The organism is Methyloversatilis sp. (assembly GCF_030698125.1).
In the GTDB taxonomy this organism is placed as follows: domain Bacteria; phylum Pseudomonadota; class Gammaproteobacteria; order Burkholderiales; family Rhodocyclaceae; genus Methyloversatilis.
Map to the genome: position 1 here is coordinate 1 of NZ_JAUYNV010000025.1, position 57,459 is coordinate 57,459.

The 57,459-nt window shown below is 64.9% G+C and carries 46 protein-coding genes and 3 tRNA genes (1 of these 49 only partly in view); 26 read left to right on the forward strand and 23 right to left on the reverse strand.

The genetic code is table 11. The annotated features are described in order from the left end of the window. Window positions 1-379: 379 nt before the first annotated feature. The 5 genes from Q8Q80_RS09765 to prfB all read right to left on the reverse strand — a co-directional run bounded on the left by Q8Q80_RS09765 (window position 380) and on the right by prfB (window position 7,892). A complete protein-coding gene (locus Q8Q80_RS09765) occupies window positions 380-3,169 on the reverse strand; it encodes an AAA family ATPase (protein WP_305632736.1) in 2,790 nt (929 codons plus the stop codon). Window positions 3,170-3,411: 242 nt separating this feature from the next. Further along, window positions 3,412-4,107, reverse strand: a complete 696-nt coding sequence (locus tag Q8Q80_RS09770) for a hypothetical protein (RefSeq protein ID WP_305632737.1) — start codon at window positions 4,105-4,107, stop codon at window positions 3,412-3,414. Window positions 4,108-4,227: 120 nt separating this feature from the next. Further along, window positions 4,228-5,526: a hypothetical protein gene (locus Q8Q80_RS09775; RefSeq protein WP_305632738.1), complete on the reverse strand. Its 1,299-nt coding sequence runs from the start codon at window positions 5,524-5,526 to the stop codon at window positions 4,228-4,230. Then, complete coding sequence (locus tag Q8Q80_RS09780; protein WP_305632739.1) at window positions 5,523-6,791, reverse strand: hypothetical protein; 1,269 nt, start codon at window positions 6,789-6,791, stop codon at window positions 5,523-5,525. The genes Q8Q80_RS09775 and Q8Q80_RS09780 overlap by 4 nt, the downstream gene beginning before the upstream one ends. After that, a protein-coding gene (gene prfB / locus Q8Q80_RS09785; RefSeq protein ID WP_305632740.1) for a peptide chain release factor 2 occupies window positions 6,788-7,892 on the reverse strand; the annotation gives its coding sequence in 2 pieces (ribosomal slippage) (window positions 6,788-7,810 and window positions 7,812-7,892; 1,104 coding nt in all). Before prfB ends, Q8Q80_RS09780 begins: the two co-directional genes overlap by 4 nt. A gap of 369 nt (window positions 7,893-8,261) precedes the next feature. On the opposite strand from prfB, the gene Q8Q80_RS09790 reads away from it, so the two are divergent. Then, complete coding sequence (locus Q8Q80_RS09790) at window positions 8,262-9,386, forward strand: beta-propeller fold lactonase family protein (RefSeq protein ID WP_371132748.1); 1,125 nt, start codon at window positions 8,262-8,264, stop codon at window positions 9,384-9,386. A 31-nt stretch (window positions 9,387-9,417) separates the two neighbouring features. On the opposite strand, the gene Q8Q80_RS09795 is transcribed toward Q8Q80_RS09790, so the two are convergent. Then, a complete protein-coding gene (locus tag Q8Q80_RS09795; protein ID WP_305632742.1) occupies window positions 9,418-10,662 on the reverse strand; it encodes a methyl-accepting chemotaxis protein in 1,245 nt (414 codons plus the stop codon). On the opposite strand from Q8Q80_RS09795, the gene Q8Q80_RS09800 reads away from it, so the two are divergent. Continuing rightward, window positions 10,663-10,938 (forward strand): hypothetical protein, encoded by a 276-nt coding sequence (locus Q8Q80_RS09800; RefSeq protein WP_305632743.1) that lies wholly within the window; start codon window positions 10,663-10,665, stop codon window positions 10,936-10,938. Window positions 10,939-11,111: 173 nt separating this feature from the next. Here the strand turns inward: Q8Q80_RS09800 and Q8Q80_RS09805 are convergent, their stop codons facing one another. From Q8Q80_RS09805 to Q8Q80_RS09835, 7 genes are all read right to left on the reverse strand, one after another. Next, the gene (locus Q8Q80_RS09805; RefSeq protein WP_305632744.1) at window positions 11,112-11,990 is read right to left on the reverse strand and encodes a hypothetical protein; all 879 of its coding nucleotides are present in this window, start codon (window positions 11,988-11,990) and stop codon (window positions 11,112-11,114) included. Continuing rightward, a complete protein-coding gene (locus tag Q8Q80_RS09810; RefSeq protein WP_305632745.1) occupies window positions 11,987-14,263 on the reverse strand; it encodes a hydantoinase B/oxoprolinase family protein in 2,277 nt (758 codons plus the stop codon). The genes Q8Q80_RS09805 and Q8Q80_RS09810 overlap by 4 nt, the downstream gene beginning before the upstream one ends. Window positions 14,264-14,309: 46 nt before the next feature. After that, entirely contained in the window at window positions 14,310-16,445 is a 2,136-nt protein-coding gene (locus Q8Q80_RS09815; protein ID WP_305632746.1) for a hydantoinase/oxoprolinase family protein, read from the reverse strand. 72 nt (window positions 16,446-16,517) lie between these two features. Further along, complete coding sequence (locus Q8Q80_RS09820; protein WP_305632747.1) at window positions 16,518-16,916, reverse strand: acetone carboxylase subunit gamma; 399 nt, start codon at window positions 16,914-16,916, stop codon at window positions 16,518-16,520. Window positions 16,917-16,921: 5 nt separating this feature from the next. Then, window positions 16,922-18,859 carry a hydantoinase/oxoprolinase family protein gene (locus tag Q8Q80_RS09825; protein WP_305632748.1) on the reverse strand — a complete coding sequence of 646 codons (1,938 nt, stop codon included), beginning with the start codon at window positions 18,857-18,859 and terminating at the stop codon, window positions 16,922-16,924. Between the two features lie 447 nt (window positions 18,860-19,306). Continuing rightward, on the reverse strand, window positions 19,307-19,849 hold the full coding sequence (locus tag Q8Q80_RS09830) for a hydrolase (RefSeq protein ID WP_305632749.1): 543 nt from the start codon (window positions 19,847-19,849) through the stop codon (window positions 19,307-19,309). Between the two features lie 71 nt (window positions 19,850-19,920). Continuing rightward, window positions 19,921-21,555 (reverse strand): 4-hydroxyphenylacetate 3-hydroxylase family protein, encoded by a 1,635-nt coding sequence (locus Q8Q80_RS09835; RefSeq protein ID WP_305632750.1) that lies wholly within the window; start codon window positions 21,553-21,555, stop codon window positions 19,921-19,923. A gap of 45 nt (window positions 21,556-21,600) precedes the next feature. Here Q8Q80_RS09835 and Q8Q80_RS09840 point away from each other — a divergent pair, with 45 nt between their 5' ends. Next, a complete protein-coding gene (locus tag Q8Q80_RS09840; protein ID WP_305632751.1) occupies window positions 21,601-22,299 on the forward strand; it encodes a TetR/AcrR family transcriptional regulator in 699 nt (232 codons plus the stop codon). Window positions 22,300-22,305: 6 nt separating this feature from the next. On the opposite strand, the gene Q8Q80_RS09845 is transcribed toward Q8Q80_RS09840, so the two are convergent. Then, the gene (locus Q8Q80_RS09845) at window positions 22,306-23,592 is read right to left on the reverse strand and encodes a GTP-binding protein (protein WP_305632752.1); all 1,287 of its coding nucleotides are present in this window, start codon (window positions 23,590-23,592) and stop codon (window positions 22,306-22,308) included. A gap of 346 nt (window positions 23,593-23,938) precedes the next feature. Between Q8Q80_RS09845 and Q8Q80_RS09850 the strand changes: the two genes are divergently transcribed. The 8 genes from Q8Q80_RS09850 to Q8Q80_RS09885 all read left to right on the forward strand — a co-directional run bounded on the left by Q8Q80_RS09850 (window position 23,939) and on the right by Q8Q80_RS09885 (window position 33,446). Next, window positions 23,939-26,032: a sigma-54-dependent Fis family transcriptional regulator gene (locus Q8Q80_RS09850; protein WP_305632753.1), complete on the forward strand. Its 2,094-nt coding sequence runs from the start codon at window positions 23,939-23,941 to the stop codon at window positions 26,030-26,032. Window positions 26,033-26,286: 254 nt separating this feature from the next. Beyond that, a complete protein-coding gene (epsA, locus tag Q8Q80_RS09855; RefSeq protein ID WP_305632754.1) occupies window positions 26,287-27,084 on the forward strand; it encodes an XrtB/PEP-CTERM-associated transcriptional regulator EpsA in 798 nt (265 codons plus the stop codon). Continuing rightward, window positions 27,081-27,905 carry an ankyrin repeat domain-containing protein gene (locus Q8Q80_RS09860; protein WP_305632755.1) on the forward strand — a complete coding sequence of 275 codons (825 nt, stop codon included), beginning with the start codon at window positions 27,081-27,083 and terminating at the stop codon, window positions 27,903-27,905. The genes epsA and Q8Q80_RS09860 overlap by 4 nt, the downstream gene beginning before the upstream one ends. 224 nt (window positions 27,906-28,129) lie before the next feature. Further along, the gene (locus tag Q8Q80_RS09865) at window positions 28,130-30,103 is read left to right on the forward strand and encodes a sigma-54-dependent Fis family transcriptional regulator (RefSeq protein ID WP_305632756.1); all 1,974 of its coding nucleotides are present in this window, start codon (window positions 28,130-28,132) and stop codon (window positions 30,101-30,103) included. Continuing rightward, window positions 30,093-30,713 carry a flavoprotein gene (locus Q8Q80_RS09870; protein ID WP_305632757.1) on the forward strand — a complete coding sequence of 207 codons (621 nt, stop codon included), beginning with the start codon at window positions 30,093-30,095 and terminating at the stop codon, window positions 30,711-30,713. The genes Q8Q80_RS09865 and Q8Q80_RS09870 overlap by 11 nt, the downstream gene beginning before the upstream one ends. Beyond that, complete coding sequence (locus Q8Q80_RS09875; RefSeq protein ID WP_305632758.1) at window positions 30,665-32,170, forward strand: DUF6513 domain-containing protein; 1,506 nt, start codon at window positions 30,665-30,667, stop codon at window positions 32,168-32,170. The genes Q8Q80_RS09870 and Q8Q80_RS09875 overlap by 49 nt, the downstream gene beginning before the upstream one ends. Next, window positions 32,167-32,730, forward strand: a complete 564-nt coding sequence (locus Q8Q80_RS09880; RefSeq protein ID WP_305632759.1) for a DUF447 domain-containing protein — start codon at window positions 32,167-32,169, stop codon at window positions 32,728-32,730. Before Q8Q80_RS09875 ends, Q8Q80_RS09880 begins: the two co-directional genes overlap by 4 nt. Before the next feature lie 5 nt (window positions 32,731-32,735). Continuing rightward, the gene (locus tag Q8Q80_RS09885; RefSeq protein ID WP_305633044.1) at window positions 32,736-33,446 is read left to right on the forward strand and encodes a (5-formylfuran-3-yl)methyl phosphate synthase; all 711 of its coding nucleotides are present in this window, start codon (window positions 32,736-32,738) and stop codon (window positions 33,444-33,446) included. Between the two features lie 483 nt (window positions 33,447-33,929). Here Q8Q80_RS09885 and Q8Q80_RS09890 read toward each other — a convergent pair whose 3' ends face one another. Genes Q8Q80_RS09890 through Q8Q80_RS09900 form a run of 3 tightly spaced genes read right to left on the reverse strand, consistent with a single transcriptional unit; the run spans window position 33,930 to window position 36,577 of the window. Further along, on the reverse strand, window positions 33,930-35,321 hold the full coding sequence (locus Q8Q80_RS09890; protein ID WP_305632760.1) for a sigma-54 dependent transcriptional regulator: 1,392 nt from the start codon (window positions 35,319-35,321) through the stop codon (window positions 33,930-33,932). Continuing rightward, window positions 35,288-35,725, reverse strand: a complete 438-nt coding sequence (locus Q8Q80_RS09895; protein WP_257078442.1) for a universal stress protein — start codon at window positions 35,723-35,725, stop codon at window positions 35,288-35,290. The genes Q8Q80_RS09890 and Q8Q80_RS09895 overlap by 34 nt, the downstream gene beginning before the upstream one ends. Before the next feature lie 57 nt (window positions 35,726-35,782). Continuing rightward, a complete protein-coding gene (locus Q8Q80_RS09900) occupies window positions 35,783-36,577 on the reverse strand; it encodes an outer membrane protein assembly factor BamD (RefSeq protein ID WP_305632761.1) in 795 nt (264 codons plus the stop codon). Here Q8Q80_RS09900 and rluD point away from each other — a divergent pair. From rluD to Q8Q80_RS09915, 3 genes are read left to right on the forward strand one after another with little or no spacing between them, the layout of a single operon-like run. Further along, complete coding sequence (rluD, locus tag Q8Q80_RS09905; RefSeq protein ID WP_305632762.1) at window positions 36,576-37,541, forward strand: 23S rRNA pseudouridine(1911/1915/1917) synthase RluD; 966 nt, start codon at window positions 36,576-36,578, stop codon at window positions 37,539-37,541. The two genes, Q8Q80_RS09900 and rluD, sit on opposite strands and share 2 nt — an antisense overlap. After that, window positions 37,538-38,293, forward strand: coding sequence for a peptidoglycan editing factor PgeF (gene pgeF, locus Q8Q80_RS09910; protein ID WP_305632763.1), 756 nt, complete (start codon window positions 37,538-37,540; stop codon window positions 38,291-38,293). The genes rluD and pgeF overlap by 4 nt, the downstream gene beginning before the upstream one ends. Window positions 38,294-38,325: 32 nt before the next feature. After that, window positions 38,326-39,216, forward strand: coding sequence for a ZIP family metal transporter (locus Q8Q80_RS09915; protein WP_305632764.1), 891 nt, complete (start codon window positions 38,326-38,328; stop codon window positions 39,214-39,216). Between the two features lie 397 nt (window positions 39,217-39,613). Here the strand turns inward: Q8Q80_RS09915 and Q8Q80_RS09920 are convergent, their stop codons facing one another. Beyond that, window positions 39,614-39,739 carry a hypothetical protein gene (locus Q8Q80_RS09920; RefSeq protein WP_305632765.1) on the reverse strand — a complete coding sequence of 42 codons (126 nt, stop codon included), beginning with the start codon at window positions 39,737-39,739 and terminating at the stop codon, window positions 39,614-39,616. Between Q8Q80_RS09920 and phaC the strand changes: the two genes are divergently transcribed. The 10 genes from phaC to Q8Q80_RS09970 all read left to right on the forward strand — a co-directional run bounded on the left by phaC (window position 39,729) and on the right by Q8Q80_RS09970 (window position 47,660). After that, window positions 39,729-41,432 carry a class I poly(R)-hydroxyalkanoic acid synthase gene (gene phaC, locus Q8Q80_RS09925; RefSeq protein ID WP_305632766.1) on the forward strand — a complete coding sequence of 568 codons (1,704 nt, stop codon included), beginning with the start codon at window positions 39,729-39,731 and terminating at the stop codon, window positions 41,430-41,432. The two genes, Q8Q80_RS09920 and phaC, sit on opposite strands and share 11 nt — an antisense overlap. Window positions 41,433-41,499: 67 nt before the next feature. Continuing rightward, on the forward strand, window positions 41,500-42,240 hold the full coding sequence (phbB, locus tag Q8Q80_RS09930; RefSeq protein ID WP_305632767.1) for an acetoacetyl-CoA reductase: 741 nt from the start codon (window positions 41,500-41,502) through the stop codon (window positions 42,238-42,240). An 85-nt stretch (window positions 42,241-42,325) separates the two neighbouring features. Beyond that, window positions 42,326-43,066, forward strand: a complete 741-nt coding sequence (locus Q8Q80_RS09935; protein ID WP_069037385.1) for a beta-ketoacyl-ACP reductase — start codon at window positions 42,326-42,328, stop codon at window positions 43,064-43,066. A gap of 152 nt (window positions 43,067-43,218) precedes the next feature. Then, window positions 43,219-43,821: a polyhydroxyalkanoate synthesis repressor PhaR gene (phaR, locus tag Q8Q80_RS09940; protein ID WP_257078449.1), complete on the forward strand. Its 603-nt coding sequence runs from the start codon at window positions 43,219-43,221 to the stop codon at window positions 43,819-43,821. A gap of 75 nt (window positions 43,822-43,896) precedes the next feature. Next, window positions 43,897-44,436, forward strand: coding sequence for a GNAT family N-acetyltransferase (locus tag Q8Q80_RS09945; protein WP_305632768.1), 540 nt, complete (start codon window positions 43,897-43,899; stop codon window positions 44,434-44,436). A gap of 18 nt (window positions 44,437-44,454) precedes the next feature. Then, entirely contained in the window at window positions 44,455-45,786 is a 1,332-nt protein-coding gene (gene rimO, locus Q8Q80_RS09950; RefSeq protein WP_305632769.1) for a 30S ribosomal protein S12 methylthiotransferase RimO, read from the forward strand. 2 nt (window positions 45,787-45,788) lie between these two features. Beyond that, on the forward strand, window positions 45,789-47,219 hold the full coding sequence (locus Q8Q80_RS09955) for an FAD-binding oxidoreductase (RefSeq protein ID WP_305632770.1): 1,431 nt from the start codon (window positions 45,789-45,791) through the stop codon (window positions 47,217-47,219). 122 nt (window positions 47,220-47,341) lie between these two features. Beyond that, window positions 47,342-47,417, forward strand: a tRNA-Ala gene (locus Q8Q80_RS09960). Window positions 47,418-47,452: 35 nt separating this feature from the next. Next, a tRNA-Glu gene (locus Q8Q80_RS09965) sits at window positions 47,453-47,528 on the forward strand. A gap of 55 nt (window positions 47,529-47,583) precedes the next feature. Next, window positions 47,584-47,660, forward strand: a tRNA-Asp gene (locus tag Q8Q80_RS09970). Between the two features lie 99 nt (window positions 47,661-47,759). Here Q8Q80_RS09970 and Q8Q80_RS09975 read toward each other — a convergent pair. Beyond that, window positions 47,760-49,037 carry a GGDEF domain-containing protein gene (locus Q8Q80_RS09975; RefSeq protein ID WP_305632771.1) on the reverse strand — a complete coding sequence of 426 codons (1,278 nt, stop codon included), beginning with the start codon at window positions 49,035-49,037 and terminating at the stop codon, window positions 47,760-47,762. Here Q8Q80_RS09975 and Q8Q80_RS09980 point away from each other — a divergent pair. Beyond that, on the forward strand, window positions 48,990-52,595 hold the full coding sequence (locus Q8Q80_RS09980; RefSeq protein WP_305632772.1) for a DUF748 domain-containing protein: 3,606 nt from the start codon (window positions 48,990-48,992) through the stop codon (window positions 52,593-52,595). The two genes, Q8Q80_RS09975 and Q8Q80_RS09980, sit on opposite strands and share 48 nt — an antisense overlap. A gap of 24 nt (window positions 52,596-52,619) precedes the next feature. On the opposite strand, the gene Q8Q80_RS09985 is transcribed toward Q8Q80_RS09980, so the two are convergent. The 4 genes from Q8Q80_RS09985 to Q8Q80_RS10000 form a co-directional block, all read right to left on the reverse strand. Next, window positions 52,620-53,957, reverse strand: a complete 1,338-nt coding sequence (locus Q8Q80_RS09985) for a PAS domain-containing protein (protein ID WP_305632773.1) — start codon at window positions 53,955-53,957, stop codon at window positions 52,620-52,622. A 213-nt stretch (window positions 53,958-54,170) separates the two neighbouring features. Further along, window positions 54,171-55,166 (reverse strand): cytochrome d ubiquinol oxidase subunit II, encoded by a 996-nt coding sequence (locus Q8Q80_RS09990; RefSeq protein ID WP_305632774.1) that lies wholly within the window; start codon window positions 55,164-55,166, stop codon window positions 54,171-54,173. Continuing rightward, window positions 55,163-56,548, reverse strand: coding sequence for a cytochrome ubiquinol oxidase subunit I (locus tag Q8Q80_RS09995; RefSeq protein ID WP_305632775.1), 1,386 nt, complete (start codon window positions 56,546-56,548; stop codon window positions 55,163-55,165). Before Q8Q80_RS09995 ends, Q8Q80_RS09990 begins: the two co-directional genes overlap by 4 nt. A 4-nt stretch (window positions 56,549-56,552) precedes the next feature. Beyond that, complete coding sequence (locus Q8Q80_RS10000; RefSeq protein WP_257078457.1) at window positions 56,553-57,098, reverse strand: GbsR/MarR family transcriptional regulator; 546 nt, start codon at window positions 57,096-57,098, stop codon at window positions 56,553-56,555. A 210-nt stretch (window positions 57,099-57,308) separates the two neighbouring features. On the opposite strand from Q8Q80_RS10000, the gene ndk reads away from it, so the two are divergent. Continuing rightward, a protein-coding gene (gene ndk / locus Q8Q80_RS10005) for a nucleoside-diphosphate kinase (RefSeq protein WP_069037375.1) crosses the window boundary here: on the forward strand, window positions 57,309-57,459 show its start. The gene runs 275 nt beyond the window's last position; 151 of the gene's 426 nt are visible here — the first part of the coding sequence; the start codon lies at window positions 57,309-57,311; its stop codon lies off the right edge, out of view.

Below are 57,459 nucleotides of genomic sequence, written 5' to 3' on the forward strand. Positions count from 1 at the left end.
GCAGGCTCCTACGAAAACCGCGAAGACTTCACAACTGGCGGCGTTTTTCGTAGGAGCGGACCCCGTCCGCGATGCGCACGTTGATCGCTTGACGTCGCGTGCGTTGAGACCGGATCGCCTGCAGGGCAGGCTCCTACGAAAACCGCGAAGACTTCACAACTGGCGGCGTTTTTCGTAGGAGCGGACCCCGTCCGCGATGCGCACGTTGATCGCTTGACGTCGCGTGCGTTGAGACCGGATCGCCTGCAGGGCAGGCTCCTACGAAGGGCAAGACTGTCGCTGTTTTTCGTAGGGGCCTGCCTCTGCAGGCGATGCGTGGGTGGATCAACGACCATCTCGATCCTGACTGCGGTGACGCAGCGGCTGCTGTCGCTATGCTTCATTTCGCGCGCTTCAGGATGCCGATTGGAGGTGCCCAGCTTTCGGTGGGTGACTTCTTGCTGGTGACCAGTGTCAGCTGCGAGGGCGCGAACACGTTGGCGTTGTGCGTCACCGGGGTGGTGATCAGGTATTGCGCGCGGGTGGCGCCGAGGAAGCGGCCGACGCGGTCGATGTTGGCGACGTCCAGATGGGCGAACGGTTCGTCGATGAACACGAAGCCACCGGGTCGCGTGTCATCCATCAGCAGTGCAATCAGCAGGATCAGCGACTTCATCACCTGCTGGCCGCCGGACGCTTCGCCGTCGTTCAGGCCGACCGCGCCCTTGCGGTCGAAGTCGAAGCTCACGTCCAGCCCGGCCTGGGCGAGCGCCAGATCGTCGTTGTCCAGCGGCGGTGCGCCGCAGTCCACACCCACGTTGGCCAGTTCGCCCAGTGCGCGCAGGTTCTTGCCGTACTGGCGCACGGTGGCGCGCAGCTTGGCGATGTAGGCGGCGCGGGCGTCGTCGGTGTGACGGCGGGCGGTGGCGCAGTAGCCCTGGCGGCTGGCGTAGTCCTGTTCGCGCCGCGCAAGATCATCCTTCAGCCGGTCGCGCAGCGTCAGCGCCGACGGGTCGGTGACCCAGTCGCCGGTCGCCAGCAGGTCACGCAGCCGACCCAGTTCGCGCCGCGCGGCGCGGGCGTCGCCGTAGCGTTCGGTCAGCTGGGCCAGTTCGCGCGGGTCGAGCCAGTGCGCCGGCATGCCGCGGCGGCGGGCGCGCAGCGCCACCAGTCGCTGCGCCTGTTCGGTGCGGCGCGGCGTCAGTTGCTGCGTCAGGTCGCGCAGGCGCGTACCCACCGCATTCAGCTCGCGCCGACGACGGTCGATTTCGGTGTCGATGCCGGTCAGGTTTTCGCGCAGGCGCTCGACCTCGCGCAGCGCGGCATCGCGCGCGGTGAGGGTCTGGTCGTTGCTCGAACGCGCCCCGGGCAGCGCCGTCCGGGCCTGCGCAAATTCGTTGCTGCGCAGGGCCAGCAGGCTGGCCGATTGCAGGCCGAGCAGGCGGGCGCGCAGCGCGCTCACCTGTTCGCGTGCCCGGTCCAGCTCCGGGCTGAGCGCGCGGCGCGCGGCATCGAGTCCGGCGATGTCGCGGCCCAGCTGCTCGATGCGCGCCTGCCGGGCCAGTTCGCCGAAGTGGAATTCGGCCGGGCGGCCGAGGTGACGTGCACCGCGGCGCTCGCGGTGATAGCCATCGCGGGTGATCCATTCGGTATCGCGCGGCAGGTGACGCGCGGCGTCGGCGCTGTCCACGCGCTGCATGCGGCCCAGCAGGTCGGCGAGCCAGCGCGGCACCGCGGCGGCGAAGCGCACCACTTCGGCCAGCGAGCCGGCACGCGGTGCGGCCGCGGTTTCGCGATCGGCGACGATGAAGTGGCGAAAGCGCGCCTGTTCGCCCAGCGCCCAGGCCGCGTGACGGTCGTCTTCGCGCTCCAGCAGCACGAGGTGGCGGTATGGGCGGAGCACGGCTTCCAGCGCGGCCTGCCAGGCGACGTCGGTCACCTCGACCACGTCGGACAGCACGCAGTGCGCGATGCCGGCTTCATCCAGCTTCGCCCGGAAGGCGCTCACCTCGGCGTCGCCCGGCGCGCCGCGGCGTTCCTGGGCAGCGCGCAGCTGTTCGGCCTTGTCTTCGAAATGCGCCACCAGCACGCGCTCGTCGCCCGCCAATTTCGCGGCGAGCGCTTCGGCTGCGGCGTGTTCGCCTTCGAGCGTCAGGGCATCGGCGCCGTGTTCGCTGGCCACCCGCTCGCGCAGCTTGCGTTCCTCGTCGAGCAGCCGCTCGACATCGCGCAGCGCATCGTGCGCCGCCAACTGGCGCGCTTCCGCCTGCTGCTCGTCGGCGCGCACCTCGGCCAGTGCAGCAACCGCCGTTTCACGTTCGCTCGTCACCGCGGCGAGTCGCGCCGTCAGCGTGGCCTGTTCGCGGCCCAGCCAGCGCAGATCGTCGCGCAGGCGGGCGAGGTCGCCGCGCTCGTTCGACATGTCGCGCGTCAGTTCGGCAACTTCGAGCCGCGGCACGATTTCGGTTTCCAGCGCCAGCACCTCGTCGGCATGCTGCTTCCATTGCCGGTAGTTGTCGGCTTCGAGGCGCTTGGCTTCGGCCTGTGCGCGCAGCCGTTCGAGGTCGAGGCCGATGCCTTCGAGTTCGCGTTCGGCGCCTTTCTGTTCCTCGCGCGCGGCCTGGTAGTTGTCCAGCACCTCCTTGTCGCCGAACACGTCGAACACCAGGTCGAGCAGGGCGCGCGGCGAGTATTCGCACAGCTTGTCGGTGTCGCCCTGTTCCAGCGACAGCACCTTGGCGATCGCCGGGGTCAGCCCGCCCCAGGCGAGGCGGTTCTGGTAGTCGCGCAGGCCGGTCCATTCGCCGCCGGATTCCAGCGTTTCGATCGCGACATTGCCGTCGAGGATGGCGTAGTCGCGCGTCCAGTCGCCGCTGGCGCGCTTGATGCGGCAGGCCAGCGTCACTTCGTCGTGCACGCACGGAAAGAACGGCCGCTTGCCGGTGCCGCTGGCTACATTGGCGACGACCGCGCGTATCCATGCGTAGTCGTGCTCGCCGCGCCGCACGTAGCGCCGGAAGTCGCGCTTGCCGGAACAGCGCAGCGCGAACAGCGTGCGCAGCGCATCGAGCAGCGTGGTCTTGCCCGAGCCATTCGGCCCGACGATGGTGATGATCTGTGCATCGAGCGGCAGCGTGAAGCGCCGCCAGAAATCCCAATGCACCAGTTCGAGTTGCTTGATGTGGAACATGGGTGCTCGTCAGCGTGCGTGAGAAGGGAGTGGGCGGTGGCAGAGAGGGTGGCGGTGATGAGCCGCCTGCCGATGATCGACGGGCGTATCGCGGGCAGGGCCCGCTCCTACGAAACGCAAACAACATCGCGGTTTTCGTAGGAGCCTGCCCTGCAGGCGATCGGGACTGTATGCGTCGGCAGGCGGCTGATCACAGGCCCTGTCCTGAACAGGGCCCATTCCTGCAGTACGAAACATGCGCATCACGCTTCGGCCTCGTCGTCGTCCGCTGCGGCCGCCAGTTCGAAGGCATTCGCTTCGGGCATGGCGTGGCCGGCGCCGGTCAGCACGTCGGCCAGCGTGCCGTGGATGACGCGGTCGGCCAGGATGCGGTAGTCGAGCAGCACGTCGAGCAACGGGCCTTCGAACACCAGGCCGTTGCGCCGCTCGATGAATCCGAGACGTGACAGCTTGCCGAGTGTGAATCTGAGCTTCGTGATGCCACCGAGCCGGGCACCGAAGTCGGCCACCAGCGAAGCTTCGGTGAGCGCGCCCGATACCGCGTCGCCATGCTCGACCGGCTGTTCGGCGCCGAACATGTCGTCCTGCCCTTCGTCGTTCAGTGCGCGCCGGCTGACCTGGCGTTCGCGCTTGGGCAGCACGATGAGCGACCAGATCACCATCAGCCAGGCCAGTTCGTCACGCATCAGCCCGACATTGCTGGCGGCGTATTCGCGTGTCTGGCCGAACACCGGCTCGCGCATGTCGTCGGCGATGCCGACCGCGATGTGTGCGGCATAGGGGTTGTCGAACAGCTGCAGGCCGACTGCGGCGAGCCGCTGGTCGAGCGCGTATCGGAAGCCGTCATCGACCAGGGCGCGGCGCGCCAGCCGGTCGGTGCGCGGCATCGAGCGGTGCGCCAGCAGGCGCGCGGTAAGGGTGCGAAGTTCTGTTTCCATATCCATCAGGTCAGAGGACCCGCCGCAGATCGACGCGGCAGGGCCTGGTCAGGGCGGATGACATCGTCGGAACAGCAGCATTTCTCCGCTGTTGTCGCGTCCATGCAGGGCGCAGACGCTTCACGACGCGCCCCTCGGCAGCACTTCGCCGACCGTGATCGCGGCGATGTCGTCGTCAGCCAGCGATTGCAGGTGTTCGGTGAATCGCACGTCAACGGACAGACGCAGGAAGTCGGCAACCGGGCCGTCGCCGGCTTCGACCGCCGGGTCGCCGCCGGCCCCGGCATCTCGCAGCAGGGCGAGCAGCGACATGCGGTAGGACGCCTGCGCGAAACCGCTGCCCGGAATCACATCGGCCAGCGCGACCGGGCCGGGCAGGGCGCCAAGGCGATGCGCGAAACGTTCGAGCAGGTGCAGGTCTTCCGCCGGCGGCGCGGCAGCGACCGGTGCGTCGTCGGGCGCCGGCAGCGCGCTTGCGATGTCGCTGACCGGCTCGGCGGACAGGGTGGGTTCGGCGCGATCCAGCAGTTCGTGGTCGCCCGCCAGCAGCGTGAGATCGGGGCAGGGTGCGAGTGCGTCGGCCGCCAGCCCGGCGAGCGCCGCGCTGTCGAGCCGGCGCAGCCAGCCGGCGACGTCCGACGACGAAATGCCCGAGCCGCCCAGCGTCACGCGCTGCGACTCGATCTTGTTCAGGGCGCGCTGGAAGGAGGCGTCGACCCGGGCCAGACGTGACTGCGCCAGGCCGATGCGCTGTGCCAGACGGGCACGCTCGAACGGCAGGTCGTCATCGGCGAGCAGGTCGCGCAGCAGCGCAGTGCCCCGTTCCAGCCAGCGGCCGTTGGCATCCAGACGGCGGCGCGCCGCGATGATGCGGAATTCCGACCCGGAGGCGATCGCGTCCTCGAAGTGCAGCGTGAGATCGTTCAGCTTGCCCAGCAGGTGCTGCAGCGCGTCGCCGGTGTCGCCATCGACCGCCTGCAGGCCGGCGATCTGTGCGGTCAAAAAGCCCAGCTCCACATCTTCGTCGCCGGACAGTTCGAGCAGCATGGCCAGTGCTGCGCACGCGTTGCGACCGATATCGGACAGCTGGTACTGGCTGTCCACGACGCGCAGCAGGGCGTGGTCGCGCAGGCGGCGCAGCACGGTTTCGAGCTTGACCGGGTCGATGAAGGCGAAACGTGCGCGCAGCGCCTCGGGCGACCAGCGCGGTGCGTCGGCAGTGCGGCCGATTTCGCCCAGCACCAGCACGCGCAGCAGCACCTCGGCTTCCGAGCCGTGGAACAGCGTGGTGAAGGCGGACAGCAGGGGCCGGGCGCGCACCAGCCGGTCAAGTTCCGGCAGGTCACCCGGACCGACGCCGGGCGAGAGAAAATCGGCAAAGCCCACCGCAGGGTCCAGCAGGAAATCGCCCGCGCTCACCGGTACAGCTCCAGTTTCGCGAGGCGTGCCTCGATGTCGTCGATCACGGCCTGGTAGGCGGGGGCATCGACGCCACCGAAACGCCGGAGAAACTCGTCCTCCGGCATGAATTCGGGCAGGCCGTCGAGCGGCGGCAATACGTCGTCGACCGGCAGTCCGGCCGCAAAGCGCTGTGCGATGTTGCCGCGGCCCGCGGCAATCTGTTCGCCCAGCCGGGTGCCGGCGCGGTCGGCCAGCAGGTCGGTGAAGGAAAAGCCGCTGCCGACCTGCGCATCGCGCACTTCCTTCGACAGGCCGATGGCATCGGCCCAGCCGGCGCCCGCGTGCAGGGCGAGCAGGGCCGACCCGACATAGTGCTGCGACAGATCCTCCCGCCCGCGCAGGGTCAGGCTCAGCCGCGGCACAGGCAGCCAATCGGCGGCCTGCGGCACCAGATCGCGCGGATGGCGGCCATTGACGAACAGCGCCAGAGCGAGCACGGCGGACCGTTGTTCCGCCAGGGCGTCGCCATCGCCGGAACGCTGTTCGGCCAGCGCAAACAGCGCCTGCATCGCACGCAGCAGTTCGCTGTCGCCATCCTTGCGCATGTCCACCACGACCTTCACCAGCGCCTCGTGATAGAAGCCGAGCCGTTCCGCTTCGCCGGCCGGCAGCATCGACTGCACGCCTTCCTTCCACAGTTCGGTCGACCAGACGTAGTTCAATGCGATGCCCGCCGGGCTGATCTGCACCCGGTCGAGCAGGTCGATGAAACGCTGCGGATCGAGGCCGACGCCGGCCATCTCGAGCGCCTTCGGCACGGCCCGGCGCACCAGCGGCTGCGCGATGAAGTCAGGCACGGGGAGCTGGCCGATGCGCAGGGTGTCGAGCGTTGGCTGGCCGGTGTCGGACACCGCCACGCGCGCCTGCACATTGACCCAGCGCGATATCGCCGGCAGTTCGACGCTGGCGGCGATGTTCATTCCGCCGGCGTCCGGCTGCAGATCAAGCCGGGTCGCCGGCAGCCGGCGGCCCGCTTCATGCGCCAGCAGCTTCAGGTCGGCCGTGTCGAGCCGGATTTCGCTGCGCTGGCCGGTGCGCAGGCGGCGCGGGTCGTTCAGGGCGAGCTGCTGCAGCAGCTGTTCGGCGGCGGCCGGCGATACCGCCGGCGGCTCGGGCAGTGCCGGATTGGCATCAACCATCAGCGACACCGCGCCGATGACGGCGGCCAGTGCAAGCAGCAGCGTCAGCGGCACCAGCCACAGCAGGAACTTCAGCAACTTCACACGCCCTGCTTCAGGCTGGCCTGGATGAAGCCGTCGAGGTCGCCATCGAGCACGCCCTGCGTGTTGCCCACTTCGTAATTGGTACGCAGATCCTTGATGCGGCTCTGGTCGAGCACATAGGAGCGGATCTGGTGACCCCAGCCGATGTCGGTCTTGGAATCTTCCAGCGCCTGCTGTTCGCTCTGCCGCTTGCGCAGCTCGGCTTCATACAGGCGCGACTTCAGCATGGCCATCGCCTCGGCGCGGTTGCGGTGCTGGCTGCGATCGCTCTGGCACTGCACGACGATGCCGGACGGCGCGTGCGTGATGCGGATCGCCGAGTCGGTCTTGTTGATGTGCTGGCCGCCGGCGCCCGACGCGCGGAAGGTATCGACCCGCAGATCGGCCGGGTTGATGTCGATCTCGATCGAGTCGTCGGCTTCCGGATAGACGAATACGCTGGAAAAACTGGTGTGCCGCCGCGCGCCGGAATCGAAGGGACTTTTGCGCACCAGCCGGTGGATGCCGGTTTCGGTGCGCAGCGTGCCGTAGGCATATTCGGCGGTCACCTTGATGGTCGCGCTCTTGATGCCGGCCACGTCGCCCTCCGACTCTTCCATCACTTCGACGTCGAAGCCCTTGCGTTCGCAGTACTTCACGTACATGCGCAACAGCATCGATGCCCAGTCCTGCGCTTCGGTGCCGCCGGCGCCGGCCTGGATTTCGACGAAGCACGGATTCGGGTCCTGCGGATTGTTGAACATGCGGCGGAATTCGAGGCCTGCCACATCGGCTTCGACCTTCGCCTTGTCGGCTTCGATCGCCACCACGGTGTCTTCGTCGGCTTCTTCGCGGGCCAGCTCGAACAGTTCGCTGGCGTCGGCGAGCCGCGCGTCAATCGATTCGATGGCGCGCACGACCGCTTCCAGCGTGTGCTTTTCCTTGCCCAGTTCCTGCGCGCGCGCGGTGTCGCTCCAGATGCCCGGATCTTCCAGCGCGCGTTCTACCTCTTCGAGCCGCGATGCCTTGGCATCGAAGTCAAAGGTACCTCCGCAGTTCGCCGGCCCGCGACTGCAGGTCGGTCAGATGATTGGCGATGGCGTTGAGACGTTCTGCTTCCATGATGTGCGGGCCCGGAATACGGAAAACCGGTGATTGTACCGGCTGCAGCGGCCGGACACCTTGCCCGGTCCCATTGCAGGTGAGCGCCAGGCGGTGTTACCCCGACCGGGTCGAGGGCCGACCGGGATGATTTCCCTTGTACCGCGAGGCAGCGGTGCGACACCTTGACGGGAGGTTTTCCCGTTCGGCGGGGTCGCATACGCGTCGCCCGCTGCCCCCGATTGGCGGATTTCCTGAACCGAAGGCCGCTCGACGGTCTCTATACTGCAGCGCTTCGATCACGTCGTCCCGGTGCCAGGCACGCGCGTTGGGTTCGATGTGGCCGACAGCAGTCCAATAAGAATGAATCAAGGAGGTAACCCCATGAAAATGATGTCCCGCCCGATGTTCGCCGCGCGCAGCCTGTGGTCTGCCGCACTGTTTTCGTTGTTTGCCGGTGCCGGTCTGGCGCAGGCGAAGGGCACGGCCTACGTGAGCAATCAGGAAGGCGGCATTTCGATCATCGATCTGGCGAAGATGCAGGTGACCGGTGAATACGCAGTCGGTGGCAAGGTGCCGCGCGGCCTGGGCGTCACCGACGACGGCAAGACGCTGGTGGTTGCAGTGCGTGAAACCGGTGACATCGCGCTGATCGACACGGCCAGCGGCAAGATCATCAAGCGCGTCAGGATCGGCAAGAACCCGGAATTCGTGCGCGTGCGCGGCGACATGGCTTTCGTGTCGTTCGAGCCGACCGCGAACCTCGGCCCGCCGCCCAAGCCGGGTGCGGAAAAGAAGGAAGAGAAGAAGGAGGGTGGCAAGAACGGTGGCAAGGACGGCGCACACGGCCATGACGACGACGATGACGACGACAAGGAGCCGGCACAGGTCGCCGTGGTCGACCTGAAGGCCGGCAAGGTGGTGCGCAACATCGTCGGCGGACCGGAAACGGAAGGCATCGAGTTTTCGCCCGACGGCAAGAGCCTCGTGGTCACCAACGAAGCCGACAATACGCTGACGCTGCACGACATCAAGTCGGGCAAGCTGGTGAAGAAGGTCGATGTCGAAAAGTACGGTGCCCGCCCGCGCGGCATCAAGCTGTCGCCGGATGGCAAGACCTACATCGCCACGCTGGAATTCGGCAACAACTTCCTGGTGCTGGACGACAAGCTCACGCCGATCAAGACCGTCGCGACCGGCCAGACGCCGTACGGCGTGGCCTTCGACCGCAAGGGCGAGCGGCTGTATGTGGCCACCGCTCGGGCCCAGGCGCTCGAAGTGTTCGACGCGAAAACCTTCGCCAAGATCAAGGACGTGCCGCTCGCCGCCGAACGCTGCTGGCACTTCACCTTCACGCCGGACGAAAAGCAGATCCTGGTGGCGTGCGGCCGCTCGAATCAGCTTGTGGTGGTCGACGCTGAAAAACTCGAAGTCACCGCCCGGATCGAGGACAAGAAGCTGCCCTGGGGTGTGGTGACCTGGCCGCGTGCGATGGGCAGCCTCGACCAGCCCTGAGCGGCACTTGCACGGTCCGGCCGGCGGCCCGCTACAGGCGGAAGCGTCCGGTCAGATCGTTCAGTTCGTTTGCCAGCCCCTGAAGGTGCGTGACCGAGGCGGCGAGGTTGCTGCCGGCCGAACGGTTCTGCTCCGACATGGTTGCAATGCTGTCCACGTGCTCGGCGATGTCGCCGGTGGCGCGGCTTTGCTGTTCGAGCGCCACGTTGATCGACCGCACCTCGTCGGCGGCCTGCGATACCGCCCGGTGGGCGACGGTGATGACGCCGGCGGCAGAATTGCTCGACGATTCGGCGACACCGACGGCTTCGCGGCCGTTGGTCAGCGCCGTCGCCAGGCTCGCCGCCCGCTCGGCCAGGCTGCGGGTGATGGTGTCGATCTCGCCGGCCGAGGCGCTCGACTTCTCGGCCAGCTTGCGCACCTCGTCAGCCACCACGGCGAAGCCGCGGCCCTGTTCGCCGGCGCGCGCCGCCTCGATGGCGGCGTTGAGCGCCAGCAGATTGGTCTGGTCGGCGATTTCGCGCACTTCGCGCGTCATGCGGGTGATCTGCTGCGCGTTGTCGACGAAGGCGGCGGCCGCACCGGACACCTCGTTCATTACGTTCGCCGTGCGGCCGATCGACTCTCGCAGCTCGGTCAGGTGCGATTGCGCACGCGCGGACTGGTCCAGCGATTCGTCGGCCTGGCGCGCCGCGTTGCCGGCATTGGCGGCCACGGCGCGGATGCCGGCGGTCACCTCTTCGACCGAGGAGGCGGTGGAACTCGCCGCGCTCGATTGCGCGGCCGAGGCGTCGGCCACCCGGCGCGATTCGCCGCTGACCGTCTGCGACGCATCGACCAGCGAGTGGGCCGACTGCTTGAGTTGCGACACGAGGGCGCCCAGGTCTTTGCGGATGCGTTCGGCACTGAGCGCGATGGCACCGAGTTCGTCCTGTGTGGTGCAGGCCACCTGGCCGCCGAAGTCGCCGCCGGCGAGCCGTTCGAGATCGGCCGACAGGCGTCGTGCAGGGCCGATGATCGTGCGCTGCAGGGCCCACAGGAAAAGTACGAAGGCAAGTAGAACCACGATGGCGAAGGCTCCGCCGATCACCATCAGCTTGTTCAGCGTCTCTTCGCGCACGGCCAGCGCCTGCGCCCGCGTGATGTCGCCCGACAGGGCATCGATGGCCGACCATTCCACGGCGAGGCCGATGACCGCGGCCACCAGCAGCGCGGCGGTGCCGCCGCCGCAGATGACCAGGAGCTTGTTGCGGATGCTGCGCGATATGAAGTTCATGTGCATTCCCTGACGAAAAATTCGAAAGACCTCGACACGGAGTCAACGGACGCGGCGGGCGAATCTTCTGCGTGCGGGCAGCTTTATTTTGTTCATCCGGATTGGTGGGGCGCAGATGGGCGCAGATGGGCGGTGACGGGCGGCTGCGGACGCTCGCATCAGCTTGCGGTGGTCGGCGCTGAAAAGCTCGACGTCACCGCCCGGATCGAGGCCAGGAAACGGCCGTGGCGCGCGCTGACCTGGCCGCGTGCGACGGGCAGCCTGGATCAGCCCTGAAAGTCGACGTATCCGGAAAGTGAAAAGCCCTGCCTGCGCCGGTCAGTATCCGGCGCAGGCGGGCGTGCATTCGCGGTCGCCTGTGGTAAGGCACCGCGACCACGCAGGCCGGTAAGGCCTGCGGGCTTGATGCGCGGTGTGCGGGGACATCCCGGCCGGGTGCCCCCGGTTGTTCAGCCGCCGATCGACGCGCGCAGCGCGGCCAGCGATTCGAGGACGGATTCGGGTTTCTGACTCGCCGGAATGTCGGCGAAACAGAACTGACCGGCTTCAAGTACCGGCAGGGCAGCGCCGCTCCACAGCGCCTGACTGACATCGACGCCTGCAGACGACGGTGCCGGCACGCGCAGGCTCGGCGAAATCACCGCATCGAAATCGGCCAGCGCAGGCGAGGGCAGCAGGGCATCGCCCTGCGGGCGCAGCGCGATGGACCAGCGATAGTGTTTCGCGACATTGATCAGCGGACGATAGCGCTCGACGTCCGTCTCGCCCATGCGGGCGTCGTCCGGGTGTTCCTCCAGCAGGATGCCGCCCACCGGGTGAGCGGACACCGAACGGATCAGGTCTGCCATGTACATCGCGGCATCCTCGATGCCGTCCGGGTCGAGCTCGATGTCGGTGCGGCCCGCCAGTTCGTTGGCGTGAAACAGCCAGTGCTTGGGCGAGGGCATCGCCAGCACCAGCGGCGTCTGGCCGCGCAGATTGGCGATGACCGCTTCCACGATTTCGGCCAGCAGCGCGCGCGGCTCGTCCTGTTCCAGCAGCTTGCGCAACGGAAAGGACAGCCGCTTCTTCGACCCGAGTTCGGCGCGCACTTCCGGGTGACGCACCAGCCATGAATCGAACAGCTCGCCGACTTCCACCACCGCCACGTCGGGCCGCAACAAGCCCTGTGCCTGCGAGAAGTACGCCAGATACCGGGCACCGCTCAGCCAGGGATCGCCGTCTTCACCCAGCAGCAGTCGCCGGGTGTAGGCGGAGGACTTCAACCAGACCTTGAGGCCGCTGCCACCTTGCTGACCGGGCAGGATGTCGGCGAGGCGCTGACTCATTGCTTGTCGCTCCCCATCGCACCCAGCGCAGCCAGACGGGCTTCCAGTTCGGCGATCCGCACGTCTTTCGGGTGGGTCATGTAGTTCGGACGCGGCGTGTCGGCGTCGCGGAACTTGTCGGCGCTGCCCATGTAGAGCTTGGTGATGTCATCGCCCCAGCAGCCGAAGTACTGCAGATGCGTCGGCGGCGTCGGCTTGTTCCAGCTCTTGATGAACTCGGCGTAGGGCACGCTGCGGGCAATCCGTGCCTTGCGTTCGGCATCGCGCGCAGCGTCGGTCGCTTCCTGGTTGATGGCCAGCGTCACCGGATCGAACTTGACCTTGTACAGGCGTTCGGCCACGCCTTGCGACATCAGGCCTTCTTCGATGTCGCGGATCACGCTGGCCGGGTCGCGTTCCAGCAGGTCGCCGTAGCCGGCCCCCGCGCCCTGCGAAATCATGAACAGTTCGCCGCGCTTCGAAATTTCGAAGCCCATGCCCATGTGATAGGTGCTGTAGGTGGCGCCCTCAAAGGGCTGGTCGTTCATGATTTCTTCGATCGAGTGCTTGAACTTGTGCGGTTCGTTCTGCAGCACGTCGTAGACATCGACGCCCTTGACCTTCGACAGCGGGTAGCAGCCGCAGGCGTAGCCGCCGAACAGCCCCTGGATCGGCGGAATCTTCGCGCCCTGGGCGGTGGTCATGAAGCCCCATTGTTCGGAGTCCTTGGTCGCCACGATCATCGTGTAGCCCTGGCCGCCGCGGTACTTGCCCGGGGCGATGGCATCGCGCGTCATCTTCTTCGACACCAGCTGCAGGAAGGGCACGTCTTCCTCGTTCAGCTCCTGTTCGCCGATGTCCGCCATGGTGGCGAAGATCGGAGCCAGGGCGTGTTCGCCGTCGGTGTCGGAACGGGCGCCGCCGCCCATGCCGTTCAGGTCGGCACACAGGTTGCCCAGCGTTTCGCCGTGCTGGCTGACCCCACCCCAGATGAAGGTGTTGATCATGTTGAAGGTCGGTGCGTGCACCTTGGTGTACTTCTCCGGGCAGCTGTAGAGAAACTTGGCTACCGCGTGCTGGCCGGCGGTGAAGCCGGTGAAGATCGACATCAGCGACTGCGAGTTCGGTGCGTCGTACGAAGAATTGACGATCGAATGCGGATCGGTGATCACTTCGATCGGTGCGAACGCCGCCTGGCCGCGCGGCAGGTCCGGCCACACGTAGCACAGGAAGCACTGCGCCAGCATGCCCTTCAAGCCGGCCAGGATGGTGTTGGTGGCGCGGTTGGTGAATTCCGGGCTGGAGCCGCGGAAGTCGAAGATCAGCCGGTCGCCGGTCTTGGTCAGCTTGCAGTTGATCTTCACCACGCAGTTCTCGCGCAGCGTCGAGTCCTGGATGATGTAGGTGCGCACCGTCATGTCCGGCCATTCGCTGACCCGGCGCTTCACTTCGGCACGGACGTTTTCCATCGTCGTGCGCAGCGTTGCGACCAGTGCTTCCGGGCCGTCGCTGTTCAGCGTTTCCTCGATGCGCTGCTTGATGCGCAGGCAGGCGAACAGCTTCACCTTCATGTCTTCGTACTGCAGCTTGGGCTCGCGCACCGAGTTCTGCAGGAAGGTCAGGATGTCGCGCTTGATCTGGTAGTTCTCGACCACCTTGAACGGGCACATCTTGAGGCCTTCGTCGGACGGGCTTTCGGCCATCGACGGCATGCCGCCCGGCTCGATCGCGCCGTTCTCGCCCTCATGCACCGTGGACGCCACCCAGCACACCAGCTTGCCCTGGTGGAAGATGGGCAGGATCATCGACTGGTCGGTGTTGTGGACGTTGCCGTAACGCGAGTCGTTGTGGATGAAGCCGTCGCCGTCGCGCACGCCCACCGTCGGCTCGTTCACCCAGTTCTTGATGATGAACTTGATCGGGTGGTGCACCAGCGCCGAGAAGATCAGCACGCCGCCGGCGCTGGCGATCGCCAGGTCACCGGACGCCGAATACACGCCGGTGATGATGTCGCCCCACTTGGCGCCCGGTGCGGCCCCCATCTGCTCGACCATTTCGTAGCCTTCGTCGCAACCGGCCTGGATGCGGTCGCGGATCTTGGCCACGGTGTGCGCGTCGCTGAGGTTCTTCATCGCCGCGTCTTCTTCGGCGCTGCGCGGCATCAGGTCATGGTTCCGCATGATTTCCGGGTCGGGACCCAGAAACAGCGTGGTGTCGTTCAGGAACTTCTTGATCAGCGCGACTTCTTCGGCGCTCGGCACTTTCGGTGCCACCTTCGTGCTTGTTTCGCTCATTTTCAATCCTGTCATCTGTATGGGTTTGATCGGGATGCCTGCGCGTTCAGCCGCGCAGGAACCAGGACGCACCCTGTTTGGCGGCCACGAAGGTCCAGCCCGGATCCACCAGGAAGGTCGTGACTTCGGAGGCGATGATGGCCGGGCCGGCGATCTGCATGCCGGGCTCGATCGCATCGCGGCTCCACACCGGCGTATCGAAGGCGCTGTCATGGCCGACGAACCAGCACTTGCGGCGGCTGCCCGGTGCCGGCGGTGTGGTGCGCTGTTCGGCCGGGACCGGCTTGATGTTCTCGAACTTCACCGTTTCATGACGCACGAAGGCGGCCACCCGGATGGTGTTGATGCGGATGCCCGCTTCCGGTGCCTGCGAGCCTTCGCCGAAGCGCTTGCCGTAGTCATTCGAGAACTGCGTGATGATGGCCATCACGTCGCTCACGCCATGTACTTCGTGCTGCGGGATGACGGCGGTGGTCTGCACCAGCTGGTTGCCGTAGCGCATGTCCAGTTCGAGGCTGTGGCAGACGTCCTCGCGCGGCACGCCCTGACGCTGCAGATCCTGGGTACCCAGTTCCTTCAGCTCGGCCACGATGGAATTGAAGCGGGCGTAGTCGTCGAACAGGTGACGCGTGTTCGAGTCGTACAGCACCATGTAGAGCGACTGTTCGTGGATGTGCAACTGGTGCATGTTGCCGGCACCGACCGCCGAAAATACCGAGCTGAGCGGGGGCGCCAGAATCCGGTCGATGTTCAGGTTCTGCGCGATGCCGCAGCAATGCAGCGGGCCGTTGCCGCCGTAGGCCAGCATGGTGAATTCCTTCGGGTCGTAACCCCGGGCGCGCAGCTCGGTGAACAGCCCGTTGGCCATGTTGGCATCGACCTTTTCGCGAATCAGCAGCGCGGCTTCGATCACTTCGCAATCGAGGTCGTCGCACAGCGCGTCTTCGATGGCCGCCTTGGCACGACGCGGATTCAGCGGAATCGAGCCACCGGCGTAGTTGGCCGCATCGAGGTAACCGAGCAGCAGGTCGGCATCGGTCACGGTCGGGTTCATGCCGCCTCGGTCGTAGCAGGCCGGGCCGGGGTCGGAGCCGGCCGATTCCGGGCCGCACTTCACCGTGTTGTACATGCGGTCGTAGCTGGCGATGGAACCGCCGCCGGCACCCAGCGTGACCAGGTGGACCATCGGCACGGACACCAGCCAGCGGTCGATGACCGGGTTGAAGTCGTAGTGCTTGATGCCGCCTTCGACGACGATGCCGATGTCGTAGCTGGTGCCGCCCATGTCGGTCGCCACCACATTGCCCAGGTCGCACTGCATGGCCAGGTGTTCGGACGCCGCAATGCCCGACACCGGACCGGAGTGGATGGTCTGCAGCGCGTCGGTCGAATTCAGCTGTGCCATGCCGCCGGAGTTGTGGATCACCAGCATCGGCTTTTCATACTTGTGGGCGCGCAGGTTCTGCTCGAGCGCCGACAGCGCGTGGTACATGGTCGAGTGCAGGTAGCCGTCGATGACGGCCGAGGTGGCGCGCACGTACTCGCCCTTGCGACCGGCCACCTGGTGCGACAGGATGATCGGGATCGCGCCGAGCAGGTGCGACGGATATTCCTCGAGCAGGATTTCTTCGATGCGCTGCTCGTTCACCGGGTTGACCACCGAATTCACCAGTGCCACGACGATGATTTCGGCGCCGCGGTCCACCAGTTCGCGGATCTGCGTGCGCACGTCTTCTTCGTCCAGCGGCATGACCTGCTCGCCCTGGAAGTCGAGGCGTTCGCGCACGCCGCGGATCATGTGGGCCAGCACCAGCGGCTCGGGGCGCTGCGCGTTCGGCAGATCCTGCTGGCCGAGATTGTCCAGACCTTCACCGTAGCCGCGCGCACGGCTCAGCGGCACCGTCGCCTCGAAGCCGGCGGTCACCAGCATGCCGATCTTCGGGCCCTTGTGCTCGATCAGGGCATTGGTGCCCAGCGTCGTGGCGTAGCGGACAGAGTCGACCTGGGACAGGATTTCTTCCAGTTCCAGACCGAGTACGTGATAGGCCTTGCTCAGGGCTTCATTGAAGCCCAGTGCAAGGTTGTGGTGGGTGGTCAGGGCCTTGGCCTCGATATGCTTGCCGTCCCACACCACGAAACAATCGGTGAATGTGCCACCGATATCAACTGATACGCGCCTCATGCTATCTCCTCAATTCGTTCGTACTGACGCACGCAGCCCCTGCGGGCCTGCACGCCGGCAATGCATCCGGGCTCAGTGGCCGTGTCCCTTGTCCGCCGCGACTGCGGGGCCGACAACCGGCGTCTTCTGCTCGCCGCGCCTGGCCCACTGGGCCTTCAGTGCGGGCAGATCCGGTTCCATGTCGTACAGCGGCGGATGGCCGGGGATGGCGTATTCGGTTTCCACCTGGGTGCCGCAGGACGGGCAGCAGAATTCGAGGATGCGCACCCATTCCGGATCGGGGCTGAAGGTGAAGCGGTACTTTTCCGGGTCGAGGATGGGCGGATGGATTTCGCGCGGGTCGCGGTTGTGCACCAGCAGACCTTCCTTGTAGCTCTTCGTGGCCGTGCCGATCACGTGGTCGCACACGCGGCATTCCCAGTTCTCGGTGTCCAGGTCGATGCGCAGATATTCGGTCATCAGTACTTTCATTTGTTTCAGCCCTTCCTGTTCAGCATGATGTCGCCCGCGTCGCTGATGACGAAACTCCAGCCATCGAGCACCCGGCAGGTAAAGTAGTCTTCTTCGAGAATGGCCGGTCCGGCCGCCTGGTCGCCCGCCTTGAGCTGGCTCAGCTTGTAGACCGGCACGTCGACGCGGCCCTTGTCGCGGATCAGCACCTTGCGCGTGCCGTCGGCCTTGGCAGCGCTTCCCGCAACGAAGCGCGCGGTGTCGGCCGCGCTGGTGCGCAAGGACTTGACCGCTCTGAGCTGCAGCTCGACCGCGACGGCATTGGCCAGCGCGGCGGGCAGGGTGGGCGTGCCGGAGATGGCATGCGTGCTTTCGCTGCCGTCGCTGTTCTCGCCCACGAGCCAGGCTTCGACCTCGTATTCGCCGGCGCCGAAGCCTTCGGCGAACATGTCGCGCGATGCCTTGACCTTCAGTGCGTCCAGCGCTGCGGCCAGTGCCTTGTCGCTGCGGTCATTGAGTGCCGCGGCGTAGCGCTGCGAAATGTCGCAGGAACCGATGCCGAACGCGCTGAACACGGCGGCCAGCTTCGGCACGGCCACCTTGTTGATGCCGGCCTTTTCGGCGACGCCGCACGCATTCAGCGGGCCTGCGCCACCGAAGGCCAGCATCACGGTGTCCTTCGAAATCTTCGTGAAGCGATGCAGTTCGACGGCGATCTTGTCTTCGTAGGCGTGCTCCATCTTGAGCAGCGCTTCGTCGAGATCGACGCCGAGCGGCTCGGCGATCCTGACCTGGACGGCCGTTGCGGCGCGGTCCAGATCGAGCGCCATGCCGCCGCCGAAGTAGGACTTCGGGTCGAACAGGCCGCTCAGCAGGCTGGCGTCGGTGATGGTCGCTTCCTTGCCGCCACGGCCGAATGCCGCCGGTCCGGGTACGGCGCCGACGCTTTCCGGGCCGATGACGACACGGCCATTCACCACCTTGATGATGGAACTGCCACCGGCGCCCGCGCTCATGATTTCGCACAGCGGGAAGGAAACGCTGATGCCTTCCACGTGACCGCGCTGGACCTCGGCGACCTTGCCGTCCAGGCACTGGCCGATGTCGGTCGTGGTGCCACCAACGTCGATGCCGACCACATCCGGCATGCCGTACAGCCGGGCGAAGGACTTCATGCCCTCCATGCCGCCGCGCGGGCCGGAACTGTAGGTCTTGATCGCCACGGTCTTGGCCACGCGGGAGGCGTCACCGTCATTGCGGAAAATCAGCAGCGGATTCTTCGTGCGGTAGTCGCGCAGGCGCTTTTCCGCATTGAACAGGAAGGCTTCCATCGCCGGATGGAGGAAGGAATTGATCAGCGAGGTCCAGGTGCGGCGAACCATGTCGCGATCGGTGGACAGGTCGCTGCCGTACAGGATGGGCACCGCGCCGAGCAGGTGGCGCGGGTACTTGCGCAGCGCCACCTTCTTGAAGCAGGTTTCCACCGCCATGAAGTCGGCGCCGTCGAAGCTCACGACGAGGCGACTGGCACCCATCGCGGTCAACTTGTTGATCGCCTTGACCACTTCGATTTCGGCATCGGGGCCGGTGACTTCGGCGCTGTCGAGGAACACGACGCGGTCGCCGACCAGCGCTTCGTACACTTCCGGGTCATGCTCGGCCAGCCGGACCGGCAGGTCGCGCAGCGCGCCGTCGATGATCAAACCCAGACGCGGGCCCTTGCGTTCGCAGATGGCATTCGTGCCCTGCGTGGTCGAGTAGCGGATCAGGTCCACTTCTTCGAGCAGGCGCTTCACGTCCGCTGCGCCGTAGATCACTTCGGACGCCTTCTGCAAGCCGTCGAAGAAGCACTTGCTCAGGTCATAGGGTGTCGTGAGCACCTTGGTCTTTTTGACGACGCCGTCCGTCATGATGCAGATATCGGTGAGCGTTCCACCGTTATCGATGTTGATGTGCACTGCCATTCCCCATTACCTCCCGCCATCCATTCGTGGATCAAGACCGCTTTTAGAAGATCAGAAATCGATACCGACGCCGCATGGCCGTCCGCGGCATCAATGTCTTCTGCCGGCGAACGGGACCCGTGTGACACGTGGACTTCCCGACAGCACCAACGCAAGCGCTGTGCCACACGCGGTATATTTTCAAGTGATTGATTTATATAGGGATGAAAATGGCGAGAATGCGCTGAACGCCAGACGATGGTTCGCTATCCGGACGATCGTCCGATCCCTCGTGATTGCTGCGACGCAATATAAAGGCGTGTTCGAGGCAGGCTCGGGGGATGGATTGCGAAGGGGAAGCGGGGAGGACGAAAAAGCGCGGGGAGGGAGGGCCGGAGCGGGCGAATTGCCGTGCGTCGTGGCGCACACGGTCCGGGCGACCTGAGGCGGCCGCACTGCCGGCTCGGGTCAGCGGATGAAGCGTTCCAGTACGGCGCGGAACAACGGCGTGCCGGCCTGTTCGAGCCATTCGAACGCCACCATTTCGCGGCTGACGATTTCCGCGCCGTTCTGCTGCATGCGTTGCAGCGCGAGCGCCTTGTCGCGGGCGCGTCGCGAGCCGACCGCATCTTCGACGACGAACACCTGCCGACCCATGGCGAGCCGGTCGAGCACGGTCTGCTGCACGCAGACGTGCGCCTCGGTTCCGACGACAATCCATTGTCTGCGTCCGGCTTCGGGTGCCCTGAGCAGTCTGCCTTCGGCAAGCGCCGAGAAGTGCGTTTTCTCGACGATGGTGCCGTCCGGAAAGCGCGCCCGCAGACCGGCTTCAGTCGGCCCGAGGCCTTGCGGATACTGCTCGGTCGCCAGTATCGGCACGCCGATCGCCTGTGCCACGTCGACCAACCAGGTCGCGTTCTCGAGAACGGTCTGGCCGTCATCGATGGCCGGCAGCAGCCGTCCCTGAAGGTCGATGACCAGAAGCAAGGAGTCGCAAGGTTTGATGCGCATGCTGGGTCTTTCCTGTTGCGCCGGCCTCCCGCCGTTTCGGGAGGCGGCTTGTATCGGGCTATGCCCGGTCGTCAGTCATCGGTCGGACGTGCGACGGACAGCGGCACCATCACGGCCTGACCGGGCTGGCTGCAACCGGCATCGCAACAGCGTCCGGGCTGCCGGTTGCGCGTGATCGAACGCTTCTCGTCAGCCAGCACGCCGCGATCGAGCAGGCGCTCGACCAGATCGACCTTGTCGCCGACCGGGTAGTTGCGCCAGATTTCCTGCTTCAGTGCGGCTGGCGAGCCGCCGCCGTGCAGGCTGATCAGCGAATACCAGCCGCCCTGGTAGGAGGCGGTCAGGTCTTCCATGAAGCGCGCGACCTCGATCCGCTTGTCGTACGGGATGTCCGGATTGGCACGCAGCACCTCCGCCAGTGTCGCGGCGGTGGCCGGGTTGTGGTCTTCGTCCGGGCCGGGCAGGGCGACGATCAGGCCGCCCGACACTTCGTGCGCCAGCCGGTGCATGTCGTAGATCTGCGTGGACAGCAGCAGCTTGCCGATATTGGCGAACACCGGCTCCGGCATGAAGGTGTGCGAGTACGGATCGGCCGCCGCATAGACGCTGGCCGCCACGCCGCAGGCGTAGAACCCTTCGGTGATCTTGATCAGTTCGACCATCGGGTCGCGCAGATTGGCCTTGCGGTCCGGGTCCAGGCCGTTGGCTTCGCACATCAGCGCGGCGGCGCCGATCAGCAGATCGCCGAAGCCGGCGCGCGCCGCGATGCAGCTGTGGCGGTGATGCGTGGCGTAGTTGTAGGTGACGGCGCCCGAGTGTTCCCATTCGCCGGCCAGGAACACGCGCGCCCAGGGCACGAACACGCGGTCGAAGATGACCACGCCGGTCGATTGGCCGTAGCGGCGCGAGAACAGCGGTGAGCCATGCTCGGGCTTCTCGCCCGGCCGGCCGGCGGGGCGGGCGACGATGGTGATGCCGGGCGCGTCGACCGGTACCGCACAGCACACGGCGAAGTCGGCGTCCGCTTCCGTCATGTTGCGCGACGGCATGACCAGGAACTCATGCATGTAGGGTGCGCCGGTGACGATGGCCTTGGTGCCGGAAATGACGATGCCGCGGGCGTTGCGCTCGACGATGTGCAGGTAGACGTCCGGATTCGACTGCTGGTGCGGCCGCTGGCTGCGGTCGCCTTTGGCGTCGGTCATCGCGATGCCCAGCGTCAGGTCTTCGTCCTGCACGCGCTGCAGGTAGTCGGCAAAGCGGGCGCCGTACTCGGTGTTGCCAAGCGCGTCGTCGAGCCGTGCCACCGCCTGGCCGATGCCATTGAGTGCGTCATGCGCCAGATAGCGCTGTGCGCAACCGGTTTCCTGGCACAGGATGCGCACTGCTTCGAGCTTGTTCAGCAGGTCGCCGGACGACTCGTTGATGTGCAGCATGCGATTGACCGTCCGGCCACTGCGCGTCTGCACGGCAGTCATCAGCGGCGCTTTGGCCGGGTCGTGCGCGAAATCGTAGCTCACCGCGAGTGCGTTGATGCCGGGCTGCATCGACGGTGCATCGACGACCGAATCGAGCAGTTGGCCATCGACATAAACCCTGGGGGAAAGCTTGCGCAGGGACTCGCGGAAGTCCCGGCCTGTCATCAGCGTGCCGGTGTTGGCGGCGGGGGCCGCTTTTCCATGCAGGGGAAGTGTGGAACGTTCCATTGATTGAACACTGTTCAAATAATTGCGTCAGGTTAAAATCAGGCCATGGTCAAGTCAACCGTACGATCGCCGGACGACGAGCCGGTGCTGCCTGCGCCGAACGCACCGCGCGTGCTGCGCGAGGCGGCCATCAACGAAACGCGGCGCATGCTGATTCTCGATGCCGCGCGGTCCGCGTTCTTCGAACTGGGGCTCGAAGGCGCCAGCCTGCGGGAAATCGCCAAGCGCGCCGGCTACACTCCCGGCGCGCTGTACAGCTACTTCGGCAGCCGCGAGGAAATCTACGCCGCACTGCTCGGCGAGTCGCTGCAGCGGCTGAAGCAGTGCGTGGATGATGCGACGCCCGCGGGCGGAGTTGCCGCGACGGACGAGCGTGCTGCGCTCGTCGCACTGCTGCGCGCGCGGGCGATAGCCTTCTTCGGTTTCTATCGCGACCATCCGCAGGACATGGACCTCGGGTTCTACCTGTTCAATGGCGCGCGGCCACGCGGCCTGACACCCGAACTGAACCAGCAGCTGAATGGCCGGTTGCAGGCCGCACTGCTGCCGATCCAGGAATTGCTGGTGCAGCTCGGCCTGAATGAAGCGGAGGCGGTGATCGAAACCAGCGCGATCTTCGCGCACATCGTCGGCCTGCTGATGCTGAACAACACCGGACGCATCCGCTTGTTCGGGCAGAACGCGCACGACCTGCTGGTGCGCTATCTCGACCCGTTGTCGGCAAGGTTCGCCGGCCCGGCCTGACGCGCTTCAGGTGCCGCCGCGAACCGGCGCGGGGCGGGCCGAAAAGCGCCGGGCCTGGACGACCCAGCCGTCTGCCTGCAGGCCGCCGGCCGGCGCGACCGGCATTCTCTGCGACAGCCAGCAGCGCGTCGCCATGAACGGGTTGGCGGCCACTGCGCGTGCGGCAGCTGCCTGCGGAGGAAGATTGGCAAGCAGCGTGCGGATGATGTCGCGCTCGTCGTCGCCGATGTCGCGCGTGATGAACACCAGACGCCCGTGACGGTCGTCGAACGGGCCGCCTGCCGGCCACGCAGGCAGGCGCAGCGGCGGGTAGGCCACGTCCTGCACGCACTGGATCACCTGCGGCAGGTCGTCACCGGCCACATTCATCAAGCCTTTCACCCGCAGCAGACGCGGGCCCCAGGTCTCCAGGATGCGGCCCATGGCCACAGAAAACCCGTACCAGGGAACCGGTGCTTCGAAGCGGACGACGAAGCTCGATACCGAATCGTCGTGGCGCGCCGACGTTGCGCGCGCCGGTGCCGGCTGCGTGGTCCAGCGCAACGGTGCCGCAGCGTGTGCGGCCCGGGCGCTTTCATCGAGAACGCGTTCCTCGCCCAGCCACGCCGCCACATCCGGCAGCTTGCCGGTGGTGGAATAGATGCCGCTGCCGAACAGCTGGTCGGGCTCGATCCGCCCGTGGCGCACGTCCAGACGCAGCGCGCCCGGATTGAGCATGTCGAGCCGCGCGTCGAGCGCCGTTCGGCTGTCGGCACCCGCCAGGTCGCCCTTGGTGATCAGCAGGCGGTCGGCCATGGCGATCTGGCGCAGCGCTTCCTGATGGCGGTCGATCTGTTCCAGACCGTGCGTCGCATCGACCGCGGTCAGCACGCTGTCGCACACGAAACGAGCGGCGATGAAGCGCTCTTCCATCAGCGTGTAGATGACCGGCACCGGGTCGGCCAGACCGGTGGTTTCGATCAGCACCCGCGTGACCGGCGGAACTTCGCGCTTCGAACTTCTGAGGTGCAGCTGTTTGAGTGCGGCCACCAGATCGCCCTGCACGCTGCAGCACAGGCAGCCGGAATCGAGCAGCACCGTGCTGTCGTCGAGTTTCTCCACCAGATGGTGATCGATGCCCACTTCGCCGAATTCGTTGATCAGGACCGCGGTGCCGGCCATCGCAGGATGCTTCATCAGCTGGTTCAGCAGGGTCGTCTTGCCGGCACCGAGAAAGCCGGTCAGCAGACTCACCGGGATCCGGTCTACCGGGGCGCCGCCGGTGCGGGCGGTGGATGAAGCGCTTGAGGTCATCGGTTTCTCCGAAGGTTCTGTCCGCACGAGCGGGTCCGGGAGCCCGGAATCGCCTCGCGCGTTGCAACGGTATTCGAGCAGGGAGTGCGAGCGCACGACGTCATGGTCAGCATGAGGCCGGGATGCATTTCACCTTTGTTATCAATATCCGGACCCCGTTCACAGCCGCTGTGCGCGTGGTGCCGACAGTCGTACTTTGGTATAAGGCATCATTGTAGAGGGTCGTGAGCGCATCGCTTGCGTATCCGTCCGGGACGCCGATTCAAGGTGCCAGCCAGCTGTTTTCGTGGCACCGGTACCGACATGCGCGGATGCGGTCGTTCTTCAGGACACAACAGGGAGGTGCATGAGTTCGGCCACTTCAGCCCAGCTGTTTTCCGAGCCGGAAAACGATCATCAGGTCATGGCTTCATGGGAACGCTTCCTGAACGGCGACGAAGGCGGCGCGGATGCCCTGCGCCGCCTGATTGATGATTCGTGGCGCCGCTGTCAGGGCGCCAGCGTCGATCCGGCGATCTATCAGGCGCCGCCGCCGATCAAGGAAAATTCGCTGCACTCGCTGCAGACCGAATGCAGCGAACTGCTGACGGCGAGCACGCCGGTGATGGCCGCGGCGCGCGACTTCCTTGCGGAAACCGGCACGGTCATGGTGCTGACCGACCAGAGCGGAACGATCCTGAATCTCGAAGGCGACATGTCGACGCGTGGCGCCGCGGAGGACGTGCATCTGCTGTCCGGCGCCAACTGGAGCGAACTCGCCTGCGGCACCAACGCCATTGGAACCGCGCTGGCTGTCGGCCATGCCGTGCAGATTCATTCGGCGGAGCACTACTGCGCCGGCATCAAGCGCTGGTCCTGCGCGGCCACCGTGGTGCGCGACCCGTACGACAAATCCATCCTCGGTGTCGTCGATGTGTCGGCCCTGACCGAGTCCTACAACCGTCTCAGTCTCGCGCTGGTCCTCGCGACGGCGGGCCGCATCGAGAACCGGCTCGCCAAGCTGGAACTGGACATCCGCTACCGCCTGCTCGAAGAGTGCGTCGACCGGCTCGCCCGCCGGACCACCGATGGCGTCATTGTGTTCGACCGGCGCGGACGCGCCATCAAGTCCAACGGACGCTCGTCGACCATCATTGCCGATCTGGGCATCGACGCAGCTGCCGACGGCCCGGAAGGGCTGTCATCCATTTCCCTGCGCTGGAACAAGCGAAAGGATTCGCCCGAAGACCTGCCTGACTGGATACGCAGGGAATGGGTCGAGCCGGTCATCGAGAATGGCGAACACATCGGCAGCGTGCTCACCCTGCCCAACCGGCGTGGGTCGATGCTGGCCGGCAGCAGCCGCGGCAGTCTGTCCGCTGCCAGCGGCGACGCCGCCGACCAGCGCGGTTTCGAAAAGATCATCGGCAAATCGGATGTCCTGATGCAGGCAGTCGGCCGCGCGCAACAATTGGCGAAGTCTCGCGTGCCCGTGCTGCTGCTGGGAGAAACCGGCGTCGGCAAGGATGTGTTCGCGCGTTGCATCCATGAATCGGGGGCGTCGGAGGGGGCGCCATTCGTGGCGCTGAACTGCGGCGGTTTTTCGCGTGAATTGCTGTCCAGCGAACTGTTCGGTTACGCCGAGGGCGCCTTCACCGGTGCCCGGCAGGGCGGGGCCATCGGCAAGATAGAAGCCGCCAGCGGCGGCACCCTCTTTCTCGATGAAATCGGCGAAATGCCGCTCGATCTGCAGCCGCATTTCCTGCGTGTGCTCGAGGAGGGTGAGGTCTATCGCATCGGTGAAAACAAGCCGAGGAAGGTGAATTTCCGGCTCATTGCGGCAACGAACCGTGACCTGCGAAAGGAAATCCAGTCCGGTGGATTCCGCATGGACCTGTTTTACCGTGTGGCGGTCACCAGCATCAATATTCCGTCGCTGCGGGACCGCAGTGACGACATCGCGTTGCTCGGCGAATACTTCCTGACGCAACTGTCGCAACGGCACGGCATGCCGCTGCGGACCTTGTCGCCAGCCGTTCTGACCGTATTGCAGCAGCACGCCTGGCCGGGAAACATCCGCGAGTTCCGCAACGTGATGGAAAGCATGTTGCTCACCTCGGGGAACACGGTGCTGGACGTGGACGACCTGCCGCCTCATGTGCTGTCGCCGCTGCCGGCTGCGTCAAGGTTGCCGGCGCCGTCCATTTCACCGAGTGGATCCGTCGCGGCAGGGCCGGTTGCAGACAGCGCCCCGTCCTTGACCAGTCTCGAAAATGCCGAACGCGAAGTGATCGTGACCGCGATCATCAAGCATGGCGGAAACATGACCGCCGCGGCGCGCGAAGCGGGCATCGCCAAGAGCACGCTCTACGTCAAGCTCAAGCGCTTCGGCATCGACGAGCGGCTGAAACGCTCCGGTCTGGACGGTCTCACGCGCGACCGGCAGGATACGGCGGTCTGATCGCAAGCTGGCGCCGTCCGGCGACAGCCGGATGGTGCAGTCGCGCACTGCTGTAGCGGCCATGCGCAAGGCATGGACGGTCATCGACGGCCAACCTCGTCACCCAATTGCAACATTCACCCGGGAGAATCCGCTCTCGCGAATTGCGGTATTCCCGCGTCAGCGCTTCCCATCCGCGGCTCGCGGACCGGACACACCGCAGACTACGACGGACCGGTCTCGCGTCCAGACATTCACGACCGTTCAGGCGCTCCATGAAAGAATCGCTCGCGCAGGAACAGGTCGACGTTCAACTGCTGCTGTTCACGATCGAAACGTCGATCCGGGTGGTCAAGCGCTTCCAGTTTTTCCTCTGGGCGCAGGGTTCGCTGCAGACATTCCTGCCGCACGAAACCCTGCTGTGCGCCTGTGGCGACCTCGAGCGCGGCAACTTCCGCGCGCTGGTGTTTTCGCGTTCGGTGCTGGCGCCGGAAATCGAGGCGCAGATGACCCATCCGGTCGACGGACTGATAGGACGTCTGGTCGAGGACTGGCGCAACGGCGCGCGCGAACCGCTGGCCCGCTCGAGCGGGCCGCGCAACCGCGACAGCAGCACGGCGCTGCTGCGCACGCTGGGCATCGAACATGCCCTGGCGCACGGCTGTCGCGAGGCACGCGGCGAGCAGTCCACGTTCTTTGCGCTGCTCGGTGTGCCGGCGGCGCCGACCAGTCAGGACGCGCGCCACATCGAGCTGCTGATGCCCAACCTGCATCTGGCACTGCTGCGCATCGTCGAGTTCGAGCGCGCCGAATCGGGGGAGCGCAATGGCGTTCGCCCGCCGCTGCAGGCGACGCTGAGCGGACGCGAACTGCAGGTGCTCGACTGGGTGCGCGAAGGCAAAACCAATCAGGAAATCGGGCAGATCCTCGACATCAGCCCGCTGACCGTGAAAAACCACATCCAGAAAATCCTGCGCAAGCTCGACGTGACCAACCGCGCACAGGCGGTGGCGCGCGTCACTGCGCTGCGCGCACACGAAGGCGGCGCCGAAACGGCGCGGGACATGTCATGAAGAGGACGATATCGATGCTGCAGCGTCAGACAATTTTCCTTCTGCTGGGGCTGTGGATGACCGGCGCGCAGGCGCAGGATGTGCCGCCCGAATGGCAGGGCCGCATCGCCGAGCCCGAGCGGCCGCGCGCCGCCGTGCCGGTGACCGCGCTTGAGTATGCGGACATCCGGCGCAGTGGTGCCGACGTCGATCCGCGCGCTTATCGTGCGGCGGATATCGCGCTGCTCTCCGCTGCGCGTCGCGGTGAGTGGGTCACCGCAGCGAAACTGCTGAAGGCCGGTGCGCCGGCCAACGTACGAGACGTGTGGGGCGACAGCGTGCTGGTTCATGCCGCGGCGGCTGGCGAGACCGAATTCGTGCGCGCGCTGATCAACGCCGGCGCACACGTCGACCGGCGTGGTGCGAAAGGCTTCACGCCGCTGGGCGCGGCGGCGCTCGCCGGCCATCACAAGGTGGCCGAGTTGCTGGTGCGCGCAGGTGCCGACATCGACGCCAAAAGCTCGAACGGCCATACGCCGCTGATCGACGCGGTGATGCTCGACCGCAGCGAGGTGGTGGCCGTGCTGCTGCGCCACCGGCCGCAGTGGGAATTCCAGACCGAGCGCGAATTCGGCCGCCATGCGCTGTCGCTCGCCGCGTCCCTCGGTCATCTGAACGTGCTCGACCAGCTGCTGACGGCCGGTTTCGACCCCAACATCACCGACGGCGGCGGCTTCAACGCGCTGTACTGGGCGGTATTCAAGCGGCAGCGCCTGGCCGTGGCTCACCTGCTGGCGCTCGGCGCCGACCCGGGCGCAATGTCGACGGACATCTACGACTGACGAGCTGCGCCGGGCCGCACTTTCCCGGCTCCACCCGGCGATCCGGCCACCGTCGGCGCGTGTGCAGCCGTGCATGTCCAGCTGGACAAGGCGCCGGCTGGCCCGGGATGTTGCCCCGGTGATACCATCCGCTGTTATTTCCACGACCTGCGCGGCCTGCAAAACGATGCGTCCGGCACACCGTGGCGCGCTCTGAGCGGCCCGGGCTCCCAAGGCTTGAATTCATGGTGTCTTCCAATTCGGTGGCGGAACACGTCCGTTCGGTTCACGCCATCATCAGCCGTCCGCAACGCCCGGCGGGCCACGAACTTGTGGCCCGCTCGTGGCTGCGCTGCTTTCACGAACTGGGGCTCGACCCGGCCGCCGAAGACAGCCCGCCGCCACTGGCGCCGCAGGCCTGGCGCGAGCGCGGCGACCGGCTGGGCGAAGTCATGGACAGCGCCATCCCGGAAATGCAGACGTTGCACCGCCAGCTCGACGACCCGCAGTCGGCACTGGTTCTGGCCGACGCCGAGGGCGTCATCGTCAGCATCGTGCGTCACCCCGGCTTTGCGCGTGAAGCGTCGCTGCGCGGACTGGTTGAAGGCGCGCGCTGGAGCGAGGACGTGCAGGGCACGAATGGCATCGGCACCGTACTGGCCGAGCGCCATTCGCTGGTGATCGCGGGCCACGAGCACTTTTTTGCCCGCCATACAGACATGGTGTGCGCCGCGGCACCGATCTACGACGGCGTTGGCGAGGCGGCGGCGGTGCTTGCCGTGTGTTCGCTGGCTCCGGGCGGGGCACGCGCACTGCGTGCGCTGATCGAGCGCTCGGCGCGGGTGATCGAGCACCGCGCCTTCCGTGCCCGTCACGCCGCCGACTACATCATCCGCTTCCACGCCCATGCCGGCCGAGTCCTGACCGCGGTCGACGGCCTGCTCGCGCTGTCGCCCGAGGGTGAGGTGATCGAAGCCAATCACATCGCGTTCGAACTGCTGTCACCGGAAGGCGAAGCGCTGCTCGGACGCGAGGTGACCGAATTCTTCGGCCAGTCACTGCCGGAACTGCTGTCACGCACCTTCCGCGCCGGCTTTCATCCGCTCGCGTTGTCGATGCCGCAGCACCAGACCTGGCATCTGCTGGCCCAGCAACCCTCGCGCACCCGCACGCAGAGCGGTACGCGCGCCAGCGATTCCGCATCGGCGGCGCAGGCGCTGGCCGAGCTGGACCTGGGCGACCTGCGCATGGCCGGCAATGTGCACAGCGCAATGCGCATCCTCGATCGCGACATTCCGCTGCTGATCGCCGGCGAAACCGGCACCGGCAAGGAGGTGTTCGCACGCGCCTTTCACGCGTCGAGCCAGCGCGCGCGCGGGCCTTTCGTCGCGATCAACTGCGCGTCGCTGCCCGAAGCACTGATCGAATCCGAACTGTTCGGCTACAAGCAGGGCGCCTTCACCGGCGCCAATCGCGACGGCCGCCGCGGCAAGGTGCTGCAGGCCGACGGCGGCACGCTGTTCCTCGATGAGATCGGCGACATGCCGCTGCAGTTGCAGGCACGCCTGCTGCGCGTGCTCGAAGAGCGCAAGGTGACACCGCTGGGTGGCGAGAACGCGGTGCCGGTCGATCTGCAGCTGGTGTGCGCGACACACCGTGACCTGCGCGCCATGGTGCGCGACGGCAGCTTCCGCGAAGACCTGTACTACCGTCTGCGCGGCATGGAAATCAGTCTGCCGCCGTTGCGCGAGCGCACTGACCGCCGCTCGCTGATCGAGCGCTGCCTGAGCGAGGAAAGTGCCGGGCGCCACCCGCCGGTGCGCCTGGGCCATGCGGCGATGAATGTGCTCGACCGCTTCCGCTGGCCGGGCAATATCCGGCAGCTGCGCTATGTGCTGCGCACGCTGGTCGCGCTGTGCGACGGACCTGAAATCACGCTGCGCGACATGCCGGCCGAAATGCTGGATGCGCCCGAGCCGCCGCCCGCCATCGTCGCGCACGAAGCTGTGCACGAGACGGCGGCTGTGCCGTCTGCACCGCCGAGCAACCTCAATCCGCTGCAGTCGGCCGAGCGCGATGCGCTGCTGGGCGAGTTGCGGCGACACCGCTGGAACATCGCCGGGCTGGCGCGTGAGCTGGGCGTCAGCCGCAACACCATTTACCGCAAGATGAAACGGCTCGATATCGATACCGATGCGCAGGTGGGTGATGGCTTCTGATCCGCGGCTCGACCCGCAGTGGGACCCTCTTGAGCTGCTGCCAGACGCACGCATCGCGTGGGGGCTGACCGGTTCCGGACACTTCCTGAAAGAGTCGCTCGAACTGGCGGACGGCATGAACAGCATCGATCTGTTCATGACGCGCGCCGGCGAAGAAGTGCTCAACATGTACGGCTACCCGCTGGCCGACATGAAGAAGCGCTATCGCATCTTCCGCGACAACACCGCGAGCGCGGCGCCGGTCGGGCTGTTCTACCAGGGCCAGTACCACACCGTGGTGATCGCGCCGGCGACGTCAAACACCGTGGCCAAGTGCGCACTGGGCATTTCCGATACGCTGGTGAGCAATATCTTTGCGCAGGCCGGCAAGCTGCGCATTCCGACCATCGTGTTCGCGTGCGACAGCGAGCCGGTGGTGATCACCGAATCGCCCAGCGAATGGGTGACGCTGTACCCGCGCGCCATCGACCTCGCACACACCGCGACCCTCGGGACCTTCGAACACGTGACCGTGGTCGACAGCGTCGAGGCGCTGAACGCAGCGCTCAAGCGAAGATTGGCATGCCTGAAAACGACTCCGCCCGCTCCGTCGAACGCGTCCTCTTCCTGACCGGGCATCTGGCGCAGAAAAGCCTGCACCGGATACTCGACGACATGCAGCCGCTGCCCTTCACGCCCGAGGTGCTGGACATCGGCATCAATGTCGCCGGGCTGATGACGGCCGAACTGATCCGTCGCCGCCTGCCGGCGCCGGTCGCCGCCGACCGCATCATCGTGCCCGGCCGCTGCCGTGGCGATCTCGAGGCGCTGGCGCAGCACTATGGCGTGCCGGTGCAGCGTGGGCCGGACGAACTGAAGGACCTGCCGCTGCACTTCGGGCGCAAGGCGAAGGTGGCCGACCTGTCGAAGCGCGACGTGCTGATCTTTGCCGAGATCGTCGATGCACCGCGGGTCGAAGTGGCCGCCGTCGTCGAACGCGCACAGCGCTACCGGCGCGACGGGGCGGACGTGATCGACATCGGTTGCCTGCCCGACACCGATTTTCCGCATCTCGAAGACTGCGTGCGCGCACTCAAGGCCGAAGGTTTCCGCGTCAGCGTCGATTCGCTTGATCCGAAAGACCTGCTGCGCGGTGCCCATGCCGGCGCGGATTTCCTGCTCAGCCTGAAGGAAGACACGCTGTGGGTGGCCGACGAGGTCGACGCCACGCCGATCCTGATCCCGAACACGCCGGGCGACCTCGATTCACTGCGTCGTGCGATCGACCTGATGGTCGAGCGCGGCCGGCCTTTCTTCGCCGACCCGATACTGGAACCCATCCACTTCGGGCTGACCGCGTCCATCGTGCGTTTCCACGACCTGCGACGCAGCCACCCGGACATTCCGATGATGATGGGCGTGGGCAATCTGACCGAACTGACCGACGCCGACACCAGCGGCATCAATGCGCTGCTGATGGGCATCATTTCGGAGCTGCGCGTGGGCGCCATCCTCGCCACCGAAGTCAGCCCGCATGCGCGGCGCGCCGTGCGCGAGGCCGACTGGGCGCGCCGCATCATGTTCGCTGCGCGCGAGGACAATGCGCTGCCGCGCGACTATTCCGGTGCGCTGATGACCACGCATGCGCGCCGACCCTACACCGACACGCCGCAGGAAATCGTCGACGTGGCCGGCGCGGTGCGCGACCGCAATTTCCGCATCCAGGTTGCCGAGAACGGCGTGCACATTTACAACCGCGACGGCCACCAGGTCGCGACCGACCCGTTCGATCTGTACCCGAAGCTGGGCGTCGAGGACGACGCCGGTCATGCGTTCTACCTCGGTGTGGAGCTGGCGCGCGCGCAGATCGCGTATCAGCTGGGCAAGCGCTACGCGCAGGATGAAGAGCTGGAGTGGGGCGCTGCGGTCGATCCGAAGCCGGTCGACCTGCAGGTGCATCGCGCGCCGGGCAGCACCACGAAGAAGAAGCCCAAGAGGGCCGCTGACCGGCTGGCCGACGCACAACAAGGCAGCATGCCCGACGGCACACAGGATCCCGACCAGGACCGCATACAGGACACGCCATGATCTGGGAAACCATACTCACCACCGTCGACGTGCAGGGTCGCACCCACGTCACGCCATTGGGCATCCGCGAGGAGCGCGGGCTCACCGTACTGTCGCCGTTCCGCCCGTCGTCCACGCTGGACAACGTGCTTGCCAACCGCGTGGCGGTGGTCAATTTCACCGACGATGTGCGCGTGTTCGCCGGGTGTCTGACCGGCCGGCGCGACTGGCCGGTTCAGCCCGGTGAACAAGTTGCCTGCGCGCGGCTGGTCAACACGCTGGCCCATCGCGAACTGGAACTGGTCGAGGTCGAGGAAGACGATGTCCGCCCGCGTCTTTACTGTCGCACCGTGCATGAAGCCAGTCATGGTGCGTTTCCCGGCTTCAACCGCGCACGATCAGCGGTGGTCGAAGCCGCCATCCTGGTCAGCCGTCTGCACATGTTGCCCATCGAGAAGATCGATGCCGAGCTGGCCTATCTGCAGATTGCCATCGACAAGACCGCCGGCCCGGCCGAACGCGAGGCCTGGGGTTGGCTGATCGAGAAGATCGACGCCCATCGCGCCGGAGTGCAGTCTTGATCCGCATGCTCGCCAGCGTGCGTGACCTGGCCGAGGCGCAGATCGTGCTCGACGCCGGCGTCGACCTGATCGACCTGAAAAACCCTGCCGACGGCGCTCTCGGTGCACTGCCGGTCGATGTCATCCGCGCAGTCGTCGACTTCGTTGCCGGCCGCACGATTACCAGCGCCACCGCCGGCAACATCGACCCGGATGCCAGCGAACTGCAGGCAGCGATGGCGCGCGTCGCGGCCACCGGCGTCGATTACGTGAAGGCCGGCCTGTTTCCGCGCGGCTGGGCGCACGGCGGGCGCGACTACGCCGGTGTGTTCGGCTGTCTCACCGGGCTGCAGGCGCTGCCCGGCGTACGCCGCATTGCGGTGCTGTTCGCCGATCTCGCGCCGCCGCTTGAACTGGTGGACGCGGTGGCCGAAGCCGGTTTCGACGGTGTCATGGTCGATACGGCGCTGAAGCAGGGCGCTAGCCTGTGCGATGTCGCGTCTTCCGGGTGGCTGGCAGATTTCATCGCACGCGCTCACGGCCGCGGCCTCATGTGCGGCCTGGCCGGGTCGTTGCGCATGGAGCACATCGACGCAGTGGCGGCGCAGGCTCCGGACTACCTTGGCTTTCGCGGCGCGCTGTGTATCGGGGCCAAGCGCGGCAGCGAGCTCGACAGCGAAGCGGTGCGGCGCGTGCGCCAGAGGCTGCGCGCCATCGAGCACGACGCGGTCGTCTGACGGCTCGTCGGTCGCCCGTCTTCAGCCCGCTGTCGGGCATCGCTGCGCTCACCCCAACCTACGAACTTCCCTACGTACTGTGCGACCCGTAGGTTGGGGTGAGCGCAGCGATGCCCACCAATTCGGCCGTACCAACCGTGTCGCCGGGGCAAACCGGTCGTTTGCTGAACGCCGGATGTGGGAGATCGGCTGTGCGTCGGGCGCGAGCGCGGCAGCGGCTGCGCGTCATAGAGCACGATGCGGTCGTCTGAGCGTTGGTCGGTCGCCCGTCTTCAGCCTGTTGTTGGGCATCGCTGCGCTCACCCCAACCTACGAACTTCCCGTCCGCAACGCGCGACCCGTAGGTTGGGGTGAGCGCAGCGATGCCCAACGAATCGGCCGTACCACCCGTGTCGCCGGAGCGACGCATGCGTCGCTAAACCCCTTGAGAGGGAGGTCGGCTGGGTACAGCCGACCCGTGTCGCCGGAGCGACGCATGCGTCGCTAAACCCCGGCGACACCCCACTGTGCGCATTTGCGTTCTATGGTCTTGCGCGACACGCCCAGCTGGCGGGCGGCTTCGGACTTGTTGCCGCCGCAGGCGGTGAGCACATCGAGGATGTGCTTGCGTTCGACGTCATCGAGCGCTGTGCGCTCGCCTGCGGCGGGCGGGGACAGGCTGCCGAGGGCGTCGGCCGGAAAATAGCCGAGGATGAGGGCGCGTTCGACCAGGTTGCGCAGTTCGCGGATGTTGCCCGGCCAGTCGTAGCCGGCCATGCGCAACACCGTGTCGCGATCGAGCGGAATCGGCGCCACACCGAGGCGGGACGACAGTTGCGCCATGAAGTGGGCGATCAGCAGCTTCACGTCTTCACGCCTTTCGCGCAGCGGCGGAATGGTGATGCGCACGACGTCGAGCCGGTAGAACAGGTCCTGGCGGAAACGGCCGGTGCGCACTTCTGCTGCAAGGTCGCGGTTGCTGGCGGCGACGATGCGGATGTCGACCGGGACTTCGCGCGTCGAACCGACCGGGCGGATCATGCGGTCTTCGAGCACGCGCAGCAGCTTGGTCTGCATGGCTTGCGGCAGCTCGGAAATTTCGTCCAGGAACAGCGTGCCGCCCTGGGCGTAGAACAGCAGGCCGGGGTAATTGTCCTGTGCGCCGGTGAAGGCGCCTTTTACGTGGCCAAACAGTTCGGATTCGATCAGTTCGGCGCTGATGGCGCCGCAATTGACCGGCACGAACGGAGCGGCGGCGCGCGGGCTCATCTGGTGCAGTGCGCGCGCAGCGACTTCCTTGCCGACCCCGGATTCGCCGGTCAGCAGCACGGTGCTGGGCATTGCCGCGGCACGCCGCAGTACGGTGGCCAGTTCACGTACCGGCGCGGATTCGCCGACCATGCCCTCGACGCCTTCGGTCTGGCGTGCGATCTCCCGGCGCAGCACATAGTTTTCTCGCAGCAGGCCGGCGCGGTCGAAGCAGCGACCGACGGCATTCATCAACTGGTCGATGCGGAAGGGCTTCAGGATGAAGTCCGACGCGCCGGCACGCAGCGCATTGATGGCGGTTTCGATGTCGGCAAACGCGGTGATCAGGATGACATCGCACTGATGCCCCTGTTCGCGCAGTTCATTGAGCCATTCGAGTCCGCTGCGACCGGGCAGGGTGATGTCGAGGATGATGAGATCGAAGTGCAGCCGGGCGAACAGCTGCTGCGCGGATTCAACGCTGCCGGCGGCTTCCACCAGACCGCAGCGCGAACCCAGAGCGCGCGTGATGAAGCTGCGCATGCCTTCTTCATCATCGACCACCAGCACCGAGTACTGCTGCCAGTCGCGCGTGCTCGCGCGCGCCGCAGCCGTCACGGGTTCTGCACGGCGACCAGGATGCTGCACGGTGCTTCCTCGACCAGCGAGGCGCCGACCGAACCCTTCCACCAGCGCTCAAGCCGCGACGGGTGGTGCTTGTGTCCGATAACGATGAGGTCGACCTTCAGTTCGCGCGCCATGCGGCTGATTTCGCGCACTGCGTCACCGGTCACCAGATGACCGGCTGCCTTGACATTGCGCGCGGCAAGCTGGGCCAGACCATCGTCCAGCACCTGTGCGAAGCGCGCGTTCTCCTCTTCCTGCGGCACGTCGGCGACAAAGCCTTCGGCGACAAACAAGGTCGGCGCGATGGGAGCGACCGCGAGCAGGTGGATGTCGGCGTGCAGCAGGTTGTTGATGTCGGCACACTCGAACAGCGCGCGGCGGCCGGATTCGGATCCGTCGTAGGCGAGCAGGACCTTGCTGTACATGGGACGCTCCCTGTCGATGCATTCAGATCTGCCGCGCGGGACTGCGCGGCACGATGTTTACCAGAGCTTCCACCACGGGTCGTCCTTGCCGTCCTGGAAACCCAGTTCCGGATAGGTGCTGTCGGGAAAGTTCTTCACCATGACGCGCTGTGCGTCCTCCTGCAGATCGCTCAGGCCGAGCTGTTCGTACGAGCGTGTGAGGATGTACAGCGCTTCTTCGGTCGACGGCGATTCCTGGAAATTGCTGATCGCGAACTGTGCGCGGTTCGCGGCAGCGAGGTAGGCGCCGCGGCGGAAGTAGTAACGCGCCACATGCACTTCGGCGGCGGCCAGCGCATTGACCAGGTAGCCCATGCGCGCCTTGGCGTCGGGCACATACTTGCTGTCCGGATAGCGGGTGATCAGTTCCTTGAGCGCGTCGAATGAGTCACGCAGACCCTTGGGGTCGCGCTCCGTCATGTCCTGACGCGAAATCTTGCTCATGAAGCCCATGTCTTCGTTGAAGTCGACCAGACCGCGCAGATAGAAGATGTAGTCGATGTTCGGGTGATTGGGGTGCAGACGGATGAAGCGTTCGCAGGCGGCGAGCGCCTGAACGCGATCACCCGAGCGGTAGTAGGCATAGGCCACCTCGATCTGCGACTGCTGCGCATAGCGGCCGTAGGGGTAACGCGCTTCCAGCTTTTCGTACATCTTGACCGACTGCTCGAAGGCGCCTTCGTCGAGCAGTTGCTTGGCTTCGGTGTAGAGGCGCTGCGCCGACCAGTTGGCAGTTTCGTCGATCTTCTTCGGCAGGAGGTTGCAGCCAGCAGACAGCATCACCACAAACACTATCGTTAAAATACGCCACATGACCGAACAAGCCCTGGAAGAGATTCAAGACGACGATTATATCGCCGAGCAGCCCGCTCATCGACTTCATGCAGTGGTGCCGCCCGGCGTGGTCGGCCAGCGGCTCGACGTGGTGCTGGCCGCAGTGTGGCCGCAGTACTCGCGGGCGCGGCTTCAGGACTGGCTGCGCGCGGGCCGGGTGAAGGTGGACGAGGAGTCGGTGAGCGACACCCGGCGCCGGACCTTCACCGGCGAGCGGCTCCAGCTCGATCCTGACGCACCGGCGGCCGATACCGTGCATGCGCCGCAGGACATCCCGCTGAACATCATTCACGAGGACGATACGTTGCTGGTGATCAGCAAACCGGCCGGCATGGTCGTGCACCCGGGCAATGGCGTGCCGGACGGCACCTTGCTCAATGCACTGCTGCATCACCTTCCGGCGCTGGCGCAGGTGCCGCGCGCCGGCATCGTGCACCGGCTGGACAAGGACACGACCGGCTTGCTGGTGGTGGCCCGCACGCTGGAGGCGCAGACCGATCTGGTGCGTCAGCTGCAGGCACGCTCCGTGTCGCGCCGCTACATCGCAGTGGTCAGCGGCGCCGTGCGGACCGACGGGGTGGTGGACGCGCCGATCGGCCGTCATCCGGTGCACCGCACGCGCATGGCCGTCGTGCCAACCGGGCGGCCGGCGCGCACCCACTACGCGGTACGCGACCGGCTGCGCGATGCCACGGCGCTCGAGTGCCGGCTGGAAACCGGCCGCACGCATCAGATACGCGTGCATATGGCATCCATCGGTCATCCGCTGCTCGGTGACGACACCTATGCGCCGCGCCCGGTTGCGGCGCAGTTCGGCCGGCAGGCGCTGCACGCCTGGCGCCTCGGGTTGATTCACCCACGCAGCGGCATCGAAGTCGGCTGGGAAGTACCGTTGCCGGACGATATGGTGCAGCTGATCGACAGCCTGCGCATTCCCCGATGACGCTGCCGCTGATCCGCCCCGACTGGCCGGCACCGCCCGGCGTGCATGCGGCCGTGACGACCCGGCTCGGCGGTGTCAGCCAGCCGCCTTTCGGTCCATTCAACCCGGCATCGCACGTAGGCGATGATCCGGATGCGGTTGCGGCCAATCGTGCGCTGCTGCGCGCCTGCCTGCCGGCCGAACCGCTGTGGCTCGATCAGGTGCACGGCGCGGACGTGGCGGATGCGGACAGCGACCGCACCGCGTGTGCGGACGCATCGGTGTCGCATCAGCCGGGATCGGTGTGCGCGGTACTGACCGCCGACTGCCTGCCGGTGCTGTTCTGCAACCGGCAGGGCACGGTGGTCGCCGCCGCGCATGCAGGCTGGCGAGGTCTGGCCGCCGGGGTGCTCAGCCGTACCGTCGAGCGCATGGGCTGTCCGGCGCCCGATGTCCTTGCCTGGCTCGGTCCGGCCATCGGGCCGGATGCCTTCGAGGTCGGGCCTGAAGTGAAGGACGTCTTCACCGCACGGCTGGCCCGCGCAGAAGATGCCTTCAGGCCCGGCGAGGGCGACCGGCTGTTTGCCGACATCTACCGGCTGGCCCGGCTCGAACTGGCGCAGGCCGGCGTGCATGCGGTGTATGGAGGCGGTTTGTGTACGGTCGGACAGGCCGGGCTTTTCCATTCATTCCGACGCGACGGACGTACCGGACGCATGGCCAGCCTGATCTGGCTGACGGCGGGCCCCGCTGCGCCGCCGGATCAAGGATAATCCGGCCTCTTTTCAGCTACGCGCTGCACTTTATGTCTGTACTAATGTGGATCGTGCTTGCCTCGTTCGTGGGCGGCGTGATCAGTGTATGTGCCGCTGCCCTGGTCGGTTTTGCCGCGAAGCCGCACACTATCCCGCTGCTCATCAGCTATTCGGTCGGTGCGCTGCTCGGTGCATCGTTGCTGGGTGTGCTGCCGCAGGCGATCACCGAAATCGGCAGCGTCGAGTTGGCCACGAGCATTCTGCTGGCCGGCATCCTCGGTTTTTTCCTGCTGGAGAAGCTGGTGCTGTGGCGGCACTGCCATGAAGTCAGCTGCGAGGCGCATGATCCGGTCGAAGTGAAACGCGCCTCGACTGCGCATTCGTACCGGCCGGTCGCGCCGGCCACTGCACCCGTGGCGCTCCAGGCGCACAGCCTCGTCGCGGGCGGGGGGCATGCGCATGGTTACGGCAGCGAAGAATCGATGCGCAGCGCATCGTTGATCCTGATCGGCGACGCCTTTCACAATTTTGTCGATGGCGTGTTGATTGCCGCTGCCTTCACGCAGAGCATTCCGCTCGGCATCGTCACCGCGACCGCCATCGTGGCGCACGAAATTCCTCAGGAAGTGGGCGATTATCTGGTGCTGCTGCACTCGGGCATGAGCCGGTTGAAGGCGCTCGCCTTCAATCTGCTGTCGAGCATGGCCACGCTGGTGGGCGCCGTGGGCGCGTACTTCGCGCTGGCGTCGATATCAGGGGCGGTGCCCTATCTGCTCTGCATCGCGGCGGCCAGCATGATCTACGTCGCCGTCGCCGACCTGATCCCCGGTCTGCACCGCCGGGCCGAACTGTCCGCCACCATTCAGCAGGTGGTGCTCATTTCGGCCGGCATCGGCAGCATCGTGCTGATCCACCATCTGGTCGACGGATTCGCCCACTGAAGCTTCGGGTTGTGCGAGCAGCGCCTTGCGGTGGGCGGCACGCCGTCGCGCAGGCGTGCCGAAAATCCACAAGAAGAGGGCCAGCGGCGCCAGACCGTAGAAAACAAAGGTCATGATGCCGGCGATGACGGACTTTTCGGTGATCGACATCATCAGCACGACGTAGATCCAGGCGATGGCGACGATGTACATCCGGTGTGACTCCTTCCGCATTCCGGGATTGACACAGTTTTTGTGCAATGCAACAATTCTTGGCGATGCTGGATGGCGCAAGGTATAAATGTGCTCCATTCATGCAATGCCGGACCTGAAGACAGGTCCGTTGATGTTGCCGCTGCTATGCTCGGTAGCCGTATATCCGTACCCGATGACGCCGCAGCTTACCGTCGCTTGCCGTTCATCCGGGTACCTCAGGAATGACAGGATCGAAATAGATGAGCAGCGAATCGGCAAGCCCCGGGTCTTCTTCAATGCCTTCATCCGGCGAACAGACCCAGGACTGGATGGCCATCATGACTGCCATGAGCCGCAACTTCAGTGATTTCATGGCACGCCAGCAGCTTCCGGATGCTGCTCGCCCCGCTATCGCTCAGACACCGTTTCCGTCAAACGGTTTTCCGCCGCCCGAAACCGAGCGCTTCAACGCCCTGCATCAGCAGTGGCTGACAAACCAGCATCAGCTCTGGCAGGCCTTCACCCAGCGCAAATCCGATGAACCGGGTACCCCGGTGGTCAGGATGGATCCGTCGGATCGTCGCTTCCGGGCGCCGGAATGGTCGGAAAGCCCGTATTTCGATTACCTGCGCCAGGCTTATGCGCTTAACTCGGCTTTCATGCGCGAATGCATCGAGGCGACGCCGGTGGCCGACGGACGTGCCAAGGAGCGCATGCGCTACCTGTCGAAGCAGATGATCGAGGCGATGTCGCCGGCGAATTTCGCCGCGACCAACCCCGAATTCATCCAGACGGCGCTGCGCACGGAGGGCGAAAGCATCCGCAAGGGCATGGAAAACCTTTTGCGCGACCTGCAGCAGGGCTACATTTCGATGTCGGCACCGGGTGCCTTCGAGGTCGGCAGGAATCTGGCCGTGACGCCAGGCTCGGTGGTGTTCGAGAACACGCTGATACAGCTGATCCAGTACGCGCCGCTGACCGCCAAGGTGCATGCGAAGCCATTGCTGATCATTCCGCCCTGCATCAACAAGTACTACCTGATGGACCTGCAGCCGGAAAACTCGCTGGTGCGCTATCTGGTCGAACAGGGCTTTACCGTTTTCCTCGTGTCGTGGCGCAATCCGGACGACTCGATGGGCAAACTGACCTGGGAAGATTACCTCGGTCTCGGTCCGCTGACGGCGCTGGATGTCGTACGCGACATCACGGGTGACGCACAGCCGAACACGCTGGGTTTCTGCGTTGGCGGCACCATTCTCGCCTCGGCGCTCGCCGTGGCCTGCGGTCGCGGCGAAAAACCGGCCGCCAGCATGGCCTTGCTGACCACGCTGCTCGACTTTTCCGACGCTGGCGAACTCGCTTGCCTGATCGATGAAGGCATGGTGGCCGCGCGCGAGGCAACGATCGGTCGCGGCGGTGTGCTGCCCGGGCGCGAACTGGCGCAGACCTTCAGCAGCCTGCGGCCCAACGATCTGATCTGGAATTACGTGGTCGGCAACTACCTCAAGGGAGAAACACCGCCGCCGTTCGACATCCTGCACTGGAACTGCGACAGCACGAATCTGCCCGGGCCTTTCCTGGTCTGGTATCTGCGCAATCTGTATCTGGAAAACAGCTTGCGCGTGCCGGGCAAGCTCGAAGTACTCGGCGTACGGCTGGATCTGGGCAAGATCGACATGCCGGCCTACCTGCTTGCCACGTCGGAAGATCACATCGTGCCCTGGACCGGCGCCTACCTGGCGCGCGGCCTGCTCGGTGGCGACACCACCTTCGTGCTCGGCGCCAGCGGACACGTCGCAGGCACCATCAATCCGGTGTCGAAGGACAAGCGCTCGCACTGGACCGGCGGCGATGCATCGAATGCCCTTGAATGGCGCGCGGGTGCGACTGAGCATCCAGGCAGCTGGTGGAAGCACTACGCCGTATGGCTGGCAGGCAAGTCCGGCAAGAAGGTCACCGCGCCGAAAGCCCCCGGCAACGCTCGACACCCGGTGATTGAAGCAGCGCCCGGACGGTATGTGAAAGGGTTGGCAACGACTTGAGAAATGGCAGCCTTAAAGAGGGGGGCTGCGGCAGCGAAATACCCTCACAAAATCGGAGGAGACAAGCATGGCAAGAGTTGCACTGGTAACAGGCGGCATGGGCGGACTGGGCGAAGCGGTCTGCATCAAGCTCGCTGCACTGGGATTCCGCGTGGTCACCACGCACAGCCCGGGTAATACGAAGTCAGCCGAATGGCTGCAGGCGATGAACAACATGGGCTATGGATTCAAGGCCTACGCGTGCGATGTGTCTGATTTTGATTCGTGCAAGGCCTGCGTTGAAACCGTGACCGCGGAAGTGGGGCCGGTGGATGTGCTGGTGAATAACGCCGGCATCACGCGCGACATGACGTTCAAGAAGATGACGGCAGCGGACTGGAAAGTGGTGATTTCGACCAATCTCGATTCCTGCTTCAACATGACCAAGCAGGTCATCGACGGCATGACCGAGCGCAAGTGGGGCCGCGTCATCAACGTGTCGTCGGTCAATGGCTCGAAGGGCGCTTTCGGACAGACCAATTATTCGGCGGCGAAGGCCGGCATGCATGGCTTCACCAAGGCGCTGGCACTTGAAGTTGCGCGTAACGGCGTGACGGTAAACACGATTTCGCCGGGCTACATCGGCACCAAGATGGTGATGGCAATTCCGCAGGAGATTCTCGACAGCAAGATCCTGCCGCAAATTCCGGTGTCGCGTCTGGGAAAGCCGGAAGAAATCGCAGGCCTGGTGGCCTACCTGGCGTCGGACGAGGCGGCTTTCGTCACCGGCGCCAATATAGCAATCAACGGTGGTCAGCATATGGCCTGACCGCCAGCGCGGATGTCCGCGCAAAACTTCCACCCCGTCCGGCGGGGGTGGAAGCTCACTGACGCAGCTGGCTGGGAGATGAAAAATGACGAAAAGAGTGGCGCTGGTAACCGGCGGTATGGGCGGCCTGGGCACGGCAATCTGCAAGGCACTGGCAAAGGACGGCTATACCGTGGTAGCCAACTGTCTGCCAGGTTTCCCGCAGAAGGACGAGTGGCTGACGAAGATGCAGACGGAAGGTTTCGACCTGAAGGCTGCCGAAGGTGACGTGTCGGACTACGAGTCCTGCAAGGCCATGATCGAAAAGGTCGAACAGGATTTCGGACCGGTTGACGTCGTCGTCAACAACGCCGGCATCACCCGCGACAAGTTCTTTTCGAAGATGGACAAGGGTCAGTGGGATGCCGTGCTGACCACCAACCTCGACAGCCTGTTCAATGTGACCCATCAGGTTGCCGGCCGCATGGCCGAGCGTGGCTGGGGACGCATCATCAACATTTCGTCGGTCAATGGCGTCAAGGGTCAGGCGGGCCAGACGAACTACTCTGCCGCCAAGGCTGGCGTGATCGGCTTCACCAAGGCACTGGCCGCAGAAATGGCCACCAAGGGCGTCACCGTCAATGCCATTTCTCCGGGCTACGTCGGCACTGAAATGGTCATGTCGATCCGCGACGACATCCGTCAGAGCATCATCGACTCGGTACCGATGAAGCGTCTGGGCAAGCCGGAAGAAATCGGGGCGGCGGTGTCCTACCTCGCGTCGGAGCTGGCAGGTTATGTCACCGGCGCAACGCTGAACATCAACGGTGGGCTGTACTACCAGTAAGGCTCGGCGTCTGAACAATCCGTGCGCCAAGCATCAAAGCAAAGGCCTTATGCGGCACTGCCGCATAAGGCCTTTGCTTGCTGTATGATCAAAATTGTTGCGGACGGAACCCACCGTCCCGACGAAGAGCCATCGAGCGAGGACAGGACACAATGAGCGTTTCGCAAAGCCGCGAGGGGACCAGTTCCACCCACAGGCTGATCAAGAAGTACCCCAACCGCCGGCTTTACGATACCCGTACGAGTTCCTACATCACATTGTCCGACGTGAAGGAACTGGTCCTCGAAAACGCGGAATTCCAGGTGGTCGATGCCAAGACCGGCGACGACCTGACGCGCAGCATCCTGCTGCAGATCATCATCGAAGAAGAGAGTGAAGGCGTGCCGATGTTCACGTCCGACCTGCTGTCGCAGATGATCCGCTTCTACGGCAACGCGATGCAGGGCATGATGGGCAAGTACCTTGAGGGCAACATCAAGGCATTCACCGACGTACAGTCCAAGCTGCAGGACCAGGCGCGCGCGATCTACGGCGACAACAATGCCATGAGCAAGGATCTGTGGGCCCAGTTCCTGAACTTCCAGGGCCCTGCCATGCAGAGCATGATGGGTGCCTACATGGAACAGAGCAAGCGCATGTTCGTGCAGATGCAGGAACAGATCGAACAACAGACGCGCTCGATGATGTCCGGCTTCAAGTTCCCGGGCTTCACGCCGCCGCAAGGCGGCGACAAGGGTCCGCCGCCGACCAAGTAAGCGGCAGCATATGACGGTGCGAACCACGCAGAGCCGATCCGCAGGGTCGGCTCTTTTGTTTGCGGAGCCGCCGCGTTGATCAATGCCTGCCTGCTTGCCGATCGGCTGGTGCTGGTGCCGATGACGCATGACGACGTATCCGATCTTGCGCTGATCGCGGCCGACGCGTCGATTTTCCGTTACATCCCCGACATTGCGCTGCCTTTCGACGCCGGACGCTGGGTGCGCAGCGTGATTGCCAACGACGCGCACCGCATCAAGCACGTGATCCGTCTCAGGACAGGCGAGCCGGTCGGCTTCCTGCAACTCGGGCAACGGCGCAACGGCGACCTGCAGATCGGTTATTTCCTCGCCCGCGCGCACTGGGGGCACGGATTCGCTCGCGAAGCCTGTCTGTGCGTGCTCGGATTTCTCGCCGGTCTGGGCGAAGAACGGCCCGTGCATGCTGCAGTGCATCGCGACAATCTGGCTTCACTCCGCATGCTCGGATCGATGGGCTTTCGCCGCCTTGATTCGATGCCGCCCCAGGCCGATTTGCCGCCCGACATGATCGACCACGTCCGGCCGCCGTTCCGAGCGGTCCGGGACGAGCGGGGCGGTATACTTGCGCGTTGATTTCCTATCGAGTGCTTCATGAGCAAGAATCCGAGTGTGGGCTTCCTCAGCCTTGGGTGTCCCAAAGCCACGGTAGATTCCGAATCCATCCTGACCCGGCTGCGCTCCGAGGGCTACGACATCTCTCCGACCTACGACGGGGCTGACATCGTCGTGGTGAATACCTGCGGCTTCATTGATGCTGCGGTCGAAGAGTCGCTGGACGCGATCGGCGAAGCCCTGGCCGAGAACGGCAAGGTCATCGTGACCGGCTGCATGGGTGCCGAAGGGCCGAAGCGCCAGCAGGTGCTGGAGACGCATCCGCAGATACTGGCGGTGACCGGTCCGCATGCGACCGAGGAGGTCATGAATGCGGTGCATCGCCATCTGCCGAAGCCGCACGACCCGTTCACCGACCTGGTGCCGCCTCAGGGCATCCGGCTGACGCCTTCGCACTATGCCTACCTGAAGATTTCCGAAGGCTGCAACCACCGCTGCAGCTTCTGCATCATTCCGTCGATGCGCGGCGACCTGGTGAGCCGTCCGATCGGTGACGTGATGCGAGAGGCGGAAACGCTGCGCGACGCCGGCGTGCGCGAACTGCTGATCGTGTCGCAGGACACCAGCGCCTACGGTGTCGACGTGAAGTACCGAACCGGTTTCTGGGGCGGCAAGCCGCTGCGCACCAAACTGTACGATCTGGCCAGTGCACTGGGCGAACTGGGCATCTGGGTACGCATGCATTATGTATACCCGTATCCGCATGTCGACGACATCCTGCCGCTGATGGCCGAAGGCAAGATACTTCCCTATCTCGACGTACCGTTCCAGCACGCCAGCCCGCGCATCCTGAAGGCGATGAAGCGCCCGGCCAATGCCGAGAACAATCTGGAACGCATCCGCGCCTGGCGCGAAATCTGTCCGGACATCACGATACGCAGCACCTTCATCGCCGGCTTTCCGGGTGAAACAGACGCCGAATTCGAAGAGCTGCTCGAATTCCTCGGCGAGGCGCGCCTCGACCGGGTGGGCTGCTTTGCCTATTCGCCGGTCGAGGGCGCGACTGCCAACGATCTGCCGGGTGCAGTGCCGGAAGAGGTGCGCGAAGAGCGCAGGCAGCGTCTGATGGAGTTCCAGGAAGACATCAGCACGCAGCGTCTCGAAGAGAAGATCGATCGCGAAATGATCGTGCTGGTCGACGAGGTCGACGACGACGGCGCCGTTGCGCGCAGCGAGGGCGACGCGCCGGACATCGACGGGCTGGTGCATATCCTCGACGGACAGGACCTCGATGTCGGCGACTTCGTGCGCGTACGCATCACCGACTGCGACGTGCATGACCTGTACGCCGAACTGGTCATCGAGGACTGACGATGGAGCGCGAGCGCATCGCTGACGCGCTCGCCGGGCTGCGCGACATCGTCGGCGATGCCCATGTTCTGTGTGCGGCAGTCGATACCGCTCGGTACTTCACCGACTGGCGCGGCCGCTACATCGGCGATGCGCTATGCGTCGTGCGCCCGGCGACGACCGACGAGCTGTCACGCGTGGTGCGGCTGTGTGCCGACGCCGGGCTGCCCATGGTGCCGCAGGGCGGCAATACCGGCCTGTGCGGCGGCGCCACGCCGCGCGCAGGGCAGGGCGAGGTGCTGGTCAATCTGTCGCGCCTGAACCGCATCCGTGCGCTGGATCGCGACAACGCGTCGATCACTGTCGAAGCCGGCTGCAAGCTGGCTGCCGTCCAGACGGCCGCGCGCGACGCCGGCCTGCTGTTCCCGCTCAGCCTCGCGTCGGAAGGATCGTGCGAAATCGGCGGCAACCTGTCGACCAACGCGGGTGGCGTGCATGTGTTGCGTCATGGCAATGCGCGCGACCAGGTGCTCGGGCTGGAAGTCGTGCTGCCCGACGGTCGTGTATGGGACGGGCTGCGCGCCTTGCGCAAGGACAATACCGGCTATGACCTCAAGCACCTGTTCATCGGCGCCGAGGGCACGCTGGGCTTCATCAGTGCCGCCGTGCTGAAGCTGTCGCCGCTGCCGGCGCATTCGGCGCTTGCCTGGGTGGCGCTGGATGATGCGCAACGTGGCATCGATCTGCTGGCGCATCTGCGCGCGCAGGCAAGCGACGTGCTGAATGCCTTCGAACTGGTCGGACGCGAAGCGCTGACCCTTGTGCTCAAGCACATGCCCGCCACGCGCGACCCCTTGTCCGGCGTTGCGCCCTGGTACGCGCTGATCGAACTGTCAGGCAACCAGCCCGGGCTCGATGAGCGCCTGGGTGCGTTTCTGGGCGCACGGATGGAGCAGGGCGAGCTGCGTGACGCGGTGATCGCGCAGGATCTTGCGCAGGCGGCTGCACTGTGGGCCCTGCGCGAAAACATTTCCGAGGCGCAGCGCATCGAAGGTTTCAGCGTCAAGCACGACATCAGCGTGCCGGTCAGCGCGATTCCGTGTTTCATCAATCAGGCCGGCGAACGCATCGCGCAGGCTTTGCCCGGTGTCCGTATCGTGGTGTTCGGCCATGCCGGTGACGGCAACCTGCACTACAACCTGTCCTTCCCGCAGGCGGACGACAACGCGCGGCTGCTGGCCGACGCGGCAACCACCAACGCACTCGTCTACGAAACCGTGCGCGCGCTGGCGGGGTCGGTATCGGCCGAGCACGGCATCGGTCAGCTCAAGACACAGTTGCTGGCTGAGTGCAAAAGCCCGGTGGAACTCGACCTCATGCGCGCGGTGAAACAGGCGCTGGATCCGCAGGCGCTGATGAATCCAGGGAAGCTGCTGCCACCGCCTTCCATCTGAAGGCGCTCCTTTATATGCAAATACTCTACTGATATGGAATGAACGGGCGTGCCGGGCGAAAATAATCGACAGACTCACTTTACAAAGCGCCCGGACTGCTTATAATGCGCGTCTCTTTCGACGGGGGTATAGCTCAGCTGGGAGAGCGCTTGCATGGCATGCAAGAGGTCAGCGGTTCGATCCCGCTTACCTCCACCAGGCGAAAGAGAAGAAGCAGAAGAAGCAAAAACTAGGTCCCCATCGTCTAGAGGCCTAGGACACTACCCTTTCACGGTAGGTACCGGGGTTCGAATCCCCGTGGGGACGCCAGTGATTCCGCTGGTCAGTCAAGTGAGTCCGGAAATGCTAGTGCCGGCACCAACAAGGAGTGGTAGTTCAGTTGGTTAGAATACCGGCCTGTCACGCCGGGGGTCGCGGGTTCGAGTCCCGTCCACTCCGCCAGCAATAACCGGGGCACAGCATGTGCCCCGGTCAAAGGAAGGGCCGCTCATGCGGCCCTTTTCTTTTTTTGTTCCGTTGCGAACGATCGTACGCGGCGATTCAGAACAGTTCGATCTCGCCGCAGTTGTCCACCTCGAGCAGTTCTTCGCTGCGCAGCAGGGCCTCGTGCGAATGCACCTGGTTGCGCCCGTGATTCTTCGCGTAATACACGGCGCGGTCGCCACGGTCCACCGCGCTGCTCGCATTGTCCATCGCGCGCACGCGCGTGAATCCCACGCTCGCGGTGACTGTGCCGACCTGCGGGAATTTGAAGCCCGCAAGCTGTTCGCGGAAGAACTCGAAGGCGAGCATGGCCTCGCCTTCGTGCTCGGCGCGCAGCAGCACGATGAATTCCTCGCCGCCGAATCGATAGAGCTGTTCGCTCTGGCGAAAAGCGCTGCGCAGCAGGCGGGCAACGAGCAATAGCACTTCGTCACCGATCAGGTGACCGAAGTTGTCATTCACCCGTTTGAAGTGGTCGATATCGATGACGCCCAGCCACCAGGACAAGGGCCAGTCGTCCTTTGTCGGTTCAATGCATTTCAGGAATTGTTCATCGAAGGTCTTGCGGTTCAGCAGACCTGTCAGGCTGTCGCGTTCGCTGTAGTCGAGCAGCGTGATCTGGTTGCGATAGATTCTCAGCAAACCGGTCACCAGCCGGAGCTGCACCGGCAGCAGAGGCTGTTCGCTGACCAGTTCGATGATGCCGAAGCGTCGGGGCCCGGCCCACACTGCGAAAAGATTGAGCCACGGACCGTCATCGTCGCGCAGCGGCAGATCAAGCAGCGGTTCGTCCTGTGCGAAGGCCTGCTCGAACTGGGGGCGCGACGACAGCTGTGGCAGCGCTTCGAGTGGTGTCCAGGACGGGTCCGCCGCAACCATGCCTTGGCCTTTCGCCATACCCGCCTGCAACAGAAGACGCAGGTCTGAACCGTCTCCGACACAGCGGTACAGATTCAGCCGCATCGGGTCGAGCCAGTCCCCCAGAACCGAAACAAAAGTGCTGTCGATGAGATCGCGGTCACGGTATCCGGTGAGATTGGCGACTGATCCGATGAGATCTGACATAAACGGCGGCGTGTCCGGAAGTAGGAGATTCGTTCTGGTTATCGGCCCGGATCCGCCGGCACTTGAGTGCCGTCCGCGGCATCGGTCATCGCAGGTTCCCGGGGGCTTCGCCAGTGCCGGGCGGTGATACGCTCCGTTTTCCCCGTGCCCGATGGATGCAGCATGCCTGTCCACATTCTTGATTCCCGCCCACGCCTTCGCAAGACCTTGATCGGTTTGATCATGTTTCTGGTTTTGTTCGGCCTGTTCGGATTCTTTGCAGCGCCGCACATCGTGCGCTCACTGGCGGAAAAGCACGGCTCGGAATTTCTCGGCCGGCAGCTCACGCTGAAAGACGTTTCGATCAACCCGTATACGCTCGAAATGTCTCTGGTCGGCCTGCGCATCCTGGAGGCGAACGAAGAAACCGAGGCACTGAGCCTCGCCCGGCTGGCGGTGGATGTGGAGTGGTCTTCGGTATTCCGTGGAGCACCGATCGTGCGCTCGGTCGAGATCGACCAGCCGCGCATCCGTCTGGCACGCATCGATGCGTCGACCTACAACTTCAGCGACGTGCTGAACAAGATTCTCGACCAACCCCCGACCGATGACGAGCCAGCGCGCTTCTCGATCAACAACATCGTGCTGCGCGGGGGTCACATCGACATCGATGACCAGCCTCTGGGGCGTCAGCACACGATCAGCGACATCGAAATCGGTCTGCCCTTCGTGTCCAATCTGCCGTCCGACATAGAGCTTCATGTCGAGCCGTCGATCTCCGCGCGGGTCAACGACGCGGCATTTGCGCTGCAGGGCAAGGTACGACCCTTCACCGACGAGCGCGAAGCGACGCTCAAGCTGGAACTGAAGGCGCTTGATCTGGCGCGAAGCGACGAATACTCGCCGGTACCGCTGGACTTCCGCATCGCCGCCGGCACGCTCGATACCGACATCGAGATCGGTTTCCGGCAGCCATTGAAGGGCGAGCCGCGCATCACGCTGCGTGGAACGCTGGGCCTGCACGATCTGAAACTTGACGACAAATCCGGTGCCGCGCTGATCAAGCTGCCGGCGCTCGACGTCGTGCTGAACGAGATTGAACCGCTGATCGGCAAGGTCGACATCGCCAGCGTCCGCATCGACCAGCCGGACATTGATGTCGCGCGCGCAAAGGACGGCCGCCTCAACCTGATGTCGCTCGTGCCATCGGCCAGGCCGGAGCCAGCCGAAGTCGCCCCGGCTGATACTCCGGCCGTTGCGTCGCAGGACGCAGCGGCGACGAAGCCGGACATCAGGATAGCGCTGTTCGAAGTGGTGCAGGCACGCATCGGCATCATCGATGCGGTGCCGGTACGCCCGTTCGCCTTCGTCGTCGAACCGATCGACATCGTGCTGCGCGACTTTTCGCTGCAGGGCGACGCGCCCGCCGCGCTGGTGGTCGACGCCAGGGGCGAGGGCGGTCTGCAGGTCACGGTGGATGCCCGTGTGACAGCCTCGACGATGACTGTCGAAGGAGAGCTGACGGTCGCCAGCCTCGACATCCCCCGCTTTGCCGGCTATCTGCCGGCTTCGCTGGACTTCATGATCGAACAGGCGCAGGCGCGGCTGGATACGAAGCTGAAGGTCGCGCTGGTCGAGGACGTGGCCCTGGGTCAAGTAACAGTGACCGAAGCGGGCGTGGCCGGGCTCAAGCTGGTGCGCAAGGGCGCCAGGCAGCCGTTCGCGCAGGCGGACGACATCGTGCTGTCCGGCGCGACGGTAGATCTGGCGGCCCGCACGGTGAAGGTGGATGCGTTCGACATCGTGCAACCGAAACTGCGCGCCGCGCGCGAAGCCGATGGCAACATCGATCTCGCCGGTCTTGTCACGGCGTCCTCTCCGCCGATGGCAGCAGCTTCGACCGCAGCCGGTTCCCCGCCGCAAGGTGCGCCCTGGACCGCGTTGCTCGGTGCCTTCCGCCTGAAGGACGGTGCGGTCCGGTTCGAGGACCGCACGCTGACGAAGCCAGGCGTGGTCGAACTGGACAAGCTCGCGCTGACGGTGGACAACATCGGCACCGACAAGACCCTCAAGTCGCGTATCGATCTGGCATTTCGCGACGCGGCGGGCGGCCTGTTCGGTGCGCGCGGCGGCTTTTCGCTGCAGCCGGTGTCGGCCAGCCTGAAGCTGGATGCCCGACGTCTTGACCTGCTGGCCGGACAACCGTGGATGGCCGAGCAGCTCAATGCCGAATTGCTGCGCGGCAATGTCAGCCTGCGCGGCGACCTGGGCGTGCAGGTCGCACCGGCAGGCAGCTGGGCCCTGTCGTGGAACGGTGAAACCACGGTGGCCGACGTGCATCTGACCGACAAGATTCACGCCTCCGACCTGCTCAAGTGGCGCTCGCTTTTCATCGGTGCGGTGGCGTTGAAGCTCGACAGCAGCAAGCCCGACCTGCTGTCGTCGCTGTCGGTCGGCGAGGTTGCACTGTCCGATTACTTCGCCCGCATCATCCTGTCGAAAGAGGGCCGGCTCAATCTGCAGGACATCGTGAAGCAGCCGGCCAGCGCCCTCACGTCAGTTGCGCCGCCCACCGCGCCGATCGTTGCCGCGCCGCCGGCCCCGCCCAAGCCACCTGCCTCACAGAGCGCCGCACTGGCCAGGATGATCGATGCAGCGCGGCCGCCGGTCGACGTGAAGACGATTGTGCTGCAGGGCGGACAGGTCGATTTCAGTGACTTCTTCATCAAGCCGAACTACCGCGCGCAACTGTCGAATCTTGGCGGACGGGTGTCCGGCCTGAGTTCGAAGTCAGGTACCGCGGGCGAGGTCGAACTGCGCGGCGTGGTTGAAGGTTCGGCGCCGATCGACATCACCGGGCGCATCAATCCACTGGCCGGGCCGCTGTTTCTCGACCTCAAGGCCAATGCGCGCGGCATCGAGCTGGCACCGCTGTCGCCTTACTCGAGCAAGTACGTGGGCTATGGCATCGAGAAGGGCAAGCTGAGCGTCCGCATCGCCTACAAGATCGAGAATGACCAGCTCACGGCACAGAACAATGTGGTGCTCGACCAGCTCACCTTCGGCGCGCCGGTCGACAGCCCGGACGCGATCAAGGCGCCGATTCTTCTGGCGGTGTCGCTGCTCAAGGACCGCAACGGCGTCATCGACATCCATCTGCCGATCAGCGGGTCGCTGTCTGATCCGCAGTTCTCGATCGGTGGTCTGGTGGTGAAAGTGATCGTGAACCTGATCGTCAAGGCGGTCACATCGCCGTTTGCATTGCTCGGATCACTGTTCGGCTCCGACGCCGACCTCGACCACGTCGCGTTCGAACCGGGCCGGGCTTTGCTTGGCGACACCGCGCGCGGCAAGCTCGATACGCTTGGCAAGGCGCTGACCGATCGGCCGGCATTGAAAATCGAAGTGACTGGCCGTACCGACCGAGCGACCGACGCGGAAGGCTATCGCCGTGCGCTGCTCGACAACAAGGTGAAGGCCGTCAAGGCGGCGAAAAGCAAGCTGCCGGTAAATGAGGTGGTGGTTGATCCGGCCGAGTACCCGGATCTGCTGGAGACGGTGTACAAAGCGGCCTCGTTTCCGAAGCCGCGCAATATTGTCGGGCTGACGAAGAGCCTGCCGGTCGGCGAGATGGAAACGCTCATCCTGACCAATACCGAAGTGACCGACGAAGATCTTCGCCTGCTCGGCCTGGCGCGCGCGCAGGTGGTGAAGGACTATCTCGCGCAGCAGGCAAAGATCGATGACGCACGGCTGTTCGTCATCGCGCCGAATACGGTCGCGAAAAACGGCGAGAAGACAACTGATGACAAGGCATCACCTGCTCGCGCCGATTTTTCGATCAAGTAGGCTGCCTGGGCAGCCGGCGATCACTCAGTGCATCGCTCCCTGCGCCGGGATGATATGGGCGATCTGTTCGGTCGCTTCGCGCGTGCGCTCGGACAGCGTACGCACCTCGTCGGCCACGACCGAGAAGCCGCGTCCGGCATCGCCGGCACGCGCCGCTTCGATCGCCGCATTGAGTGCCAGGCGGTTCGTCTGGCTGGCGATGTCGCGGATCGTCGTGACGATTTCGTGGATCTTCTGCACGTTGTCCTTCAATTGCTGGCGCTGGTTCAGTTCCAGTTCCTGCAGATGGCGTTCGTTCAGTTCGCTGTCGATGCTGGTGAGCGCGCCGACCGCACGCAGCGGCGTGCCGTCAGCGGCGCGCCGGGTGCGGCCGCGGGCGCGGAACCAGCGGTACTGGTTGTCCTTGCAGCGCAGCCGGTAGTCGATGCAGTAGGGCGTGCGGCCGCTGCGGTCCATCAGATGGTCGATGAAGGCCTTGAACACGGCCTGCTTCTCGTCCGGATGAAGACGTGAAGCCCAGCTGTCGAGTACGTTCGGGAATTCCTCTTCGGTCTCGAAGCCGACCAGCTGGCGGAATTGATCCGACCACCAGAAGGTATTGGACGGATTGACCGGATCGCCGGCGACGACGTCCAGATCCCAGATGCCGTCGTTGAGCATTTCGCTGGCCAGCGTGAAGCGGGTCAGCGTGATGTCCAGCATGGCTTCATCTTCCCGGCGCTGCGTGATGTCGGTCATTGAACCGGCAATGCGCCGCGACTGGCCGGACGGGTCGAAGGCGGTCACGATGCGACCGCGTATCCAGCGGTAGCTGCCATCCTTGGCAGCGATCCGGTACTGCATGTCGGGCCAGCTGCCATCACGACGGTTACACCAGGCGTGGCTCAATGCCTCCAGTGTGGCCTTGCGATCATCCGGGTGCAGCCGGCTCGACCAGCTCTCGAGCCGGTTCGGAAAGTCGGCTTCGCTGTCGAAGCCCAGCATGTGACGCACGGTGTCGGACCACCAGACAGGCGCTTTCGTATCCAGCGTGCGGCTGTCGCCGGGCGTGGCTTCCCACAAACCTGCCTCGGATACAGATGCCATCATTTCGCTGCGCGTACGCGCCTGATCACCCGCCGCGCGCACTTCATTGAGCTCAGCCTTCGTGGCCGCCAGATCACCTTCCAGCTGCCGAACCTGTTCTTCCGCGACGTGCAGACCCTTTTGCAGGCCATTCAGCGCATTCGCCAGCGAACCCAGCAGCGCGCGCTGTCGTGCGCCGCCACCGGCCGGAGGTGCGTAGCCGTCGCCACGCGATGCGTTGTCTGCAATCTTCTGGATTTCCTGATGCAAGTTCGACCCGAAAAGGCTGTTCAGCATTTTTTTATTCCCCCTTTATGCGTCCGCTTGTGGCGAACCTGTAGCAAGGCGATCGGCACGCCCTGTGGATTCGTGGTTAGCGGACGCTACGGCCGGATACTTGAAGGATTTCTTCACGCTACAGGGACGATGATTGCGCAAAGAAATTCCGGACTTTGAGGCGCGACATGCTGCACTGCAGCCGGCGGATGCCTTGCGGCACCCGCCGGCTGGTCATCCGTAGCGCAGTTCGGTGGCCTTGCCCCAGAACACGCGATGCGCAAAGAAGGTGTAACCCAGGATGGCCGGCACGGTGAAGGAACAGCCCGCGAGGATGAGGTTGAGGGCAGCCGTAGAACTGGCAGCCTGCCAGATCGTGATGCGGTCCATCACGACGTACGGATAGAGACTGTAGGCCAGACCCAGCCCACCCATCAGGAACACGCCGACGGTAAGCACGAAGGGCAGCCAGCATAGCGTACCCAGCGCGCGCGCGCCCGACAGCGTCCACCACAGCGCCACAAAGCAGGCGAAGGTGGCAAACGGAATGGGCAACAGACCGATCAGTTGCGGCAGGCTGAACCAGCGTTCGGCGACCGTGCTGCTGACCCAGGGCGTGGCCAGCGAGATGAGACCCATGCCGATGATCACCGGTATCAGGGCGGTCCGGCCCCACTGTGCGGCGCGGCGCTGCAGTGCTCCATCCGTCTTGAGCACCAGCCAGCTTGCGCCCATCAACACGTAGGCGCAGGGCAGGGCGATGGCGATGGCCAGCGCGAACAGGTCATAGACCGTGCCTTCCGCGAAGCCGGTGATGAAGCGTCCGAGCATCCAGCCCTGGGCCACCGAGGTGACGGTCGAGCCGATGAAGAAGCCGCGGTTCCACAGGGGCTTGTGGGTGTCCTGCGCCTTGACCCGGAAATCGAAGGCGACCCCGCGCAGGATGAGCCCGATCAGCATCAGTGCGATCGGCAGGTAGAGCGCCGTCATCACGACACCGTGCGCCTTCGGAAAGGCGATCAGCAGAATGCCGACGCCGAGTACCAGCCAGGTTTCGTTGGCATCCCAGAACGGTCCGATGGACGCGATCATCATGTCCTTCTGGCTGTCGTCGGCACGATGCAGCAGCATGCCGACACCCAGGTCGAAGCCGTCGAGCACCACGTAGAGGAACATCGACAGGCCCATCAGGCCCATGAAAATGACCGGCAGAAATTCGGCCCAGGTCATGCTTCACCTGCCTTGCGCGCCAGTTGCGCGCCGCCCAGTACATTCGCGCCGCCGGTCGGTGCCGGGTCGTAGGTGTCCGACGGCTTTTCCGCCATGTAACGCAGCACGCCGATGTAGCACACGATCAGCGCGGCATACGTGATCAGATAGCCGGCAAGCGTCAGGGCGATGTAGGGTGCGGGCGTCGACGACGCGACGTCGGCGGTCTTGATCAGACCCTGCACGATCCAGGGCTGACGACCGATTTCGGTCACATACCAACCTGCGACGGTGGCCACCCAGCCGGAAAAGGTCATGCCGGCAATCGACGCGATCAGCCAGCGCGGCGCCCGCTCGGGCTGCCAGCCGTGGCGGCGCAGGATCCAGCACCCGACCCAGCTGACCAGCAGCATCAGCGTACCGACGGCGACCATGATGCGGAAGCCGAAGAACAGCGGCTTGACCGGCGGATGGTTCTCGAACTCGTTCAGTCCTTTCAGTTCGCCGTCCCATTCATGGGTCAGGATGAAAGAGGCCATCTTCGGAATGCCGATCGCGAGATCGTTGCGCCGTTCCGCCTCGTTCGGCAGTGCGAACAGCAGCAGCGGGGCGCCTTTTTCGGTTTCCCACACACCTTCGATTGCAGCGATCTTCTGCGGCTGGTGCTGCAGCGTATTGAGGCCGTGCATGTCGCCGACCACGATCTGCACCGGAATCAGCAGGGCGGCCAACGTCAGCGCGGCACGCAGCGCCACCGCACTGGACGGGTTCGCCTTGCGACGCAGTACCTGCCAGGCCGACACGCCCGCCACGAGGAAGGACATGGTCAGAAAGGAAGCCAGCAACATGTGCGCGAAGCGCCACGGGAAAGACGGATTGAAGATGATTTCCAGCCAGCTGGTGACGTGGAATTCGCCGTCGATGATTTCGTAGCCGACCGGCGTCTGCATCCATGAATTGAGCACCAGGATCCAGAAGGCACTCATCGTGGTGCCGAAGGCGACCAGGAAGGTGGCCAGCATATGTATACGTTCGCTGACGCGGCCATGGCCGAACAGCATGACACCGAGGAAGGTCGCCTCGAGAAAGAAGGCGGTCAGCACCTCGAAGCCCAGCAGCGGCCCGGCGATGTTCCCGACCTTTTCCATGAAGCCTGGCCAGTTGGTACCGAACTGAAAGCTCATCGTGATGCCGCTGACGACGCCCAGCGCGAAAGTAAGCGCAAAAACCTTGGTCCAGAAGCGGTAGGCCGTCAGCCAGGGGCGCTGGTTTGTCTTCAGCCAGCGCCAGCGCATGAACAGCAGCATCCAGCCGAGCGCGATCGTGATGGTCGGAAACAGGATGTGGAAGGTGATGTTGGCCGCAAACTGGATGCGTGCCAGCAGGACGGGATCGAGATCCATCAGGTCACTCCTTGCTGCCGGATTTGAGCTGGCCGGTCAGTTCCAGCAGTTTCTGTACCTTCGAACCCATGCGCATGAGTTTGGCGAGCGTCTGGGCATCGAGCCGCTGCACATCGTCAAACCAGGTGCTCATCAGGTCGATCAGGTCATGCATGCTGCGCATGCGCTCCTGCGCAATGCGATCGGCTTCGCTGCCCGGTTCTTCAAGCAACGCGCTGCGCAGCATGGTCAGCGTGGGTTCCATCTCGCGCCGTCGGCGTTCTTCGGCGAGCGTGCGGAACACTTCCCAGGCATCGGTCGGCGCCTCGAAAAACTCCCGCCGGTCGCCAGCGACGTGCTTCATCTTCACCAGTCGCCAGGACTGCAGTTCCTTCAGCCCCATGCTGACATTCGAGCGCGAACAGCCGAGCGTGTCCGCAATCTCGTCGGCGCACAGCGCAGTCGGCGACACGAAGATCAACGCGTAGATCTGGCCGACCGTGCGATTGATGCCCCAACGACTGCCCATCTCTCCGAAGTGGCCGACAAAGCTCTGTACCAGTGGTGTCATCGTGTATGGATTGCAAGGTCTGATTGGGGTTTCATTAATGTACATCAAGTTTCAGCAATTACTGAAACTTCGGTAATAAATCAAAAATCAAGGCCGTCGGACAGCATGGTCGTGGCTCGATGGAATCAAGGGCGGAGACTTGTGGCCCCGGTCTTGCTACACTCTATGGTTGTCCTTCTACGTCCCGCAGCATTTTTCCGGAGATTCACCATGGCAGCAGAACGCACCCTTTCGATCATCAAGCCCGACGCCGTCGCCAAGAACGTCATCGGCAAGATCTACCAGCGCTTCGAAGACGCCGGACTCAAGATCGCCGCATCACGCATGACCCAGCTGTCGCGCGCCGAGGCCGAAGGCTTCT

Excerpts from the sequence above, each read along its gene's own strand:
- Q8Q80_RS09955 (WP_305632770.1), top strand. The coding sequence starts at position 45,789 with ATGGAGCGCGAGCGCATCGCTGACGCGCTCGCCGGGCTGCGCGACATC.
- Q8Q80_RS09990 (WP_305632774.1), bottom strand. The coding sequence starts at position 55,166 with ATGACCTGGGCCGAATTTCTGCCGGTCATTTTCATGGGCCTGATGGGC.
- Q8Q80_RS09870 (WP_305632757.1), top strand. The coding sequence starts at position 30,093 with ATGGCTTCTGATCCGCGGCTCGACCCGCAGTGGGACCCTCTTGAGCTG.
- Q8Q80_RS09935 (WP_069037385.1), top strand. The coding sequence starts at position 42,326 with ATGACGAAAAGAGTGGCGCTGGTAACCGGCGGTATGGGCGGCCTGGGC.
- Q8Q80_RS09865 (WP_305632756.1), top strand. The coding sequence starts at position 28,130 with ATGGTGTCTTCCAATTCGGTGGCGGAACACGTCCGTTCGGTTCACGCC.
- Q8Q80_RS09840 (WP_305632751.1), top strand. The coding sequence starts at position 21,601 with ATGGTCAAGTCAACCGTACGATCGCCGGACGACGAGCCGGTGCTGCCT.
- Q8Q80_RS09820 (WP_305632747.1), bottom strand. The coding sequence starts at position 16,916 with ATGAAAGTACTGATGACCGAATATCTGCGCATCGACCTGGACACCGAG.
- Q8Q80_RS09980 (WP_305632772.1), top strand. The coding sequence starts at position 48,990 with ATGTTTCTGGTTTTGTTCGGCCTGTTCGGATTCTTTGCAGCGCCGCAC.
- rluD (WP_305632762.1), top strand. The coding sequence starts at position 36,576 with ATGACCGAACAAGCCCTGGAAGAGATTCAAGACGACGATTATATCGCC.
- Q8Q80_RS09830 (WP_305632749.1), bottom strand. The coding sequence starts at position 19,849 with ATGCGCATCAAACCTTGCGACTCCTTGCTTCTGGTCATCGACCTTCAG.
- phaC (WP_305632766.1), top strand. The coding sequence starts at position 39,729 with ATGACTGCCATGAGCCGCAACTTCAGTGATTTCATGGCACGCCAGCAG.
- Q8Q80_RS10000 (WP_257078457.1), bottom strand. The coding sequence starts at position 57,098 with ATGACACCACTGGTACAGAGCTTTGTCGGCCACTTCGGAGAGATGGGC.
- Q8Q80_RS09895 (WP_257078442.1), bottom strand. The coding sequence starts at position 35,725 with ATGTACAGCAAGGTCCTGCTCGCCTACGACGGATCCGAATCCGGCCGC.
- Q8Q80_RS09790 (WP_371132748.1), top strand. The coding sequence starts at position 8,262 with ATGATGTCCCGCCCGATGTTCGCCGCGCGCAGCCTGTGGTCTGCCGCA.
- Q8Q80_RS09765 (WP_305632736.1), bottom strand. The coding sequence starts at position 3,169 with ATGTTCCACATCAAGCAACTCGAACTGGTGCATTGGGATTTCTGGCGG.
- Q8Q80_RS09900 (WP_305632761.1), bottom strand. The coding sequence starts at position 36,577 with ATGTGGCGTATTTTAACGATAGTGTTTGTGGTGATGCTGTCTGCTGGC.
- Q8Q80_RS09860 (WP_305632755.1), top strand. The coding sequence starts at position 27,081 with ATGAAGAGGACGATATCGATGCTGCAGCGTCAGACAATTTTCCTTCTG.
- epsA (WP_305632754.1), top strand. The coding sequence starts at position 26,287 with ATGAAAGAATCGCTCGCGCAGGAACAGGTCGACGTTCAACTGCTGCTG.
- Q8Q80_RS09845 (WP_305632752.1), bottom strand. The coding sequence starts at position 23,592 with ATGACCTCAAGCGCTTCATCCACCGCCCGCACCGGCGGCGCCCCGGTA.
- phaR (WP_257078449.1), top strand. The coding sequence starts at position 43,219 with ATGAGCGTTTCGCAAAGCCGCGAGGGGACCAGTTCCACCCACAGGCTG.
- Q8Q80_RS09875 (WP_305632758.1), top strand. The coding sequence starts at position 30,665 with ATGCCTGAAAACGACTCCGCCCGCTCCGTCGAACGCGTCCTCTTCCTG.
- Q8Q80_RS09805 (WP_305632744.1), bottom strand. The coding sequence starts at position 11,990 with ATGAGTCAGCGCCTCGCCGACATCCTGCCCGGTCAGCAAGGTGGCAGC.
- rimO (WP_305632769.1), top strand. The coding sequence starts at position 44,455 with ATGAGCAAGAATCCGAGTGTGGGCTTCCTCAGCCTTGGGTGTCCCAAA.
- Q8Q80_RS09880 (WP_305632759.1), top strand. The coding sequence starts at position 32,167 with ATGATCTGGGAAACCATACTCACCACCGTCGACGTGCAGGGTCGCACC.
- Q8Q80_RS09920 (WP_305632765.1), bottom strand. The coding sequence starts at position 39,739 with ATGGCAGTCATGATGGCCATCCAGTCCTGGGTCTGTTCGCCGGATGAA.
- Q8Q80_RS09915 (WP_305632764.1), top strand. The coding sequence starts at position 38,326 with ATGTCTGTACTAATGTGGATCGTGCTTGCCTCGTTCGTGGGCGGCGTG.
- Q8Q80_RS09795 (WP_305632742.1), bottom strand. The coding sequence starts at position 10,662 with ATGAACTTCATATCGCGCAGCATCCGCAACAAGCTCCTGGTCATCTGC.
- pgeF (WP_305632763.1), top strand. The coding sequence starts at position 37,538 with ATGACGCTGCCGCTGATCCGCCCCGACTGGCCGGCACCGCCCGGCGTG.
- Q8Q80_RS09985 (WP_305632773.1), bottom strand. The coding sequence starts at position 53,957 with ATGCTGAACAGCCTTTTCGGGTCGAACTTGCATCAGGAAATCCAGAAG.
- Q8Q80_RS09815 (WP_305632746.1), bottom strand. The coding sequence starts at position 16,445 with ATGAGGCGCGTATCAGTTGATATCGGTGGCACATTCACCGATTGTTTC.
- Q8Q80_RS09885 (WP_305633044.1), top strand. The coding sequence starts at position 32,736 with ATGCTCGCCAGCGTGCGTGACCTGGCCGAGGCGCAGATCGTGCTCGAC.
- Q8Q80_RS09995 (WP_305632775.1), bottom strand. The coding sequence starts at position 56,548 with ATGGATCTCGATCCCGTCCTGCTGGCACGCATCCAGTTTGCGGCCAAC.
- Q8Q80_RS09850 (WP_305632753.1), top strand. The coding sequence starts at position 23,939 with ATGAGTTCGGCCACTTCAGCCCAGCTGTTTTCCGAGCCGGAAAACGAT.
- Q8Q80_RS09770 (WP_305632737.1), bottom strand. The coding sequence starts at position 4,107 with ATGGAAACAGAACTTCGCACCCTTACCGCGCGCCTGCTGGCGCACCGC.
- Q8Q80_RS09810 (WP_305632745.1), bottom strand. The coding sequence starts at position 14,263 with ATGAGCGAAACAAGCACGAAGGTGGCACCGAAAGTGCCGAGCGCCGAA.
- Q8Q80_RS09835 (WP_305632750.1), bottom strand. The coding sequence starts at position 21,555 with ATGGAACGTTCCACACTTCCCCTGCATGGAAAAGCGGCCCCCGCCGCC.
- Q8Q80_RS09825 (WP_305632748.1), bottom strand. The coding sequence starts at position 18,859 with ATGGCAGTGCACATCAACATCGATAACGGTGGAACGCTCACCGATATC.
- phbB (WP_305632767.1), top strand. The coding sequence starts at position 41,500 with ATGGCAAGAGTTGCACTGGTAACAGGCGGCATGGGCGGACTGGGCGAA.